49 protein-coding genes are annotated in these 55,911 nt (G+C 63.8%); 16 read left to right on the forward strand and 33 right to left on the reverse strand.

The genetic code is table 11. The features are described from left to right. Positions 1-156 precede the first annotated feature (156 nt). Both htpX and ACL9RJ_RS20570 read right to left on the reverse strand, forming a co-directional pair. The gene (gene htpX / locus ACL9RJ_RS20565) at positions 157-1,044 is read right to left on the reverse strand and encodes a protease HtpX (protein ID WP_017125875.1); all 888 of its coding nucleotides are present in this window, start codon (positions 1,042-1,044) and stop codon (positions 157-159) included. A 318-nt stretch (positions 1,045-1,362) separates the two neighbouring features. Further along, positions 1,363-2,574, reverse strand: a complete 1,212-nt coding sequence (locus tag ACL9RJ_RS20570) for a pyridoxal phosphate-dependent aminotransferase (RefSeq protein WP_017125876.1) — start codon at positions 2,572-2,574, stop codon at positions 1,363-1,365. A gap of 223 nt (positions 2,575-2,797) precedes the next feature. On the opposite strand from ACL9RJ_RS20570, the gene msrB reads away from it, so the two are divergent. From msrB to ACL9RJ_RS20585, 3 genes are all read left to right on the forward strand, one after another. Beyond that, positions 2,798-3,193, forward strand: coding sequence for a peptide-methionine (R)-S-oxide reductase MsrB (gene msrB / locus ACL9RJ_RS20575; protein WP_017125877.1), 396 nt, complete (start codon positions 2,798-2,800; stop codon positions 3,191-3,193). 134 nt (positions 3,194-3,327) lie between these two features. After that, complete coding sequence (locus ACL9RJ_RS20580; protein WP_017125878.1) at positions 3,328-3,813, forward strand: glutathione peroxidase; 486 nt, start codon at positions 3,328-3,330, stop codon at positions 3,811-3,813. Then, positions 3,810-4,268 (forward strand): MarR family winged helix-turn-helix transcriptional regulator, encoded by a 459-nt coding sequence (locus ACL9RJ_RS20585; RefSeq protein WP_017125879.1) that lies wholly within the window; start codon positions 3,810-3,812, stop codon positions 4,266-4,268. The genes ACL9RJ_RS20580 and ACL9RJ_RS20585 overlap by 4 nt, the downstream gene beginning before the upstream one ends. Here ACL9RJ_RS20585 and ACL9RJ_RS20590 read toward each other — a convergent pair. After that, positions 4,255-6,573, reverse strand: coding sequence for a hybrid sensor histidine kinase/response regulator (locus tag ACL9RJ_RS20590; RefSeq protein ID WP_017125880.1), 2,319 nt, complete (start codon positions 6,571-6,573; stop codon positions 4,255-4,257). The genes ACL9RJ_RS20585 and ACL9RJ_RS20590 overlap by 14 nt on opposite strands. A gap of 175 nt (positions 6,574-6,748) precedes the next feature. Between ACL9RJ_RS20590 and ACL9RJ_RS20595 the strand changes: the two genes are divergently transcribed. Then, the gene (locus ACL9RJ_RS20595) at positions 6,749-7,639 is read left to right on the forward strand and encodes an ATP-binding protein (RefSeq protein ID WP_042935253.1); all 891 of its coding nucleotides are present in this window, start codon (positions 6,749-6,751) and stop codon (positions 7,637-7,639) included. Then, positions 7,636-8,118 (forward strand): GAF domain-containing protein, encoded by a 483-nt coding sequence (locus ACL9RJ_RS20600; protein ID WP_017125882.1) that lies wholly within the window; start codon positions 7,636-7,638, stop codon positions 8,116-8,118. The genes ACL9RJ_RS20595 and ACL9RJ_RS20600 overlap by 4 nt, the downstream gene beginning before the upstream one ends. Positions 8,119-8,125: 7 nt before the next feature. Here ACL9RJ_RS20600 and ACL9RJ_RS20605 read toward each other — a convergent pair whose 3' ends face one another. From ACL9RJ_RS20605 to ACL9RJ_RS20645, 9 genes are all read right to left on the reverse strand, one after another. After that, entirely contained in the window at positions 8,126-11,074 is a 2,949-nt protein-coding gene (locus ACL9RJ_RS20605; protein ID WP_042935254.1) for an HD domain-containing phosphohydrolase, read from the reverse strand. A gap of 144 nt (positions 11,075-11,218) precedes the next feature. Then, the gene (locus ACL9RJ_RS20610) at positions 11,219-14,902 is read right to left on the reverse strand and encodes a transporter substrate-binding domain-containing protein (RefSeq protein WP_042935255.1); all 3,684 of its coding nucleotides are present in this window, start codon (positions 14,900-14,902) and stop codon (positions 11,219-11,221) included. A gap of 8 nt (positions 14,903-14,910) precedes the next feature. Further along, positions 14,911-15,540 carry a response regulator transcription factor gene (locus ACL9RJ_RS20615; RefSeq protein WP_042935256.1) on the reverse strand — a complete coding sequence of 210 codons (630 nt, stop codon included), beginning with the start codon at positions 15,538-15,540 and terminating at the stop codon, positions 14,911-14,913. 309 nt (positions 15,541-15,849) lie between these two features. After that, on the reverse strand, positions 15,850-16,266 hold the full coding sequence (locus ACL9RJ_RS20620) for a response regulator (protein WP_017125886.1): 417 nt from the start codon (positions 16,264-16,266) through the stop codon (positions 15,850-15,852). 265 nt (positions 16,267-16,531) lie between these two features. Next, positions 16,532-17,863, reverse strand: a complete 1,332-nt coding sequence (locus ACL9RJ_RS20625; RefSeq protein WP_017125887.1) for a deoxyguanosinetriphosphate triphosphohydrolase — start codon at positions 17,861-17,863, stop codon at positions 16,532-16,534. A 69-nt stretch (positions 17,864-17,932) separates the two neighbouring features. Then, positions 17,933-19,096 carry an EAL domain-containing protein gene (locus tag ACL9RJ_RS20630; RefSeq protein ID WP_017125888.1) on the reverse strand — a complete coding sequence of 388 codons (1,164 nt, stop codon included), beginning with the start codon at positions 19,094-19,096 and terminating at the stop codon, positions 17,933-17,935. A gap of 132 nt (positions 19,097-19,228) precedes the next feature. Further along, positions 19,229-19,570 carry a hypothetical protein gene (locus ACL9RJ_RS20635; RefSeq protein ID WP_017125889.1) on the reverse strand — a complete coding sequence of 114 codons (342 nt, stop codon included), beginning with the start codon at positions 19,568-19,570 and terminating at the stop codon, positions 19,229-19,231. Further along, positions 19,567-19,944 (reverse strand): phage holin family protein, encoded by a 378-nt coding sequence (locus ACL9RJ_RS20640; RefSeq protein ID WP_017125890.1) that lies wholly within the window; start codon positions 19,942-19,944, stop codon positions 19,567-19,569. Before ACL9RJ_RS20640 ends, ACL9RJ_RS20635 begins: the two co-directional genes overlap by 4 nt. Positions 19,945-19,946: 2 nt before the next feature. After that, positions 19,947-20,261, reverse strand: coding sequence for a DUF883 family protein (locus ACL9RJ_RS20645; RefSeq protein WP_017125891.1), 315 nt, complete (start codon positions 20,259-20,261; stop codon positions 19,947-19,949). A gap of 341 nt (positions 20,262-20,602) precedes the next feature. Between ACL9RJ_RS20645 and ACL9RJ_RS20650 the strand changes: the two genes are divergently transcribed. Then, on the forward strand, positions 20,603-21,811 hold the full coding sequence (locus ACL9RJ_RS20650) for an ammonium transporter (RefSeq protein WP_042935257.1): 1,209 nt from the start codon (positions 20,603-20,605) through the stop codon (positions 21,809-21,811). Position 21,812: 1 nt separating this feature from the next. Here the strand turns inward: ACL9RJ_RS20650 and ACL9RJ_RS20655 are convergent, their stop codons facing one another. Then, on the reverse strand, positions 21,813-23,768 hold the full coding sequence (locus tag ACL9RJ_RS20655) for a monovalent cation:proton antiporter family protein (RefSeq protein WP_017125893.1): 1,956 nt from the start codon (positions 23,766-23,768) through the stop codon (positions 21,813-21,815). 177 nt (positions 23,769-23,945) lie between these two features. Between ACL9RJ_RS20655 and ACL9RJ_RS20660 the strand changes: the two genes are divergently transcribed. From ACL9RJ_RS20660 to ACL9RJ_RS20685, 6 genes are all read left to right on the forward strand, one after another. Then, a complete protein-coding gene (locus ACL9RJ_RS20660) occupies positions 23,946-25,064 on the forward strand; it encodes an acyltransferase family protein (protein WP_017125894.1) in 1,119 nt (372 codons plus the stop codon). Then, positions 25,057-26,028 (forward strand): acyltransferase family protein, encoded by a 972-nt coding sequence (locus tag ACL9RJ_RS20665; RefSeq protein ID WP_422765612.1) that lies wholly within the window; start codon positions 25,057-25,059, stop codon positions 26,026-26,028. The genes ACL9RJ_RS20660 and ACL9RJ_RS20665 overlap by 8 nt, the downstream gene beginning before the upstream one ends. A 66-nt stretch (positions 26,029-26,094) precedes the next feature. After that, positions 26,095-26,331: a glutaredoxin family protein gene (locus ACL9RJ_RS20670; RefSeq protein WP_177084998.1), complete on the forward strand. Its 237-nt coding sequence runs from the start codon at positions 26,095-26,097 to the stop codon at positions 26,329-26,331. A 162-nt stretch (positions 26,332-26,493) separates the two neighbouring features. Next, on the forward strand, positions 26,494-26,679 hold the full coding sequence (locus ACL9RJ_RS20675) for a hypothetical protein (protein ID WP_244861828.1): 186 nt from the start codon (positions 26,494-26,496) through the stop codon (positions 26,677-26,679). A gap of 150 nt (positions 26,680-26,829) precedes the next feature. Beyond that, positions 26,830-27,162 (forward strand): hypothetical protein, encoded by a 333-nt coding sequence (locus ACL9RJ_RS20680; RefSeq protein ID WP_017125898.1) that lies wholly within the window; start codon positions 26,830-26,832, stop codon positions 27,160-27,162. A gap of 80 nt (positions 27,163-27,242) precedes the next feature. Further along, on the forward strand, positions 27,243-28,133 hold the full coding sequence (locus ACL9RJ_RS20685) for a pseudouridine synthase (RefSeq protein WP_422765613.1): 891 nt from the start codon (positions 27,243-27,245) through the stop codon (positions 28,131-28,133). 21 nt (positions 28,134-28,154) lie between these two features. Here ACL9RJ_RS20685 and ACL9RJ_RS20690 read toward each other — a convergent pair whose 3' ends face one another. The 3 genes from ACL9RJ_RS20690 to mobA all read right to left on the reverse strand — a co-directional run bounded on the left by ACL9RJ_RS20690 (position 28,155) and on the right by mobA (position 29,650). After that, on the reverse strand, positions 28,155-28,601 hold the full coding sequence (locus tag ACL9RJ_RS20690; RefSeq protein ID WP_042935258.1) for a type II 3-dehydroquinate dehydratase: 447 nt from the start codon (positions 28,599-28,601) through the stop codon (positions 28,155-28,157). A gap of 163 nt (positions 28,602-28,764) precedes the next feature. Further along, positions 28,765-28,986 (reverse strand): YgdI/YgdR family lipoprotein, encoded by a 222-nt coding sequence (locus ACL9RJ_RS20695; protein WP_017125901.1) that lies wholly within the window; start codon positions 28,984-28,986, stop codon positions 28,765-28,767. Between the two features lie 64 nt (positions 28,987-29,050). Next, the gene (gene mobA / locus ACL9RJ_RS20700) at positions 29,051-29,650 is read right to left on the reverse strand and encodes a molybdenum cofactor guanylyltransferase MobA (protein WP_177129808.1); all 600 of its coding nucleotides are present in this window, start codon (positions 29,648-29,650) and stop codon (positions 29,051-29,053) included. 118 nt (positions 29,651-29,768) lie between these two features. On the opposite strand from mobA, the gene moaB reads away from it, so the two are divergent. The 3 genes from moaB to ACL9RJ_RS20715 all read left to right on the forward strand — a co-directional run bounded on the left by moaB (position 29,769) and on the right by ACL9RJ_RS20715 (position 32,815). Beyond that, entirely contained in the window at positions 29,769-30,308 is a 540-nt protein-coding gene (gene moaB / locus ACL9RJ_RS20705; RefSeq protein ID WP_017125903.1) for a molybdenum cofactor biosynthesis protein B, read from the forward strand. Beyond that, positions 30,292-31,518 (forward strand): gephyrin-like molybdotransferase Glp, encoded by a 1,227-nt coding sequence (glp, locus tag ACL9RJ_RS20710; RefSeq protein ID WP_017125904.1) that lies wholly within the window; start codon positions 30,292-30,294, stop codon positions 31,516-31,518. The genes moaB and glp overlap by 17 nt, the downstream gene beginning before the upstream one ends. A 148-nt stretch (positions 31,519-31,666) precedes the next feature. Beyond that, complete coding sequence (locus tag ACL9RJ_RS20715; RefSeq protein ID WP_177084990.1) at positions 31,667-32,815, forward strand: acyl-CoA dehydrogenase family protein; 1,149 nt, start codon at positions 31,667-31,669, stop codon at positions 32,813-32,815. Positions 32,816-32,829: 14 nt separating this feature from the next. Here the strand turns inward: ACL9RJ_RS20715 and ACL9RJ_RS20720 are convergent, their stop codons facing one another. After that, complete coding sequence (locus ACL9RJ_RS20720) at positions 32,830-33,378, reverse strand: adenine phosphoribosyltransferase (RefSeq protein WP_017125906.1); 549 nt, start codon at positions 33,376-33,378, stop codon at positions 32,830-32,832. A 58-nt stretch (positions 33,379-33,436) separates the two neighbouring features. Next, entirely contained in the window at positions 33,437-34,171 is a 735-nt protein-coding gene (fnr, locus tag ACL9RJ_RS20725; RefSeq protein ID WP_017125907.1) for a fumarate/nitrate reduction transcriptional regulator Fnr, read from the reverse strand. Positions 34,172-34,325: 154 nt separating this feature from the next. Here fnr and ACL9RJ_RS20730 point away from each other — a divergent pair, with 154 nt between their 5' ends. Next, positions 34,326-34,865, forward strand: coding sequence for a hypothetical protein (locus ACL9RJ_RS20730; protein ID WP_422765614.1), 540 nt, complete (start codon positions 34,326-34,328; stop codon positions 34,863-34,865). A gap of 3 nt (positions 34,866-34,868) precedes the next feature. Here ACL9RJ_RS20730 and hemN read toward each other — a convergent pair whose 3' ends face one another. The 15 genes from hemN to ACL9RJ_RS20805 all read right to left on the reverse strand — a co-directional run bounded on the left by hemN (position 34,869) and on the right by ACL9RJ_RS20805 (position 55,859). Continuing rightward, positions 34,869-36,251, reverse strand: a complete 1,383-nt coding sequence (hemN, locus tag ACL9RJ_RS20735) for an oxygen-independent coproporphyrinogen III oxidase (protein ID WP_177116415.1) — start codon at positions 36,249-36,251, stop codon at positions 34,869-34,871. A gap of 81 nt (positions 36,252-36,332) precedes the next feature. After that, positions 36,333-37,016 carry a sulfite exporter TauE/SafE family protein gene (locus ACL9RJ_RS20740; protein ID WP_177129801.1) on the reverse strand — a complete coding sequence of 228 codons (684 nt, stop codon included), beginning with the start codon at positions 37,014-37,016 and terminating at the stop codon, positions 36,333-36,335. Then, positions 37,009-37,227, reverse strand: coding sequence for a cbb3-type cytochrome oxidase assembly protein CcoS (gene ccoS / locus ACL9RJ_RS20745; RefSeq protein WP_042935261.1), 219 nt, complete (start codon positions 37,225-37,227; stop codon positions 37,009-37,011). The genes ACL9RJ_RS20740 and ccoS overlap by 8 nt, the downstream gene beginning before the upstream one ends. A gap of 246 nt (positions 37,228-37,473) precedes the next feature. Continuing rightward, positions 37,474-39,879, reverse strand: a complete 2,406-nt coding sequence (locus ACL9RJ_RS20750) for a heavy metal translocating P-type ATPase (RefSeq protein ID WP_422765615.1) — start codon at positions 39,877-39,879, stop codon at positions 37,474-37,476. Between the two features lie 121 nt (positions 39,880-40,000). Then, positions 40,001-40,540, reverse strand: a complete 540-nt coding sequence (locus tag ACL9RJ_RS20755; protein ID WP_017125913.1) for a FixH family protein — start codon at positions 40,538-40,540, stop codon at positions 40,001-40,003. Between the two features lie 11 nt (positions 40,541-40,551). Further along, entirely contained in the window at positions 40,552-41,967 is a 1,416-nt protein-coding gene (ccoG, locus tag ACL9RJ_RS20760; RefSeq protein ID WP_017125914.1) for a cytochrome c oxidase accessory protein CcoG, read from the reverse strand. 304 nt (positions 41,968-42,271) lie between these two features. Further along, positions 42,272-43,246, reverse strand: a complete 975-nt coding sequence (ccoP, locus tag ACL9RJ_RS20765; RefSeq protein WP_103032486.1) for a cytochrome-c oxidase, cbb3-type subunit III — start codon at positions 43,244-43,246, stop codon at positions 42,272-42,274. Next, a complete protein-coding gene (locus tag ACL9RJ_RS20770) occupies positions 43,243-43,428 on the reverse strand; it encodes a CcoQ/FixQ family Cbb3-type cytochrome c oxidase assembly chaperone (protein WP_003175465.1) in 186 nt (61 codons plus the stop codon). The genes ccoP (ACL9RJ_RS20765) and ACL9RJ_RS20770 overlap by 4 nt, the downstream gene beginning before the upstream one ends. A gap of 5 nt (positions 43,429-43,433) precedes the next feature. Continuing rightward, a complete protein-coding gene (ccoO, locus tag ACL9RJ_RS20775; protein WP_103032485.1) occupies positions 43,434-44,042 on the reverse strand; it encodes a cytochrome-c oxidase, cbb3-type subunit II in 609 nt (202 codons plus the stop codon). Then, positions 44,042-45,484, reverse strand: a complete 1,443-nt coding sequence (gene ccoN, locus ACL9RJ_RS20780) for a cytochrome-c oxidase, cbb3-type subunit I (RefSeq protein ID WP_017125916.1) — start codon at positions 45,482-45,484, stop codon at positions 44,042-44,044. Before ccoN (ACL9RJ_RS20780) ends, ccoO (ACL9RJ_RS20775) begins: the two co-directional genes overlap by 1 nt. A gap of 334 nt (positions 45,485-45,818) precedes the next feature. Further along, positions 45,819-46,757, reverse strand: coding sequence for a cytochrome-c oxidase, cbb3-type subunit III (gene ccoP, locus ACL9RJ_RS20785; RefSeq protein WP_177064314.1), 939 nt, complete (start codon positions 46,755-46,757; stop codon positions 45,819-45,821). Next, the gene (locus tag ACL9RJ_RS20790; RefSeq protein WP_275936901.1) at positions 46,754-46,948 is read right to left on the reverse strand and encodes a cbb3-type cytochrome oxidase subunit 3; all 195 of its coding nucleotides are present in this window, start codon (positions 46,946-46,948) and stop codon (positions 46,754-46,756) included. The genes ccoP (ACL9RJ_RS20785) and ACL9RJ_RS20790 overlap by 4 nt, the downstream gene beginning before the upstream one ends. 3 nt (positions 46,949-46,951) lie before the next feature. Then, positions 46,952-47,560, reverse strand: a complete 609-nt coding sequence (gene ccoO / locus ACL9RJ_RS20795; protein ID WP_103032484.1) for a cytochrome-c oxidase, cbb3-type subunit II — start codon at positions 47,558-47,560, stop codon at positions 46,952-46,954. Between the two features lie 10 nt (positions 47,561-47,570). After that, on the reverse strand, positions 47,571-48,995 hold the full coding sequence (ccoN, locus tag ACL9RJ_RS20800) for a cytochrome-c oxidase, cbb3-type subunit I (RefSeq protein ID WP_103032483.1): 1,425 nt from the start codon (positions 48,993-48,995) through the stop codon (positions 47,571-47,573). Between the two features lie 168 nt (positions 48,996-49,163). Then, on the reverse strand, positions 49,164-55,859 hold the full coding sequence (locus ACL9RJ_RS20805) for a hypothetical protein (RefSeq protein ID WP_422765616.1): 6,696 nt from the start codon (positions 55,857-55,859) through the stop codon (positions 49,164-49,166). Between the last annotated feature and the right edge of the window lie 52 nt (positions 55,860-55,911).

Here is a 55,911-nt window from a genome sequence, read left to right on the forward strand (position 1 = left end):
GGGGGTTTTGGGGGTGGTGGGGCTGGTATGTTGTTTTTTTGTTGTTTTTGACTCTTCTCTCTCCCCCCCCCCCGCTCCCACAAGGGTCCGCTCCCAAAAGAGCTTGCTCCCGCACAACCCTGCCCCCATATAGCCTGCCTCGGGGGCTGGATCAGGTCAGCCGCGACGACGCAGGGCGTCGATGCGCTCTTCCAGCGGCGGGTGGCTCATGAACATCTTCGCCAGGCCCTGCTTCAGGCCGCCGTTGATGCCGAAGGCGTTCAGGGTGTCGGGCATGTGCACCGGCAGGCCCTGTTCGGAACGCAGGCGCTGCAGGGCGCTGATCATCGCGGCGGTACCGGCCAGGCTGGCACCGGCTTCGTCGGCGCGGAATTCGCGTTTGCGCGAGAACCACATGACGATGGCGCTGGCCAGGAAGCCCAGGACCAGTTCGGCGAAGATGGTCGCCACGTAGTAGGCGATACCCTGGCCTTCTTCGTTCTTGAAGATGACCTTGTCGACGAAGTTGCCGATGATCCGCGCGAAGAACATCACGAAGGTGTTCACCACGCCTTGCACCAGCGCGAGGGTGACCATGTCGCCATTGGCCACGTGGCCGATCTCGTGGGCCAGCACGGCCTTCACTTCATCGGGCGAAAAGCGCTCCAGCAGGCCCTGGCTGACGGCAACCAGGGCATCGTTCTTGTTCCAGCCGGTGGCGAAGGCGTTCGCCTCGTAGGCGGGGAAGATACCGACTTCCGGCATCTTGATCCCGGCTTCGCGAGACAGTTGCTCGACGGTCTGCAGCAGCCATTGTTCGTGGCGGGTGCGTGGCTGGGTGATGATTTGGGTACTGGTGCTCATCTTCGCCATCCACTTGGAGATGAACAGCGAGAACAGCGAGCCGGCGAAACCAAAGACCGCACAGAAGATCAGCAGCTGATTGAGGTTGAGATCAACCCCGTTGGCCGCCATGAACCCGTTGAAGCCGAAAAGGCTCAGGGTGATGCTGGCAATCAGCACGACCGCCAGGTTAGTGGCCAAGAACAGCAGGATGCGCATCATGGTTGAAAGTTTCTCCTCATCTAAAGATGTAGCGTCATGCGGGGTATATAAGGTGCCGCTACCGCCTATTCAACCGGGTGACTATTTCAAACTGTGTCCTACAGCTCGATTCTAGAATCCTGCCAGTCATTTCCGAAGCGCGGAAGCCGATTTTTTCTTGCAGCAGCGCCTCCAGTCACTTCAGAAACCGCGCCGCAGAGCCTTTGACAGCTCCCTGCGGAACAGTTCGATGAGTGACGCACGCGCATACAAAAAACAGCCGATGAGAGGGGGGCCACGCTGCAACTCTTTCCTGGAGTCGCAGCGGGTTGTAGGAGATTACTGGCGGTAGGATTTCAGGAAGTTGCCGATGCGACCGATGGCCTGTTCCAGGTCGTCGACCCGTGGCAGGGTGACGACGCGGAAGTGATCCGGCCACGGCCAGTTGAACGCGGTACCCTGGACGATCAGCAGCTTCTCCGAGAGCAGCAGGTCCAGCACGAATTTCTCGTCGTTGTGGATCGGGCAGACCTTCGGATCGATCCGCGGGAAGGCATACAGCGCGCCCATGGGCTTCACGCAACTGACACCGGGAATGTCGTTGAGCAGTTCCCAGGTGCGGTTGCGCTGTTCCAGCAGGCGGCCGGGCGGCAGCACCAGGTCGTTGATGCTCTGGTAGCCGCCGAGGGCGGTCTGGATCGCGTGCTGGCTCGGCACGTTGGCGCACAGGCGCATGTTCGCCAGCATGTCGATGCCCTCGATGTAGCTCTGGGCATTGTGCTTGGGACCGGAAATCGCCACCCAGCCGGAGCGGAAACCCGCGACCCGGTAGGACTTGGACAGGCCGTTGAAGGTCAGGCACAGCAGGTCCGGGGCCAGCGAGGCGGTGCAGATGTGCACGGCGTCGTCGTAGAGGATCTTGTCGTAGATCTCGTCGGAAAACACCACCAGGTTGTGCTGGCGGGCCAGTTCCAGCATGCCCAGCAGCACTTCCTTCGAATACACCGCGCCGGTCGGGTTGTTCGGGTTGATGATCACCAGGGCCTTGGTGTTCGGGGTGATCTTGGCCTTGATGTCGGCCAGGTCGGGCCACCAGTTGGCCTGTTCGTCGCACAGGTAGTGCACCGGGTTGCCGCCGGAAAGGGTGACGGCGGCGGTCCACAGCGGGTAGTCCGGTGCCGGGACCAGCACTTCGTCGCCGTTGTTGAGCAGCGCCTGCATCGACATCACGATCAGTTCGGAGACGCCGTTGCCCAGGTAGATGTCTTCGATACCGACACCTTCGACCTGCTTCTGCTGGTAATACTGCATGACCGCCTTGCGGGCGCTGAACAGGCCCTTGGAGTCGCTGTAGCCCTGTGCGGTCGGCAGGTTGCGGATCACGTCCTGGAGAATTTCGTCCGGCGCTTCGAAACCAAAGGGCGCCGGGTTGCCGATGTTCAGCTTGAGGATGCGATGGCCTTCCTCTTCCAGGCGTTTGGCGTGCTTGAGCACCGGGCCGCGAATGTCATAACAGACGTTGGCGAGCTTGTTCGATTTGCTGACCTGCATGGCGATTTGATCCCGAAAATGGACGATCCGGGCGACTCGCTGAGCGCCCTGGCAATACTGCGTTTTCAGCGCGTCCCGTGGTCCCTGGCCAGCGCTCGGAAAATCCGATTTGAATGCGCCTGGCGCGGGTGCCAGACTGGCGTTCAACGAGGCGCAATCATACGTGCCACCCGATCCGCGGAAAAGATACAGATCGGGGTTTTTCAGTCGCCGAGGTGTAACGATGGAAAAGCTTGAGAAAACCCTGGAAGAGTGGCGCGCCATGCTCGATCCGGAGCAGTACAACGTCTGTCGCCTGAAGGGCACGGAGCGGCCGTTTTCGGGCAAGTACAATGGCACCAAGACAGATGGTGTCTATCATTGCATCTGTTGCAACGCGCCGCTGTTCGACTCGAAGTCGAAATTCGATTCGGGTTGCGGCTGGCCGAGTTTCTACGAACCGATCGGCGAGAGCGCGATGGTCGAGATCCGTGACATCAGCCACGGCATGATTCGCACCGAGGTGGTCTGCGCCAGGTGCGATGCACACCTGGGCCATGTGTTCCCGGACGGTCCGCCGCCGACCGGCCTGCGTTACTGCATCAACTCCGTGTGCCTGGACCTGGTCCCCCGGGGCTGAGTCCTGCCACAGGCACCGCCCCCGCGGGGGCGGTGTTATCAAATGGCGATATGGCGTGGCATCAGTCCGGGAAATTGAGTTGTGTGCAATTCAATTGCTCGCTATTTTATCTGGCATTCAATGGAGGAACTGTCATGAGCGCAAACCTGCTGAACATCCCGTGCACCACCATCAAGGGTGAGCAAAAGACCCTCGGCGATTTCGCCGGCAAGGCCGTACTGGTGGTCAACACCGCCAGCAAGTGCGGTTTCACCCCGCAATACAAGGGCCTTGAACAGCTCTGGCAGAACTACAAGGATCAGGGCCTGGTGGTTCTCGGTTTTCCCTGCAACCAGTTCGGCAAGCAGGAGCCGGGCAACGAAGGCGCGATTTCCGAGTTCTGCGAGCTGAACTACGGCGTCAGCTTCCCGCTGTTCAAGAAGATCGAGGTCAATGGCGACGGCGCTCACCCGTTGTTCGTGCAACTGAAGAAAGACGCCCCGGGCCTGCTGGGTTCCGAGCGCATCAAATGGAACTTCACCAAGTTCCTGATCGGCAAGGACGGCAAGCTGGTGAAGCGTTTTGCCCCGCTGACCAAACCCGAGGACCTGACCCGCGAGATTGAAGCCCTGCTCAAATGAATGACCTGTCCCTCGATTCCCTGCGTCTCGATCGTCAGTTGTGCTTCAAGCTGTATGCGGCTTCGCGGGCGGTTATCCGGGGTTACAAGCCCATGCTCGAGCAGTTGGGCCTGACTTATCCACAGTACCTGGTGATGCTGGTGCTGTGGGAATGGCACGAAGCCGCGCCGGAGCAGCCCACGGTCAAGGCCCTGGGCGAGCGCCTGTTGCTCGACTCGGGGACGCTCACGCCGTTGCTCAAGCGCCTGGAGCAGGTGCGGTTCGTGCAGCGCCAGCGTTCGCCCCGCGATGAACGTGAAGTGCACCTGAGCCTGACGGCATCCGGCGTGGCCCTGCGCGAGCAGGTTGCACCGCTCAAGGCGCGCCTGCTCTGTGACAGCGGTGTCGACCTGGGTCGGCTCGATGAACTGCGCGACGGCCTCGATCAGTTGCTGGCGTATATCAGGGAGCCGTAGGCGGGACCCAGAGTTCCAGCAGCGCCATCAACTCCTCGCGCCGGAACGGTTTTGCCAGGTAGTCGTTCATGCCCGCCGCGCGGCAGCGTTCACGTTCTTCGGGCATGGCGTTGGCGGTCAGCGCGACGATCGGCAGATGCGGCCAGCGTCCGCTGCGGCGGATCTGCCGGCTGGCCTCGTAACCGTCCATGACCGGCATGTTGCAGTCCATCAGCACCATGTCGAAATCCTTGTGTTCCAACTGGCTGAGGGCCTCGCCGCCATGGGCGGCGACGGTCACTTCGCAGCCCAGCTTGCCGAGCATGCCCTTGGCCACCAGTTGATTGACCGGATTGTCCTCCACCAGCAGGATGCGCCCGCGGCGTTGTGGCTGGTTGACCTGGGCCTGCACCGCCTGGTCGGTCGGATCGTCCGCCTGCAGGGTGCGTTGCAGGATCTGATACAGCGCGTTGCGCGCCAGGGGGCGGGCCTGCTGTTGCAAGGGGGCCAGGGCGGCGGCCTGTTCGCTGGGCATGAAGTTGCCGTAGGCGGTCACCAGCAGGATCGGTGCGGTGATGGCCGGGCGCAGCCCGAACAGGCATTCCGGGCAATCGGTAATCAGCAGGTCGGCCTGCAGGCCGGCGAGGCTGTCGTCGAGTCCGTAGCGCTGGTAATCCAGGCCCCAGGCCGGCAACTGGTTGCCGAGCAACTCGCTCAGGCCGCTGGCCGGTGAGCTGACGGCGATGATCTTGCCCTTGAGCTGCTTGGGCGTGGCGGCCGGTGTATGGCTGGGCAGCGGCAGTTCGGCGCAGAACTGGCTGCCGAAGCCGACTTCGGAGTTGATGGTCAGGCGGCCCTTCATGGCTTCGCAGAGGTTATGGGTCAGGGTCAGCCCCAGCCCGGTGCCGCCGTACTGGCGGGTGATGCCGGCGCCGGCCTGGGTGAAGGGCTGGAAAATCTTCGCCTGGGCTTCCTGGGCGATCCCGATGCCGGTGTCGCAGACCTCGATCCGTACCCCGCCGTCACGGGCTGACAGGCGCACATCGACGCGGCCGAAACGGGTGAACTTCAGCGCGTTGGACAACAGGTTGCTGACGATCTGCCGCACCCGGGTCGGGTCGCCCAGTACCAGGGCCGGGAACTGCGGGTCGATCAGGCAGGCCAGTTCGACGCTCGGGGCGGCATTTTGCGAGAGCAGGTTGGCGGTGTCCTCGACCAGCGCGCCGAGGTCGAAGGGGATTTTCTCCAGTTCCAGTTGCCCGGCGTCGAACTTCGACAGATCGAGGATATCGTTGAGCAGCTCCACCAGGACTTTTCCGGAGTCATGGGCAATCGACAACTGCTGGCGTTGCTCGGCATTCAGCGAGCTGTCGAGGGACAGCGCGATCATGCCCAGCAGGCCGTTCAGGGGCGTGCGGATCTCGTGGCTCATGTTGGCGAGGAAGGCCGAACGTGCCTGCGCCATGTTGAGGGCGGTGCTGCGGGCGACTTCCAGCTCTTCGTTGGACTGGCTCAGGCGGGCATTGATCGCCTTGAGCTCGGTGGTACGGGCCGAGACGATGTTTTCCAGTTGCCCGAGGTAGTCGGTCAGGCGGTTCTCGGCATTGCGTCGTTGCTGGATCTCGGTGGCCATGGTGTCGAACTGCTGGTTGGCGACCTTGACCAGGACGCCGATCTCATCGTTCTCATGACCGGGGGGAAACTCCAGCCGCGATTGCCGGGCGGTTCCCGGTTGAGTGTTGCTCAGCGCGCGGATGACCCGCACCAGCGGCTTGGTCAGCATCACGTAGAACAGCCCGAGGAGGATGCCGGTCAGGATCAGACTGCGGGCGAAGCCGTTGAGCAGGGTGACTTCGGCCCGCTTGAGGAAACGGATGCCAAAGGTGTAGGTGTCGACATCCAGGTGCAGGATACCGAGGGATTCGTTCGGCAGGTGGCTGAGAAACAGCCGGTCCTCGAATTGCCGGTCGGCGCCGAACAGGTAATCGCTGATCATCCGGTAGTTGCCGCTCTGGCGGGGGCGCTCGACGCTGGCCAGCACCGATTTGTTGTTGTCGATCAACTGCGCCCGCAGCACGGCCGGCGAACGCAACAGGCCGAGAGTCAGTTCCTGGGCCAGTTCGGCATCGATGTTGTAGGCGATTCTGGAGGCCGGGTTGTGGCTGATTTCCAGCAGCGAAAGGATTTCACGATTGATGGAGGCGTTTTCGCTGGCATAATCGAGACCGATCTGTACCAGGCTGAGCAGTGTCCCCAGGATAAACCCGACCAGCACGGTCAACCGGGCCTGCTTGTAGGACAAGCGCTGGGTGAATTTTATATCCATGGGGTGGTGTACCACGTTCGTTTCCCTTCGCCGGGCAAGCATAGCTGATCCTTCGGGGTCACCGGCAGGTGGTGATGGCGCCCCGAAACATTGTCGACCGAGATTGCTGGTTGTTTTGACGCGCCCGAGGGCGCCGACGCGACATCATGAGTGTGAACTTGCCTGAGGAAAAGTCGTGGATGCTCGATTGAATGCCTTTCTGGAACGCGCCGATGCGTTTCTCTCCCGCCTGGAACCCCTGCTGCCCGCCACGCGCCAGGTGATCGACTGGGATCGTTGCCTGGCGGCCCGCTGGCAGCGTGAAGGCCGTACCGGCTACCTGTTGCCGCTGGAGGTCAGCCTGGACATGCGCCTGTCCGACCTGATCGGTGTCGACAAGCAACGCGAGCAACTGGCCCGCAACACCCGGCAGTTCATCGACGGCCTGCCGGCCAACCATGCGCTGCTCTGGGGATCGCGGGGCACTGGCAAGTCATCGCTGGTCCGCGCCTTGCTGGCAGAACATGCCGGTGCCGGCCTGCGCCTGATCGAGATCGAGCGCGATCACCTGGCGGACCTGCCGCGGGTGGTGGAACAACTGATGAAGTTGCCACAGCGTTTCGTGCTGTTCTGCGACGACCTCTCGTTCGAGTCCGGCGAAGGCGACTACCGGGTGCTCAAGAGCGTGCTCGACGGCTCGCTGGAGCAGGCCCCGGACAATGTGCTGCTGTACGCCACATCGAACCGCCGGCACCTGGTCCCGGAGAAGGAAAGCGACAACGAGAACTGGAAGCGGGTCGACGGCGAGCTGCACCCCAGCGAAGCGGTCGAGGACAAGATCGCGCTCTCCGACCGGTTCGGCCTGTGGCTGTCGTTCTACCCGTTCACCCAGGAGCATTTCCTCAGTGTGGTCGAGCACTGGATCGGCGAACTGGCGCTCAAGGCCGGGCTGAAGTGGCAGCGTGACGAAGAACTGGACATCCAGGCGGTGCGCTGGGCCACCGGGCGCGGCAACCGCAACGGTCGTTGCGCCTATCAGTTCGCGCGTTACTGGGTCGGATTGAAATTGCTGGAGCAGGCACCATGATCGATTTGCAAAAGGCCGGCGCGGGTCTGGACGGCTACGGGCTGCTCTGTGCGCAACTGGAGTCGTTGCTGGCGGACGAGCGCGATTTCATCGCCAACGCGGCGCAGTTCTCGGCGTTCCTGTTCAACCAGCTGGACGACCTGAACTGGGCCGGCTTCTACCTCAATCGCAACGAGGAACTGGTGCTCGGGCCGTTCCAGGGGCAGATCGCCTGCGTGCGGATTCCCTTCGGTCGTGGCGTCTGCGGCGCGGCGGCGGCCAGCCTGCAGACCCAGCGGGTCGAGGACGTGCACGCGTTCGCCGGGCATATCGCCTGTGACAGCGCGTCGAACAGCGAACTGGTGGTGCCGCTGGTCAAGGACGGCAAGCTGATCGGCGTGCTCGACCTCGACAGCCCGCGCCTGGCCCGCTTCACCCCGGAAGATCAGGCGGGCATCGAAGGACTGGCGGCGATTTTCCTGCGCCTGACCGACTGCTGAACCGCGCTCACGCCGTGAGCCCGGCCTTGGCCAGCAACCCCGGGACATCGATTTCATCGATCTGCTGGGGTTGCAGGTAGCGGTTGGCGTACTGCAGGTAGATTTCCTCGCGCATGAACAGCTCGAACAGTTCCGGATCGATATGGGCATCGCGGCACATGCCGGCCATGATGCCCAGTGCCTCGCTCAGCGGCTTGGCCTTCTTGTAGGGACGGTCCGCCGCGGTCAGTGCCTCGAAGATATCGGCAATCGCCATCATTCTTGCCGGCAGGCTCATCTGCTCGCGCCTCAAGCGTTTCGGATAACCGCTGCCGTCCATCTTCTCGTGATGGCCGCCGGCGATTTCCGCGACCGTGGACAGGTGGCGGGGAAAGGGCAGGTGGCTGAGCATCATGATGGTCTGCACCATGTGATGGTTGACGATATAGCGCTCCTCGCGGGTCAGGGTGCCGCGGGGGATGCTCAGGTTGTACAGCTCGCCGCGGTTGAACTTGTGGGCCGGTACATCCAGCTGGAAACCCCAGGGGTTGTCGGCGGGCATCTGTTCGGCGGCGCTGCGTTCGAACAGGTGCTCGGGCTTGTCGGCCAGCAGCTGCTCGATGGCGGGCAAGGGCGCGGCGGGACTGTTTTCCTGGCGCCGGTTTTCTTCCCAGGACACGCCCAGGCGATCGTCCAGGGTCCGTGTCCAGGTACGTCGGGCGATGCCGCGCAGGCGTTCCAGGTCGGCCTCGGCCATGGCCTCGCCACCCAGGTTGCAGCGGGCGACAAAGGCAAAGTCGGCATCCAGGCTGCTCAGGCTGGCATCGCGGGTGGTGGCGAGGGCCTGTTCGTCGCCGCCGTTTGCCCGGGCCTGCCAGTAGTCGATCCAGGCGTCGCGCTTGAGCACTTCGAAACGGGTGCGTATTTCGTGGATGCGGTCGTAGAGGGTTTCCAGCTTGGTGGCCTTGTCGACCACGTACTCCGGCGTGGTGACCTTGCCGCAATCGTGCAGCCAGGACGCCACATGCAGCGCCTCCCACTCGTCCGGCGAGGGCTGGTAGTCCTTGAACGGCGCCTGTTCGCTGGCCGCGGCGGCCTCGGCCAGCATCAGGGTCAGGACCGGCACACGCTGGCAATGACCGCCGGTGTAGGGACTCTTGGCGTCGATGGCCCCCGCGAGCAACTGGATGAACGCGTCGAGCAGCTGTTTCTGCCGCACCTGCAGATGCTGGCTCTCGATACAGGCCGCCGCCGCGCCCGAGACGGCGCTGATAAAGGCGATCCGGTCGGGCTTGAGGTTTTCCAGGTCGGCCTCGGTGCCGCTGTCGGGCAGCAGCAAGGCCAGGACTCCGACGGTTTCACCGTGGCGATTGTGCAGGCGAACGCCGATCAGGTGGACGCTCGGCGCTTCCAGGGCGAGCATCACCTTCTGCAGGTCGGCGGCCTGCTCGAAGCCCAGGGTCGCGACGGTGCTGTCGTGGTTGTCGAGTCGACTCAGCCAGGCTTCGCGTCGGGTATCTGCCACGGCATCGCTGCGAATGGCGAAGTGCCGCGGGTCGTGCTGCTCGCCATCGATGATCAGGCCCTGCGGCTCGAGTCGCTGGTTCTCCGCGTTGAGCAGGTACAACAGGCCCGCGCGGGCCTGGCCGATCTTCATGGTTTCGTTGAGCACACGCTGCAACAGCTGTTCGAAGCGGGTTTCCGCCGAGAGGCTGGCGGATATCTCGAAAAAACTGGCCAGGGTGCCTTTCATGCGGGTCATCGACACCGTCAGTTGGTCGACTTCCAGGACCGGCGAATTCGGAGTGGCGGGGTAGTTGAAATCGAAGCTGCGGATCGCATCGGCCTCCCGCACCAGTGCCCGCAGGGGCTTGACCAGGAGTCTGGAGGTCAACCAGCCCAGTGGCAGGCACAGCAGGAGCGTGGCCAGGGTCAGCAGTGCCCCTTGCCAGCGGATCCGGTAGGCGTCTTCGAGCAGTTGGTCCTCCGGGACCAGCAGGGCCAGGTGCAGGCCGCTGGGACCACCCTCCGAGAGATTGCTGCGAGCCACGATCCAGCGTCGGTCAAGGGTGCTGAAGTGATTGCCGGGCCGGGTCGCCGGGTCCATGAAGCGCTGCAACACCGGGCTCAGGTCCGCGACTTTCGCCAGTTGGCTGCCGCCCTGGTGGGTCAGGCGGTTGTAGTCGGGATAGGCCACCGCGTTGTCCTGGTCATCGAACAGGACGATTTCGGTGTCGGGGGTGACCTTGTGCTTGCCCAGGGTCGCGGACAACTCCGCCAGGGTCAGGTCCGCGGCCACCACCACGGTCGAGGCGCTGCGTCGGGCAAGGGTGGTACCAACGTTGTGCGTCGAGAAAAACACATAGGGCTCGGTGGTGATCTGGCCTTCGCCCTCCAGGGCGCTGTCGAACCAGGAGCGGGTACGGGGATCGTAGATTTCCTCGGGATTTTCCTGGCGGCTGATCAGGGCGAGGTTGGCGTCGTAGAACAGCGACTGCGATTGCAGGCTGCCGTCCGCGGTATTGCGTTCGATGCTCCAGACCTGGAAGGCCGCCGTGTCCGGGGCCTTGACGTAGGCGCGCAGGAGCGGATCGCGCAATGGCCGGACCATGAAAAAGTCGCCGCTGGTGTAACCCAGGTACAGCGAGGCGAGGTCGGGATTGTCATTGAGGGCCTGGGTGAACGGCTTGAGCAAGGCCAGGCGCTGTTGCAGGTCGGAGGCCTGGTTGCGGCTGTCGATGGCCAGCAGGCTCAGCAGGTGGCGAATCGGCTGGTAGGTGTTTTGCAGGTCCAGCTGGACGTCGTCCTGGATCCTGCCGAAGAGTTTGTCGCTGCTGGAAAGGATGATGCGGGTGGTTTGCTGGTAGTTGAACACCCCCAGCAGCGCGCCGGTGAGCAAGAGCAGGCAGGTGAACAGGATGCTGATGTGGATGTGCAGGGGGAACCGGCGCCTGGGGGCGGGCATTGAACTGGGCATCGCAACTGTCTCCTTGGTGATGCGGTGCACTTGCTCAGCGTCCAGGCGGGCAACGGTTCGCCGAAGATCGGGCGGTCTCGTTTGTCGTGGGTCCTGCCGAGAGGGGGGGACTGTGCACGGACAATGCTCCGCCCTGGGTGTTTTTTACTCCATTTCAGAGGGTTTTGTCTGGTGGGGGGAACTCTCCTGGCCGGGATTTTTTTCCGCCAGTCGGGCCAGGTGCTGTTGCAAGGCAGTCTCCAGGGCTGACATGGCTTCGAGGATCGCTGCCCTGGCGTTGTCGATCACATTCGCGGAAACGTTCTGCTCGCAGGCTTTCTCCAGGTGTTCACAACGCTCGACCAGGGTCCGGGCCTGGATGATCCGGGCCGCGCCCCTGATCTTGTGGGCCATGTCCATGAACGCGCCGGGGCCCGACTGCAGCGGCAGCGCGATCAATTCGTCGCGATCGTTGCGGCAACTGTTGAGCAATTCGTCCATCAGCCGTCGCACCAGCAGCGGTTCGCCGCCGGTCAGGGCGTTCAGGCCTTCGATGCTGAAGGGGGGATCGAAGGGTAGCGGGCGCAGGTCGGCCAGCTTCTTGTTCAGTGCGGTCAGGCTGATCGGCTTGAACAGGCAATCATCCATCCCGGCCTGCAGGCAGCGGGTGCGCTCTTCCGGCTGGGCGTTGGCGGTGAAGCCGAGCACCGTGCAACGTGGCCGGGCCTGTGCGGCCTCGTGTTCACGCAGGCGACGAGTCAGCTCATAACCGTTCATCACGGGCATGTTGCAGTCGACGATGACCAGGTCGAAGTGTCCGTCCTTCCAGGCCTGCAAGCCGGTCGCACCGTTCTGCTCGGTGCTGAATCGATGCCCGAGAAAGCCCAGTTGCTGGCACATCAACAAGCGATTGGCGGGATGATCGTCGACTACCAGCACATTCAATTCATGCAGGGCCGGGGGGATCTCCGGCTCACGCTCGATCACGCCCTGGATCGGCTCCAGGCAGCCGAGCTTGAGTGACACCGTGACCTGGGTGCCCTGGCCGGGGACGCTGGAGAGGGTCAGGGTGCCGCCCATCATTTCACAGAGACTGCGACAGATCACCAGGCCCAGCCCGGCACCGCTGCGGGCCAGGTGCCCGGAGTTGTCGGCCTGGGCAAACGGCTGGAACAGACGCACCTGGTCGGCGTGGCTGATGCCGATGCCGGTGTCTTCGACCCGCAGTTGCACGTCGACCTGTTGCGGATCCGCGGCAGGCTGGATGTTCAGGCCGATGCTGATCTGTCCCTGCTCGGTGAACTTGATCGCGTTGCTGATCAGGTTGGACAGGATCTGCTTGAAGCGCAGCGGATCGACCAGCACGTCGCACGGGCGGTTCTGTGTCGGCGCCAGCATCACCAGGCTCAGGCTTTTCTGTCGGGCCAGGCCATCGAACACACGGGCGACCGAGTCCACCAGTTCGGTCAGGTTGACGCGTTCCGGGGACAGGCTGAGGCGGCCGGATTCGATGCGGGCGATATCGAGGATGTCGCCGATCAGTTCCAGCAGGTCCTTGGCCGAGTTGTAGGCGACCTCGATGGCGGGGCGGTCGAGATGGCCCTGGTCTGCGCGCCTGAGGGTCAGTTCGAGCATGCCGATCACCGCATTCATCGGCGTGCGTATCTCATGGCTCATGGTTGCCAGGAAGGTGCTCTTGGCCCGGTTGGCGTCGTCCGCCTGTTCCTTGGCCGAGCGCAGTTCCTCGAACAACTGGCGTCGTTCGCTGATATCGATCCAGCCGCCGATGATCCCCTGCACGTCGCCCAGGGAGTTGCGGTAGGGCAGGATCCAGTGGTAGATGGCCAATTCCCGCCCGCCAATGTGCAGGGTGCGATCACAGATCAGCGGCGTGCCTTCGTCGATGACCCGCAGGTAGTCGGCCTGGTACTCGTCGGCCTCCTGCTCGTTGCCAAGGGCCCGTGCGCCGTCCTGCACGCTTTTGCCGACGACATCTTCGAGCTTCGCCGAGAATGCCTCCAGGTAGCTGTCGTTGCAGGTCTGCAGCAGGCCCTGGCGGTCGCGCACGTAGATCGGGTGCGGGGTGCCATTGACCAGGGCCCGCATGAATTCGAACTGGTCGCTCAGGGCCCGCTCCGCCAGTTGGCGCTGACGGATCTGGCGGCGCATGTAGGCGTTCCAGGTCAGCGACAGCAGCAACAGCACGCTGGCGCCGATGACGACCTGGATGATCAGGCGATGATAGTTGCGCCAGTAGCTGTCGGAAGCCGGCGTGTAGCCGCGCCAGCGGCTGTTGACGATGCCCAGTTCGTCAGGCGCGATGCTCAGCAGTGCCTTGTCCAGGATCGAGCCCAGTTCGGTGGCGCCGCGTGCGGTGGCCAGGGCGAAGACCGCCTGCTGGGTGCCGATGGTGGCGCTGATCTGCAGCTTGTCTTCGAACACCTGCGAGGCAATCAGGTAATTGGCGATCACCAGCGAGCCCACTGCGCCTTCCACCTGACCCTGGGCGAGCAGTTCGACCGCCTTGAGGCTGTCATCGGTTTCCACCAGGCGGATCTGCGGGAAGTCGTTGCGCAGGTAGTCGGTCAGCGGGTTGCCGCGGGTGATGGCCAGGCGCTTGCCTTGCATCTGGTCGAGGTTGCCGGGGCTGTCCTTGCCTTTCGCCGTGAGCAGGACGAAGGAGTTCTCCATGTAGGGGCGGCTGAAGTGCAGGAGGTTTTCCCGCGTATTGGTCGGGCTGATGGCGGCAATGACGTCGGCCTTGCCGCTGCCGATGCGGCCGATCATGTCGTCCAGGCTGCGGGACTTCTGTATTTCGAAGCGCAAGCCGGTGCGCAGGCGGATCAGTTCCAGCAGGTCGGCCGTCACCCCGCGAAAGTTGCCATCGGCATCGAAGAAGGTAACGGGCGCGAGGGCCTCGTTGACCACCACCCGCACCAGCGGATTGGCCTTGAGCCACTGTTCCTCGCGGTTGGTCAGTTGCAGCTTGTGGTCGGTCAGCAGGATATCGCTGCCAGCGCTCCAGCGTTGGGCGATGCTCTCGCGTTCGCCGGTGGGGATGGCCTGCAGGATGCTGTTGAGGATGCCCAGCAGCAGCGGGTTGTCGCCCCGTACGGCAAAACTGAAGCCGTAGGCTTCGTGCTTGCCGAAATTGGCCATTTTCACATTGCGCAGGTAGCCCTTGTTGATCAGGTAGTGGGTGGAAATGGTATCGCCCAGGAAGACATCGGCCTGATCGAAGGCAACCGCATTGATGGCATTCAGGTAGGAGGGGTAGAACTGGATGATCGCGTCGGGATACAGCGTCTTGATCTCATCCAGCGGCAGGTAGTGGTAGACCATGCTCAGGCGCATGCCGGCCAGGCCGTCGGTCAGTGAGCGGGTCTCGCCCTCGCGGGTGACCAGTACCGGCTGGTCGACGGCATAGGGGATGGACAGTGCGATGTTCTTGTTGACGGCTTCGAAGCCATTGGCACTCCCGAGCAGGTCGATCTTGCCGTCCTCGAGGGCCTGGATTGCCGCTTCGCGGGTTGCAAAGCTCTGTACCTTGACGGGCAGGCCCATGGCCCTGGCGAGAATACCCGCGTAGTCCGCCGTGATGCCCTCGTAGTCACGCCCGCTGACCGTCATGTCGAACGGCGGATAGTCCGGGGCCGAGGTGCCCAGCACCAGCGTGCGGTGGTCCTCGATCCAGCGGCGTTGTTCCTTGTCGAACCGTACCTCGAGATGGCCGCTGCTCGAACGGCTGAGCAGGGCGAAGTGGGTGACATCGCCGGTTTCTGCAAGCGCTGACAGGCACAGGAACATTCCCGTGATGATTGCCAGATAATCCTTTAAGCGCGTGGGCATCCGTTTTCTCACACTACCGCGTTGCGTTTGGCCATTTCGATCAGCTCTACCAGGGATTTGGCTTTCAGTTTTTGCATCAGGCGTTTCTTGTAGGTACTGACGGTCTTGTTACTGAGGAACATGCCCTTGGCGATTTCCTTGTTCGTCCGCCCTTGGGCGAACAGTTGCAATACCATCAGTTCCCGGTCGTTCACCAGTTTGAAAAGTTCCATTTCCGGATTTGTCGCTTCATCTTTTCGTCCACCGATCAACGCCTGGCTAGGGAAGTAATTGTAGCCGGATAATACCGCTTTCACCGCGCTCATCAATTCGCTCAAGTCTTCCGTCTTGCAGACATACCCGGCGGCTCCCGATTGCATGCAGCGAATGGCAAAGAGCGAGGGCGACTGTCCGGTCAATACCAGCGTTTTCAGCGAGAGGTTCATTCCGTCCAGGCGGGCCAGGACTTCCAGCCCATCCAGCTTGGGAATGCTGACATCGAGAATGACCAGGTCCGGCATGCATTCGCGCACCATCTGCATCGCATCGACGCCATTGTCCGTCTCGCCAACTATTTCATAACAATCTTCCTGTTCCAACAATATCCTGATGGCAAGGCGGACAACGGGGTGGTCGTCGACGATAAAAACCGAGTTCATAATAAAATCCCATACGAGCTTCGTAGAAAGCGCGCACATTAGCTCAGTTGCACCCCGAGGCGCATGAATAGAGGCGCCTACAGAAGCTGTATAGGAATATTCCTACTTTAATTAGGCTGTTGACTTACGCTCTTGGCAAGCCAAAGGTGGAAGTGCGCGACCTTTTAGATTTTTTGGTTATGAATGTTGGTTTAGTGTTTGTGGTTTTTTATAGATTCTTAGGAAGTATCCTACAGATAGGTGGATCGGTATTTGTAATATTTATGTACTTGGATTGTGTACCTTGGCGGCATGACTGAAGTGTTTTCCTCACGCTGAATGATTTTTCGTCATCCGCTGCCTTTCAAACGCCAATATGTTTTTCAGCGCGAGGCCATTGAGGGGTTTGGTCAGGCAGCCCAGCAAGGGGATATTGCGCGACACGGCCGCTTCGCTGAGCACCTGGAGCTCTTCGAGGCTGAGACTGCTGAGCAGGATCGCCTGTTTGATCTTGCCGCGCTGATTGGCGGTCTGGATCAATTCGAGTCCCAGCAGGTCGGGCAGGCACTGGTCGCAGAGCATGAGGTCGAAGGGCGCCGGCGAGGCCTCCATGGCCGTCAGGGCTTCGGCTGCGTTTGAGGTCGGGGTGAGGAGATGGTAGCCGTAGCTGTTGAGCAGGCTCTGTGTCGCGGCCAGTTGAAAGGGATGATCCTCCACCAGCAATACACGCAGGTTTTGTTTGGACATGCGATTTTCCAGGCGAACTACCTACTTCGAACAAGGCTTCAGGAGCAGGCGTGGAACAGGGGGGTGGGCCTGAAGTCGGGCGCTTGTTGAGCGAGGGGTCGGATTGAGTCCGGGTGGCAGACTAAGAGGGAATGGATTATTTCAGCGGGTCCAACATAGTCTCCATCAGGTGATTCCGGGGCAAATGTAGGCTTTCTCCGTGTGGGACGCGGGCATCGCTGTTCGCTCGCGGGCCCGCCGGCTTGGCGCCAGCGGGCCCGCGGGATCACTGGGGACTGGAGCGGCCGGTCATTTCCCGGGCCATTTCGCTGGCGTAGCTGTCGGTCATCCCGGCGATGAAGTCGATCATGCGCAGGAACGAGGTGTGCAGCGGCCAGTCCGGGTGAGGTGCATTGTTGCCGAGCAGGTCGAGGATCCGCCGGTGCTTGAACGACGGCGTACGGCCGCCATGCTGCTCCAACGCGGCGCCGCAGAACGCGTTCAGGAGGATTTCCAGGGTGGTGTAGGCACCGATCTCGTGGAGCGTCTTGCGCTTGTCCTGGAAGATCTTCTTGCGCGCGATGTCCTTCGCGTTGAGCACGCAGCGCTTGGCCGGCCCGTGCATGTGTTCCACCAGGTCGCCCGACAGGGTCCCGGCGAGCAAGGCGTCCTGCTGTTCGACAAAGGCCCTGGCAGCGGCGTTGGTCAGGTGCTCGATGGCCTTGCCGCGCAGGATCGCCAGCTTGCGCCGCCGCGAGTCCTGCGGACCCAGTTGCCGGTAGGTTTCCGGCAGGTCGTCGCCCACCAGCCCGAGCAGCAGCGACTCGACTTCCGCGTAGTTCAGCAGATCCATCTCCAGGCCGTCCTCGAGGTCGATCAGGGCGTAGCAGATGTCATCGGCGGCCTCCATCAGGTAGACCAGCGGATGCCGCGCCCAGCGCTGTTCTTCCAGCTGCGGCAGGCCGAGCTTCTGGGTGATCTGTTCGAGGATCGGCAATTCGCTCTGGTAGCAGCCGAACTTGTGCTTCTTGTAACCCAGGGAATCGGCGTGCCGGGCGGTCCAGGGGTACTTGAGGTAGGTGCCGAGGGTTGCGTAGGTCAGGCGGGTACCGCCGTCGAACTGGTGGTATTCCAGCTGGGTCAGCACCCGGAAACCCTGGGCGTTGCCTTCGAAATTGAGGAAGTCGGCACGCTCGGCGACGCTCATGTCGTCCAGCCAGCCACGCCCGGCCGCCTGCTGGAACCAGTGGCGGATCGCATCCTCGCCGGAATGGCCGAAGGGCGGGTTGCCGATGTCGTGGGCCAGGCAGGCCGATTGCACGACCATGCCCAGGTCGCTCGGCTCGCACCAGTCGGGCAGGGCGCCGCGCAGGGTTTCGCCGACGCGCATGCCGAGGGAGCGACCGACGCAACTGACTTCCAGCGAGTGGGTCAGGCGGGTGTGGATATGGTCGTTGCTCGACACCGGGTGCACCTGGGTCTTGCGCCCCAGGCGCCGGAAGGCTCCGGAGAAGATGATACGGTCATGGTCTTTGTGGAAAGGGCTGCGTCCCAGCTCTTGCGGGCTGTGCAGGGGCTTTCCCAGGCGTTCGCGGTTGAGCAGGGTTTGCCAATCCAAGGCGCGTTCTCTCCGTCGGGTGATTGAACCACCAGCTTCCCGGTTAGGCGGCGCGCCTGCAAGCAAAAACTACAAGCCGGCGGCGTCGATATCGATCAGCAGCAGACGCTGGCCGTTGTCGAAGAACTGTCCGGCGGTCAGGCAATACTGGTTGCTGGTGGCATCGCGGTAGGTGCTGGACAGGGTCAGGCGGCGTTCATCCCAGCCTTCGGCCAGCAGGTGATAGAAGTACGGGCGCCATGACCAGTTGTGGCCCAGGTAGCTGCTGTCGGCGTGCCAGGCATGGTTGCGCCACTCCAGGTTCGGCGTCAGTTGCGTGCCGTGCCGGTCGCATTGGTAAAAGCGCAGCAGCCAGGGATAACTGTCGAGTTGCGGCAACTGGCTGATCGGCGCCTGGGCCTGGGCCCAGGCCTGGAGGATGCCCATCAGCTCGCCCAGTTGCAGGCGCAGGCTCATCAGTCGGGCCCGCTCGGCGAGTTTTTTCTGTACATAGCGTTCACGCAATTCGGCGAACCGCGCGACGAAGGCATCGCTGGGGAAAAAGTCCAGTTCGGCCCTGGCAAACAGATAGCCCTGCACGTAGCGTGAACCGCACTCCAGGGCGAAATTCAGCTCGGCTTCGGTTTCCACCCCTTCGGCGATGATCCAGCAGCCGGTCTTTTCCGCCATCTGCGCCAGGGCCTTGACCACTTCGCTGCTCGGTCCGCCACGGGCGGCCGCCTGGAACAGGCGCATATCGAGCTTGAGAATATCCGGCTGCAGGGCCAGGACCCGATCCAGTTGCGAATACCCGGCACCGAAATCATCGATGGCGATCCGCGCGCCGGCTTCGCGATAGCGGCTGACCGCTTCCGAGAGGCGCGAGCTGTCACCGCTCAATTCGGTGATTTCAAAGACGATACGCCGTGGGTCGACACCGTGCTGCTGCAGTTGTTTCAGGCTCGGCAGGGCCTGGCCACTGCTCAGGCGGCTGATCCAGCGGGGGGACATGTTGAGACTCAGGAACCACTCCGCGGGGGCTTCGTGCAGGCGGCTCAGGGCGTTGTCGCGGATCTGTCGGTCGAGGCGACGCAAGGCCGCGGACGGCGTGCGCGGGTCGGCGAACAGCGGTCCCACGGAGGTCAGTTGCCCATCGGCCTGGCGCAGTCGGCCAAGCGCCTCGACGCCGGCGATGCGTCCGGTGGCGGTATCGATAAAGGGCTGAAAGCAGGCGAGCGGTTGCCCGTCGATCACGGAGCCTCCTTGGTCGGTGTTATGGGGCTGGCTGGCACACGGGCAGGGTGGAATGGCGCGAACCACGGAAAACCGCCGTCGGTTCGCGTTCGATCCATTGCTACTGCAAGAATGCAGCCAGATTCGCCGGGATCAGCGTTTGCCGGATGAGCCTTGCAGTGCCAGCCTGATCAGCGGAAGCAGGCTGGTGCCCAGGCGGATCAGGCGGGACAGGCCATTGAGGCCGCTGCCCTTGGCGCCCTTGCCGCCGAGAAAGCCCAGCAGGGTGACCACGCCGATCCCCCATAGCGGGGCGTGCTTGATGCCGAGATTGTCCTGCCAGTTCTGGCCCAGGCCGCGCATGCGTTGCAGTGGTTGCAGCAACTGCCCGGACTCATGGCGGATTTCCTGGCGGTGCATTTCCATGCGCAGGCGAATCAGCGCCTTGCGCATTTCCCGGCGCGAGCTGTTCTGTTTCAGTTCGGGGGCACTCATGGCAGCAGTCGCTCGCGGTCGTTGGCCAGCTCTTCGAGCGTGGCGTGGAAGGGAGAGGACTCATCGAAGATCGCCGCCTTCAGGCGCAGGCCACAAAACAGTGCCGCCAGCGTATAGAAGGCGCACAGGCCGATGATGCCGGTCAGGCGATAGGTGTCCCAGACCAGGATCAGCACCAGTGCCGAAAGGCCGATCAACAGCAGCAGGGCGAACACCAGCGCCAGTCCGGCGAACAGCAGCAGGCTGACGGTGCGGGCCTTCTGTTCCTGCAGTTCGATGCCGAACAGCTCGACATGGCTGTGCAGCAGGCCGAGGAAGGCGGCGCCCAGGCGGCGCGTGGAGGAGCGGGTGCTGCCCGCTTCATCGCTCGCCATGATCAGCGCCGCGTGGCCAGCAGGCCGATCAGGAAGCCGATCCCGGCGGCGATGCCGACGGACTGCCAGGGATTGGCCTGGACATAGTCCTCGGTCGCCACCACGGCGGCCTGGCCGCGCTCGCGCAGGGACGCCTCGGTCAGTTGCAGGGTCTCCCGGGCCTTCAACAGGCTGTCGTGAATCTGCGCGCGCAGCTCGTCAGCCTGGTCGCCGGCCAGGGTCGCGGTATGTTCGAGCAGACGTTCCGTGTCGCTGACCAGGGTCTGAAAATCCGCCATCAGTATTTCCTGAGCAGTCTTTGCCGTTTTGCTGACCATGGTGTTCTTCTCCTTGAGAGGCGTTGTGAAAGGCGTGTGACAGGTTCGAGTACAGGCCGTGGGCGAAGGTTCACTGCGATCGGCTGGTACAGGTTTTGCTATGTGCTGGTGCGTTGTTGCCGATGCGTGCGCCTTATCTGGGCGTCGATCGGCGGGAACCCGCGAAAACCTTACCCTAAATAATCAAAATACGCGGAAAAAACCGAAGTGGTCCCTGACCCTGTTCTTCGCCCTGCGCCAAAGCGGTTCGCCGCCGGTCGCCGATTGCGCCAATAGAGTGCGAAAAATGGGCGCATTGAACAGCTTTGGTGCTTTTCCCTGACTTCAGGTCTGCCGTCTCCATGGAAAATTTGCAAAGCGCTGTGGACACTCTGGTCCATGGCTCCAATACCCTGTTCATCCTGATCGGCGCGGTCATGGTCCTGGCCATGCACGCCGGTTTTGCCTTTCTCGAAGTCGGCACTGTACGCCAGAAAAACCAGGTGAATGCGCTGTCGAAGATCCTCAGTGACTTCGCCATCTCGACCCTGGCCTATTTCTTCATCGGTTACTGGATCTCCTACGGCGTGAGCTTTCTGCACCCGGCGGCGCAGATCAGTGGCGATCATGGCTATGGGCTGGTGAAATTCTTCTTTCTGCTGACGTTCGCCGCGGCCATTCCCGCGATCATTTCCGGCGGGATCGCCGAGCGTGCACGGTTTGCCCCGCAATTGTGCGCCACGGCGCTGATCGTGGCATTCGTCTATCCCTTCTTCGAGGGCGTGGTCTGGAATGGCAATTTCGGCCTGCAGGCCTGGTTGCTGGAGCGCTTCGGGGCGAGCTTCCATGACTTCGCCGGCTCGGTGGTGGTGCACGCCATGGGCGGCTGGCTGGCGCTGGCGGCGGTCCTGCTGCTCGGGCCGCGCCAGGGGCGTTACCGCGATGGACGACTGGTGGCGTTCGCGCCATCGAGCATCCCGTTCCTGGCCCTGGGGTCATGGATCCTGATCGTCGGCTGGTTCGGCTTCAACGTGATGAGTGCGCAGACCCTGCAAGGCGTCAGCGGCCTGGTGGCGGTCAACTCGCTGATGGCGATGGTCGGCGGCACGGTGGCGGCGCTGATCATCGGTCGCAACGACCCGGGCTTCCTGCACAACGGGCCATTGGCCGGGCTGGTGGCGATCTGTGCCGGTTCCGACCTGATGCATCCGGTGGGTGCGCTGGTGACGGGGGCGGTGGCCGGCGGGTTGTTTGTCTGGTGCTTTATCGCCACCCAGAGCAAGTGGAAGATCGACGATGTCCTGGGTGTCTGGCCGCTGCACGGCCTGTGCGGCGTGTGGGGCGGGGTGGCCTGCGGGATCTTCGGCCAGCAGGCGTTGGGCGGGTTGGGCGGTGTCAGCCTGATCAGCCAGTTGATCGGCACGCTGTCGGGCGTGGCGGTCGCGCTGATCGGCGGTTTTGCCGTGTACGGCGCGATCAAGGCGGTGCATGGCCTGCGCCTGAGCCAGGAAGAAGAGTACTACGGCGCCGATCTGTCGATACACAAGATCGGCGCGGTCAGCCAGGACTGATTCAGCCCCCGAGCAGGCGTGCCTCGCACGCTTCGATGGCGGCCAGTGTCCCGGACATCAGCACGGTATCTCCGGCGTGCAGGGCGGTATCGCCGTCCACCTCGAGTTCCTTGCCGGCGCGCTGCAGGCCCTGGACTTCGACGCCCAGCTGTTCGAGTTCAAGGGTATTGATCGACTGGCCGCAGGCATGGGCGTCGACGGCCAGGTTCACCGCGTGCATCAGCACCTTGGGCTGGCCCTGGGTGCCGAGCAGGTTGGTCTGCGCGCCGTGATAGAAACCGCGCAGCAGCTTGTAGCGGGTGTGCCGGACCTCATTGACCCGGGCCTGCACCTGCGGCTCGGCAACCCCGAGCATGATCAGCGCGTGGGAGGCGAGCATCAGGCTCGACTCCAGCAGTTCCGGGACCACTTCGTTGGCACCGGCGGCCTTCAGCTCGGCGAGCTGACTGTCGTCACGGGTCCTGACCAGGATCGGCACCGTCGTATTCAGGTGGCGGGCGGCCTTGAGGACGAGCATGGCGATATCGGTCTTGTCCACGGCGATCACCAGCAGCCGCGCCCGTTCGAGGCCGACGGCGGCCAGCAGGTCGCCACGACGTGAGTCGCCGTAGTGCACGCAGCTTTCACCGGCCGCTGCCTCGCGCACCCGTACCGGGTCGTCGTCGAGGGCGACGAAGCGTTGCTGTTCCCGGCGCAGGAAACGCCCGATGGACTGGCCGACGCGCCCGTAGCCGCAGATCACCACGTGCCCGTGCAGTTCCGCGTTCAGCGCGCTGATCTCCTCGAGCCGGGCCTCCTGGTTCGGCTTGCGGTGCAGCCGGGCGGCGATCCGCGGGGCGGCCCGCAGCAGCAGTGGGGTGAGGACCATGGAGCAGAAGGTCGCGGCCAGCAGCAGGCCGCTGATATCAGCCGGCATCAGCTTGTTCTGCTGCATCTGGGCCATCAGCGCAAAGCAGAATTCACCGCCCTGGGCCAGGGCCAGGCCGCTGCGCCAGGCGGTTTCCGCATCGCTGCCGCGCAACCTGACCAGCAGCGCCACTATCGCGCCCTTGATCAGCAGCAAGGCCAGGGTCAGGCCGAGAATCAGCAGGCCGTGGTCGGCGAACAGTTGCAGGTCGATCAGCATGCCGATGCTGACGAAGAACACCCCCAGCAGGATGTCGCGGAACGGCCGGATATCGGCTTCGATCTGGTGGCGGTAGTGGCTTTCCCCCAGCAGCATGCCGGCAAGGAACGCCCCCAGGGCTGGCGAAAGCCCCAGCAGGTGGGTCAGCCAGGCAGTCAGCAGGACGATCACCAGCGCCAGCAGGACAAACAGTTCCGCCGAGTGCGATGCGGCGACCTCATGGAACAGCCGTGGCAGCAGCCAGCGGCTGGCCAGCAGCAGGCCGACGAACAGCACCAGGGTTTTCCCCAGGGTGATCGGCAGCGCCCAGTACCAGGCCTGGTCGCTGCTGCCGGCGAACACCGGGACCAGGGTCAGCAGCAGGACCGCGATCACATCCTGGAACAGCAGCACGCCGATCGCGTTCTGACCGTGGCTGCTGAAGATCTCGCCGAGACTGGTCAGCTCCTTGCTGACGATTGCCGTCGAGGACAGGGCGAGGCCGGCGCCGAGCATCAGCGCCGCCACCAGCGGCATGCCGAAGAACACCAGCAGGCTGCCCAGCGCCGCACCGGTACAGGCCACCTGCAGGCTGCCGAGGCCGAATACCACGCGGCGCAGGGCGAGCATTTTCGACAGGGAGAACTCCAGCCCCAGGGAAAACAGCAGGAACACCACGCCCAGCTCGGCCAGGTCCGGCAGGTTCTCGTTGTCGTTGACCCAGCCGAAGGCGGTTGGGCCGACCAGCAGGCCGACGCACAGGTAGCCCAGCACCGGTGGCAGTTGCAGGCGCCGGAACAGCGCAATCACCACCAGTGACGAGGCGAGGATGATCAACAGATTGGCAAACACAAGCGTCTCCGGTCAGGACCGACAAAAAAGCCGCCAGCATCATGCAGGCGGGCAGGGCATCGATTGATGGCGGTCATCGTTTCAAAGCAATGTCTCATATTTGGCACGGTTCGCTATGCTCAACTTCGGAATGCCAGGGGGAGGCGTCCTTTCAGCGAGTAGACGACGGAGAGGAGTATGGAGCGTCTGTATTCTCTGCAGGGCCTGAGGGGCGCGGCAGTATTGGGGGTGGTGCTGTTTCACATGGCGGCGGTGGAGCTCAAGTACTCCGGTGGCGATGCGTTGCTGCCGGCGCTGGTGGACTTCTTCCAGTTGGGCGTCGATCTGTTTTTTGTCATCAGCGGTTTCGTCATGGTGATCGTCACCCGTGGACGCTTCCAGGACAAGGTCCAGGTCCAGCGTTTCCTGTTCAACCGGGTGTCGCGGATCTACCCCAACTACTGGCTGTATTTCTTTATCACCCTGGTGGTCTATCTGTTGTCGCCGACGCTGGTCAACAGCTCCCATGGCGGCTCGAACCTGCTGATGTCGTTCCTGCTGCTGCCCAACGAGCGCGTGCTGCTGGTGATGGTGGCCTGGTCGCTGGTGTTCGAATTGTGGTTCTACCTGGTGTTCAGCCTGCTGCTGGCCTTGCGCGAGCGCTGGCTGCCCGTCCTGCTGGCGATATGGGCGCTGGCGCTGGTGCTGTTCAACCTGCTGGACTCCTGGCAGGACTATTCGCCGGCGCTGAAGATCGTGCTGCATCCCTATGCGCTGGAATTCATCGTCGGCAGTGCGTTGGCCCTGTTCTTCTATGGCCGGCACAGCGCGCGGGTGCCGACGGCGGTGGTCTGGCTGATGTTCGCCGCGAGCCTGCTGGTGGGTTTTCCGCTGATCTACCACTACCAGTTGTTCTTCAGCGAAGGGCTGGTTCGGATGCTCGCGGTCGGCCTGGTATTCGGTGCCCTGACCCTGTCACTGGTGCTGCTGGAACGACGCCAGCTGATTCGTTTTCCACAGCCCCTGGTGTTTACCGGCGACATGTCCTACACGATCTATCTGTCGCACTTGCTGGTACTCGGGGTGATTGGCCGCGCCTGGCTGGTGATCGGCAACTGGCCGGGGAGCCTGCTGGACAACCTGCTGTTCCTGATACTGATGATGGTCGCAGTGCTGTGCTACGGCTGGGTCGGCTACTCGTTCTTTGAAAAGCCGGTACTCGACCGCGCGACGAGCTACTGCAAGCGCCGGTTCCGCGGCGCGACATCGCGCCAGCAGACCGATGCCGCGGGACGACAGGTGAAGAACGATGGCTAAAGCCCTCAACGGCAACCTGGATGCGCTGAAAGTCCTGCTGGCGGTATTCGTCGTGGTGCTGCACTGCCATTTCATGGGCGGCAACTACACGGCGCCGGGCTATGTGCTGTGCAATGGCCTGTTCCGGGTGGCGGTGCCGACCTTTTTTGTCATCAACGGCTATTACCTGTGGCAGACCCTTGCCCGCGGCCACTCCTTCGCGCTCTGGTTCAAGCGCGGCCTGCTGCTGTACCTGTTCTGGATGCTGGTCTACAGCCCGACCTACACGAGTTTCGCCGCCCTGGGCAGTGTCGGCGGGGTGCTGGCGATCCTCAAGCAGTTCGTGATCGGTTATTTCCACCTCTGGTACCTGGTGGGCATGCTCGGCGGCGGGCTGATCCTCTACCTGTTGCGCCAACGGCCAACGGGCCTGCTGATGGTGCTGGCGCTGGGGGCATTCACGGTGGGCCTGGTGCTGCAATATGCGCGGGTCTATTTCGAATTGCCCAATGCCTTTCTCCAGCACTTCAACCAGAACGACTATACCGCCCGCAACTTCCTGTTCATGGGCTTTCCGTTCATGGCCCTGGGGTTTCTGCTGGCCCGCCACGGGGTGCCGGAAAAGGTCACGCGGGGGCAGGTCTGCGGGGCATTCGTCGTGGGCCTAGTGCTGGTGCTGGGCGAGGCCTGGCTGAATTACTCGCATCAGGCCGATGCCCGGCAGAACTTCGATTTCCTGGTGTCGTTGCCCCTGATCACACCGGCATTGTTCCTGCTGCCGTTCGTGTTTTTCCGGGCGTCCACCAGCACTCTCAACGCCAAGCTGTCCTCGGCGCTCTACTACGTGCACCCGCTGTTTCTCTACGGGGCACTGTCGATGGGGTTGGCGTACGGCAACACCCTGACCGTCGTGGTCCTGGCCCTGGCCTTCCTCGCGGCGCCGCTGCTGATCCTCGCCAGCCGGCGCGCGCGGTTCATTCTCTGAGGCCGGCTCGACTGCCCCGGGCGACGGGCCTAGAATGAACCTTCATCCTGTCCCGGACCCTTTGCCATGCTTCCTGAATGCCAATTGTTCGGCACCCTGGGTTGCCATCTCTGTGAAGTCGCCGAAGCGGTGCTGATGCCGCTGGTCGAACACGGCCTGATGGTCGAACTGGTGGACATCGCCGACAGCGAAGAGCTGTTCGAGACCTACAGCCTGCGGATTCCGGTGTTGCGCCGGGCGGATAACGGCGCGGAGCTCGGTTGGCCTTTCGATGCCGAGCAGGTCGTGGCCTTTGTGCGCTGAATCCTTCCCCTGAATCCCCGCGATCAACGCTGTCCCGACCCTTCTGTTTCATCAAATTGCCTGAGCTTGCACCCGCAAAACGCCTGTGCTTACGTCGCGTCATGACGTTTTGATGCAGCACGTTCGGTGGTGCAGGGAGGAAGTGAGATGAAAGGGAGGCAAGTGTTGCTGGTCAACCAATTGGGCGGACGCAAATTTCTCGCGACATTGGTGGTAGGTGTAAGCACCGCGACCTTGACATGGTATGGAAAGATTGATGGTGCAACCTATGCCATGGTGATCCTGGGCACGGTGGGTTCGTTCATCGGCGGCAACGTCTATGGAAAGGTCCATCCCAGGGAATCATGACCGCAGTGTGCGGCCGGTAATCCGTTGGCGGATTACGAAAAATTCAGTTACTGTATATTCATACAGTTTTCGTCTCGGTGTTGGGACAGGATGTCCACCATGACATGCGCACCCAGGGACGAAACCAGGAAAGATCAAGAGGGTAAAAGCATGGTCAACGTCGAACAATTGAAAGCCAGCGTGAACCGCATGTCCGCGGATGTCGTCCGCGAAGCGGTGCTGGAGTTGCGCCTCGATGGGCTGGTGACGGAAGGCAAGACGCCGTTCAACAAGCTGCATTTCAACACCTGCTTCGCGGAAATCGAGGCGTTGTTCCAGCGGGCGGGCTATCACCGCCAACTGGATGTGGTGGGGTACCAGGGATTGCTCTATGCGCTGTACGATCCGGGGCGCTGGGAAGCGGTGGATGTGTTGCGCTGGCTGAAGGACTACACCGAGGCGGCCGGCGCGACCCTGGTGAAGAGCCAGCTGGCGGCCGGCTGAGGTCTGGTGGCACGATTGATTGACGGGGCGCCCGGGTCTTGCCGGATAATGCCGGCCTAGCCAACCGTTCGAGCCCCGTCATGTCCGCTTTGCCTTTCAACGCCGCCGAAAACCAGGCCAGCACCCTGTACCTGCCACCGGGTGCCTGGTCCACCGTGCTGGAGTGCCTGTGCGAGCACTTCCAGGCCATCGGTCGCGAGCAGTGGCTCGACCGCATTGCCCGGGGCCGGGTGCTCGATGCCGAGGGCCGGCCGATCACGGCACAGCTGGCCTATTGCGAAGGCCTGAAGATTCATTACTTTCGCGAAGTGCCGAACGAGACGCCGATTCCGGTCACGGAGACGATCCTCTACGCGGACGAGCACCTGGTGGTGGCCGACAAGCCGCATTTCCTGCCGGTGACCCCGGCCGGCGAGTATGTCGAGCAAACCTTGCTGCGCCGGCTGATCCGCCGGCTGGACAACCCCAACCTGGTGCCGCTGCACCGGATCGACCGGCATACCGCCGGGCTGGTGCTGTTTTCGGCCAATCCCGAGAGTCGTTCGGCTTATCAGTCGCTGTTTCCGACCCGCCGGATCGAGAAGCGCTACGAGGCGATTGCCCGTGCCTTGCCCGAACTGTCCTTTCCACGGGTCCACAAGAGTCGCCTGGTGGAGGGCGAGCCGTTCTTCCGCATGCGCGAAGGCGAGGGCGCCAGCAACACCGAGACAGCCATCGAAGTGGTCGAGCGGAACGACGGTCTGTGGCGTTATGCCCTGTACCCGGTGACCGGCAAGAAACACCAGTTGCGGGTGCACATGGCTGCCCTGGGCGCGGGAATCTGCAACGACCCGTTTTATCCACAGGTGCTCAAGGACGTCGAGGACGACTACGCCAATCCGCTCAAGCTGCTGGCCCAGGCCTTGCGTTTCGTCGATCCGGTCAGTGGGCAGGAGCGTCACTTCGAGAGCGAAATCATTCTGCACTGGTGAATCGACCATGGTGAACCGGGTTCAGTCCGGCATGGCGTGGGCCGCGCCGACCACCGCGCGCAGGCCCAGCAGGTAGCTGTCGACGCCGAACCCGCAGATCTGCCCCACGCTCACTTCGGCCAGCACCGAGGGATGGTGCAGCGTCTCGCGACCGTGGATATTCGCCATGTGCAGCTCCACCACCGGGACCCTCAGGCGCGCCAGGGCATCGCGGATATCGTAGCTGCTGTGGGCCCAGGCTCCGGCATTGATCAGCACGGCGTCGACATGCTCGCTGGCGCCCCGCTCGATGCGGGCGCACATCGCCCCTTCGTTGTTGGTCTGGTAGCTGGCGACGTCGACCTGCAGTTCCCTGGCCAGGTTCAGCAAACGGGCGTCGATCTGCTCCAGCGTGATCCCGCCATAGCGGATCGGTTCGCGCTTGCCGAACAGATTGTGGTTGATGCCGTGGAGCATGAGGACTTTCATGGTTCGCCTCTCGTAGGGGCCCCTTTGCGCAAGGACACAAGGCCTGGACAGGGTTCTCCATAGAATAGGCGTCGGCGCCGGGTTGCGCCTGCCGACGGCCTTCTGGTCGTCGGAAACGACAAAGCCCGCACAGGGCGGGCTTTGCAGGGGGCTTGCGAAGGGCTTACAGCTCCTTGACGGTGCGCACCTGATCCTTGTTGATGCGGGTGTTCTTGCCGTCCAGCTGCTTGAACTCGTAGAAGCCCGATTCGGAATCATATTTAGGAGTGTCCACGGCCTGGATCTCACGCCCGTCGTTCAGGGTGATCACGGTCGGCGATGAACAGCCGGCGAGGGTCGCCAGGCCCATGGTCAGCATGAGTGCGGCGAGGGTCCGTTGAGTCATGGTGTTTCTCCAGAAAGAATTCGGATTGATTACTACTGAGACGACAGCATTTTCAGCAAGTTCCTCAGCCGTGTCCATCCGGCAGGCTGTCGCAATGCTGAAGCAGACGCGGAGTGTTGAGATTGGCCAGCCGCGGATCGTCCGGCGGGCACTGCAGGGCCTGGGCCTGCAAGGGCAGCATGACCTTGCGCGGGCTGCGTTCGCCGGTTGCCCAGGCACTGGCGAACGCTGCGGCCAGGGCCACGGGAATCACGCACAGCAGCGGCTCCCAGTGTTCGCCCTGGCGCACCATCAGCGGTCGGTCCGGGTGCTGGCCGGCCGTGTCGAGCATGCCCTGGAGCAGGTCGCGATCGACCTGCGGCACGTCACAGGGCAATACCAGCAGGTGCGAGTGGCGAGCCACCGCCAACCCGGCACGAATCCCGGCCAGGGGCCCGGGGAAATCGTCGCTGTCGTCGGATACCAGGCGGTCGGCGTAGGCCGCGTAGCGTTGCCGATTGCGGTTGCAGGAAATGATCAGGTCATCGGTCAGCGGTCGCGTCGTCGCGTGCAGATGGGCGATCAGCGGCTGGCCGCGCCATTCCAGCAGGCCCTTGTCCTGGCCGCCCATGCGTTGGCCACGGCCGCCGGCCAGGAGCAGAATGGAGATATTGATCAGCGACATTGCAAGCCTCGACAGGGACGGTGGCGGAGCCGGCCAGAGCCGGTATGACGGCCTCTATGAACCGTGGCGCTGTGATATAACACCGGCCTGTTTCTCCTACAACAACTGGACCAAGCCTATGAAAGCCAAGGCTGATACACCCTTCGTACCGCTGAACATCGCGGTCTTGACTGTCAGTGACACCCGCACCTTTGAAACCGATACTTCCGGGCAGGTCTTCGTCGATCGCCTGACCGCCGCCGGTCATCGCCTCGCCGAGCGGGTATTGCTCAAGGATGATCTGTACCGGATCCGCGCGCAAGTCGCCACCTGGATCGCCGAGGACGTGGTCCAGGTCGTGCTGATCACCGGTGGGACCGGCTTCACCGGTCGTGACAGCACCCCGGAAGCCGTCGCGTGCCTGCTGGACAAGCAGGTCGACGGCTTCGGCGAACTGTTCCGGCAGATTTCCGTGGCCGATATCGGCACGTCCACCGTGCAGTCCCGGGCCCTGGCCGGGCTCGCCAACGGGACCCTGGTCTGCTGCCTGCCGGGCTCGACCAACGCGGTTCGGACCGGCTGGGACGGAATCCTCGCCGAGCAACTGGACTCGCGCCATCGGCCGTGCAATTTCGTTCCTCACCTGAAACAGGCGGCACCTTGTGAATCCCGCGGGTAAGCCGGGCAAGACCGGTGCCTTGATTCCGGTCGAGGTCGCCCTGGCCCGACTGCTGGAACTGGCCGAGGCGGCCCCGATCCGCGAGGCCGAATACCTGCCGCTGGCAGAGACCGAGGGCCGGGTGCTGGCCGAAGACCTGGTTTCCAGCCTCGACCTGCCGCCGTGGCCCAACAGCGCCATGGACGGTTACGCCTTGCGCCTGGCCGACTGGCAGGGCGAGCCGTTGCCGGTCAGCCAGCGGATTTTCGCCGGACAGGCGCCGGCGCCGCTGTTGCCCGGGACCTGTGCGCGGATCTTTACCGGGGCCCCGGTCCCGGCCGGCGCCGATTGCGTGGAAATGCAGGAAAACGCCGAGGTCCAGGCCGATCAGCGGATACGTTTTACCGAGCCGCTGGTGCTGCAACAGAACATCCGTCCCCAGGGGCAGGAAACCACGGTCGGCGAACAGGTACTGGCGGCGGGCACCCGCCTGGGGCCGATCGAGCAGGGCCTGGCCGCGTCCCTGGGGTGTGCCGGGCTGGCGGTGATTCGCCGGGTCCGCGTTGCGGTGCTATCGACCGGCGATGAGCTGATCGAGCCGGGCCGGGCACTGGGGCCGGGGCAGATCTACAACAGCAACCGTGTCCTGCTGTGCAGCTGGCTCAAGCGCCTGGGCTGCGAAGTGGTGGACGCCGGCATCCTCCCGGATGACCTGCCGACCACCCGCCAGCGCCTGGCGGAGCTGGGGGATGTGGACCTGATCCTGTCCACCGGCGGAGTATCGGTCGGTGAGGCGGACTTCCTCGGCATCGCCCTGCGCGAAGAAGGCGAGCTGGACCTCTGGAAGCTGGCGATCAAGCCTGGAAAGCCGCTGACCTTCGGGCATTTTCGTGGCGTGCCGGTGATCGGCCTGCCGGGTAATCCGGCGTCGACACTGGTGACCTTTGCACTGCTGGCCCGGCCTTACCTGCTGCGTCGCCTGGGCGTGCAGCAGGTCCAGCCGCTGCAGTTCAGGGTTCCGGCCGGCTTTGTCTGGCCGAAACCGGGTAATCGCCGGGAATACCTGCGCGGGCGCCTGGAAAACGGCCGGGCGATCATCTACCGCAACCAGAGCTCCGGCGTGCTGCGCAGTGCGGCCTGGGCCGAGGGCCTGGTGGAGGTGCTGGAAGACAGCACGCTGGTGGAAGGGGATTGGGTCAACTTCATTCCCCTGAGTGAAGTGTTGGGTTAGGTGCACTGGCAAAACCCTCAGGCGCCGGGCTTTTGTGGGAGCGGGCTTGCCCGCGAAGAAGGGTCGTTTCGCGGCAAGCCCTCAGATATAGGTTGAAAACCAAGCAAGCGCTAGGTAAGTTTCCTGAGTCTTCTCAGGGAGCTTGCCGATGTCTGCCTTTCAGGAATACTTCGATCCCAGCCACCAACTGGTGCGTGACAGCGTCAGGCGTTTTGTCGAACGCGAGATCCTTCCGGACATCGAGCAGTGGGAAGAGGCCGAAGGCTTTCCCCGCGAGCTTTACCTCAAGGCCGGCGCGGCGGGCATCCTCGGTATCGGTTATCCCGAAGCGCTGGGCGGCAGTCACGAAGGTGACCTGTTCGCCAAGGTGGCGGCCAGCGAAGAACTGATGCGCTGCGGTTCCGGCGGACTGGTGGCGGGGCTCGGTTCCCTGGATATCGGCCTGCCGCCCATCGTCAAATGGGCGCGTCCCGAGGTTCGCGAGCGGGTGGTGCCGGCCGTGCTCGCCGGGGAAAAGATCAGCGCCCTGGCGGTGACCGAACCGGGCGGCGGCTCGGACGTCGCCAACCTGCAGACCCGCGCCGTGCGCGACGGCGACTGCTACCGGGTCAGCGGCAGCAAGACCTTCATTACCAGTGGCATCCGCGCCGACTACTACACCGTGGCGGTGCGCACCGGCGCGCCGGGCTTTGGCGGGATCAGCCTGCTGCTGATCGAGAAGGGCACGCCGGGTTTCACGGTGGGCCGACAGCTGAAGAAAATGGGCTGGTGGGCATCGGATACCGCCGAGCTGTTCTTCGACGATTGCCGGGTCCCGGCAGGCAACCTGATCGGGGCCGAGAACATGGGCTTTGCCTGCATCATGGGCAATTTCCAGAGTGAGCGCCTGGCCCTGGCGATCATGGCCAACATGACCGCCCAACTGGCCCTGGAAGAAAGCCTGAAATGGGCCCGGCAGCGCGAGGCCTTCGGCAAACCCATCGGCAAATTCCAGGTGATCAGGCATCGCCTGGCGGAGATGGCCACCGCGCTGGAGGTTTCCCGGGAGTTCACCTACCGCCAGGCGGCGAGGATGGCCGCGGGCCAGAGCGTGATCAAGGAGGTGTCGATGGCGAAGAATTTCGCCACCGACACCGCCGACCGCATCACCCACGATGCGGTGCAGATCCTTGGCGGCCTCGGTTATATGCGCGAGAGCCTGGTGGAGCGCTTGTACCGCGACAACCGCATCCTTTCCATCGGTGGCGGCACCCGCGAAGTGATGAACGAAATCATCGGCAAGCAGATGGGCCTCTGAGCCGTGGTGAAGGATTACTTCTCCGACAGGGAGAACCGGGTCAGGCAGTAGGTCGGGATGCCCATGTCGTTCAGGCGCTGGGAGCCGCCGAGTTCCGGCAGGTCGATGATGGCGCCGGCCTCGAAGACCTTGGCGCCCATGCGCCGCACCAGGTTGGCGGCGGCGATCAGCGTGCCGCCGGTGGCGATCAGGTCATCGAAGATCAGCACCGAGTCGCCTTCGCACAGGCTATCGGCATGGACTTCGAGGAAGGCTTCGCCGTATTCGGTCTGATAGCTCTCGGACAGCACGTCGGCCGGCAACTTGCCCTGCTTGCGGAACAGGATCAGCGGCTTGTTCAACTGGTAGGCGATGATCGAGCCGATCAGGAAACCGCGGGCATCCATGGCGCCGATATGGCTGAAGTCGGTTTCGACATAGCGGTGGATAAAGGTATCGGCCACCAGCCGGATCGCCCGTGGCGACTGAAACAGCGGCGTGATGTCGCGGAAGATCACTCCCGGTTTCGGAAAGTCGATAACCGGGCGGATCAGGGATTTGATATCGAAGCTGTCGAAGGCCATCGTCGCGGTGTCCTGGGGGGCTGTAAGCACCGCAGTATACCCGCGACGGGTGTCTGGATCAGCCTTCCAGCGAGCCCCCGGCGAGCGCGCAGAGCTGGATCGGGTCGAGGATGTGCACTTCCTTGCCTTCGGCGACGATCAATTCGCTGGCCTGGAAGCGGGTGAATACCCGGGAAACGGTTTCCACCGCCAGCCCCAGGTAGTTGCCGATCTCGTTGCGCGACATGCTCAGGCGGAACTGGTTGGCGGAGAAGCCACGGGCACGGAAACGCGCCGAGAGGTTGACCAGGAAGGTGGCGATGCGCTCGTCGGCGGTCTTTTTCGACAGCAACAGCATCATCTGCTGGTCGTCACGGATTTCCCGGCTCATCACCCGCATCAACTGCCGGCGCAATTGCGGCAGTTGCAGGGCCAGTTCGTCCAGGCGCTCGAAGGGAATCTCGCAGACCGAGGTGGTCTCCAGCGCCTGGGCCGACACCGGGTAGGTCTCGGTGTCCATGCCGGACAGCCCGACCAGTTCGCTCGGCAAGTGGAAGCCGGTGATCTGTTCTTCGCCGGCGTCGCTCAGGCTGAAGGTCTTCAAGGCCCCGGAACGTACCGCATAGACGGAGCCGAAGGTGTCGCCCTGGCGAAACAGGAATTCGCCTTTTTTCAGCGGACGCCCGCGTTTGACGATTTCGTCCAGCGCATCCATGTCTTCCAGATTCAGTGAAAGTGGCAGGCAGAGAGGAGCCAGGCTGCAATCCTTGCAATGGGCCTGGCTGTGGGCGCGCAATTTCACGGGCTCAGACATTTCTTAAATCCTTGTGGGAAAACACACATAAGACGTAAGGGTAACCCAGTGAGGGTTGCCGAGGCCAGCCTGCGCCAAAATGGCGCACCTTTCTAAAGTTGTTCGTACCAATGTCGATACAAAGCTTGACCCTCTATCGCATGGAGCACCCCACATGACCGCCATCGGCAATTCCGTCCCGCTGTTCGCCATCACCGAAGTCCCCCGTAACGCCGACACCATGGACGCCGCGTCCGCCGCCGCGATCAAGGCCAGCCGCGAGCAGATCCTGCGCAATACCGGCAGGGCCGATGAAATCGACCAGGAGCAGCCGACGGCACCCGAAGGGGTCAAGGTCAGCCTGTCCGAGGCAGGCAAGCAGCAGGCGGTCAAGGGCTCCGGCTCGGGCGAATACGCCGATATCGAAGACAGTGACCTGCCGTCCAGGACCCAGTCCGCGTTGAAGAACATTCGCGACCTGCAACGGAAACTGGCGCAGTTGCGTGCCGAGCTGGAGAAAATTCGCAACGACAAGGAGCTTGACCCGAAAATCGCCGAGATCAAGATCTTCAACCTGACCTCGGCCATGAGTGGCCTCAATGCCGCGCTGACCAAGGCCAATACCGTCCTGGGCAAGGCCATGGAGGCGGATGGCCTGAACAGCGACCAGATGACCCAGGCGCAACAACTGGCGAGTCTGCCGAAAGCCAGCTGAGGCCTAGATCACCCGGGAAAAGCGTTGGCGATTCTGCTGTCCCAGGTAGGCATCGAACACCATGCATACCGACCGGACCAGCAGGCGCCCCGCCGGCAGGACGGTGAGTCGCTCGCTGTCCAGCTCGATCAGGCCATCCTCGGCCATGGCCGTCAGTTGCGGCCAGAGCGCTGCGAAATAACCCCTGAAGTCGAGGGTGAACTGCTGTTCGATACGGGCGAACTCCAGGCTGAAATTGCAGATGATCTGTTGGATCACTTCCCGGCGCAGGCGGTCGTCGGCGTTGCACAACAGGCCACGGCTGGTGGCCAGCTGGGCGCTGGCGAGGGTGTTCTGGTACTGGTTCAGGTCGCTGCTGTTCTGGCAGTACAGATCGCCGATCTGGCTGATGGCCGAGACACCCAGGCCGATCAGGTCGCAATGACCATGGGTGGTGTAGCCCTGGAAATTGCGCTGCAGGGTTGATTCTTCCTGGGCGATCGCCAACTCGTCATCGGGCAGGGCGAAATGGTCCATGCCGATATAACGATAACCGGCGGCGGTCAGTTGCTCTATGGTGCGATGGAGCATTTCCAGCTTGTCGGCCGGGGCCGGCAGCTCATGGCCGTTGATCCGCCGCTGGGGCAGGAAACGCTCGGGCAGGTGGGCGTAGTTGAAGACCGAGAGTCGATCCGGTTGCAGGTTGATCACTTCGTCGACCGTGCGCGCAAAGTGTTCCGGTGTCTGCTTGGGCAGGCCGTAGATCAGGTCGATGTTGATCGAGCGGAACTGCAGGGTCCGCGCCGCCTCGATCACCGCGCGGGTTTCCTCCAGGCTTTGCAGGCGATTGACCGCCCGCTGCACATTCGGGTCGAGGTCCTGCAGGCCGATACTGACCCGGTTGAAACCCAGTTCGCGGAGCAGGCCCATGGTCGACCAGTCGGCCTCCCGCGGGTCGATCTCGATGCCGTAGTCGCCGGAATCGTCGTCCAGCAGGTTGAAGTGCCGGCGCAGGCTGCCCATCAATTGGCGCAGTTCGTCATGGCTGAGGAAGGTCGGCGTCCCGCCGCCGAAGTGCAACTGCTCGACTTTCTGGTTCGGGTCCAGGTGGCAGGCCACCAGCTGGATTTCCTGCTCCAGGCGTTGCAGGTAGGGCTGGGCCCGGCCACGGTCCTTGGTGATGACCTTGTTGCAGGCGCAGTAGTAGCAGATGTTCGCGCAGAACGGCACATGCACATACAGCGACAGCGGTCGCAGGGCCTTGCGGCTGTCGCGCAGGGCATGCAGCAGGTCGAAGGTGCCGACCTGGCTGTTGAACTGCACGGCGGTGGGGTAGGAGGTGTAGCGCGGTCCCGCGAGGTCGTAGCGGTGGATCAGATCAGAGTCCCAACGAATGGCGTCGAGCATGCGGGCGTTCCCCCGGATTGGCTGCAATGCCCGGAGTTTAGGGGATGGGCCTGGAACGCATCTTGACCTGTATCAAGCGCCTCAATGGCCCATCAGCCAATGCTGGTGCGGGCCGGGCAGGGTCCACAGGCCGAACAGCATGACCAGCAGCCCACCGCCCAGGCGCACGCTGCGCTTGCGCAGCACGGCCGTGACCCGCTCCGCCGCCAGCCCGGTGGCCAGCAGCACCGGCCAGGTGCCGAGGCCGAAGGCCAGCATCAACAGCGCGCTGTCGACGGCATTGCCCTGGCTCGCCGCCCACAGCAGCGTGCTGTAGACCAGGCCGCAGGGCAGCCAGCCCCACAGCGCGCCGAGCAGCAAGGCGCGGGGCAGGCTCGACACCGGCAGCAGGCGGCTGGCGACGGGCTGGATATGCCGCCACAGGCCGCGCCCGAGGCTTTCCACGCGGGTCAGGCCGCTCCACCAGCCGGCCAGGTACAGGCCCATGGCGATCAGCAGCAGGCCGGCCAGCACCCGTAGCAGCATCGCCGCCGGGCTGCTGGCCACGGCCCAGCCGGCGAGGCCGATCAACAGGCCGGCGGTGGCGTAGCTGAGAATCCGCCCGAGGTTGTAGGCCAGCAGCAGGTGCAGGCGCCGGGCCCGTTGTTCCTTGGGGATCGCCAGGGTCAGGGCGCCCATCAGGCCGCCGCACATGCCCAGGCAATGGCCGCCGCCGAGCAGGCCGAGAATCACCGCCGAGACCAGCAGGGGTGCCAGTTCAAGCATGGGGCGGGGCCTGCTGGTCGTGGTCGCGCGGCGTCCCGTCGGCCTCGTCGATGGCGGCCTTGTGGTTCGGGTCCTGGTCGTCGAACAGGATGCTGTGGGCCGGACCGTCGAGATCGTCGTACTGGCCGCTGTCCACCGCCCAGAAGAAGATGTAGACGGCGATGGCGACGATCAGCAGTGCCGCCGGGATCATCACGTAGAGAGCTGGCATCTTTGCTCCAGGCCCGCGCGGCTCAGGCCGGCAGCGGGTTTTGATTTTTCATGACTTTTCAGGTCCAGGTCGCGTGAAAACGTAGCGAGCGAAGGAAAGACAAGGCAAAAACAGGCGAGGAAGCGGAGTTTACTGGCTGTAAATGAGCATTACTCACTTCGTTCGCCCTCCGGGCCGTCCTTCGGACGTTCTCACTTCGTTCGTCCGAGCCTGTTTTTAACGCAGTATTTTCGAGCGCAGTAGTTTTCACGTGATCTGGCGGGTCAGACGCAAGGCGTTTAGTACCACGGTCAACGAACTGATGGACATACCGACCGCCGCCCACACCGGCGTGATCCAGCCGAGGGCGGCGAACGGCAACATGAGGCCATTGTACAGCGCCGCCCAGACCAGGTTCTCGATGATTACCCGACGGGTGCGGCGGGCCAGGTCGAAGGCCTGCACCAGGGCGTCCAGGCGATTGGACAGCAGTACCGCGTCGGCGCTGGTTTTCGCCAGGTCCGTGGCCGAGCCCATGGCGACGCTGATATCGGCGGCGGCCAGTACTGGCACGTCGTTGACGCCGTCGCCGAGCATCAGCACCTTGCGTCCCTGTTGCTGCAGTTGCTTCAGGACCTGCAACTTGTCATCCGGATGCAGCCCGCCACGGGCCTCGTCGATGCCCAGTTCGGCGGCGACGCTGGCGACCATCGGCGAGCTGTCGCCGGACAGCAGCAGGGTCCGCCAGCCCCGCGCGCGACAGGCGGCGAGCAAGGCCGGGGCATCGCCGCGCAGGCGGTCATCGAGGACAAACCAGGCCAGCGCGCCGTGGCTGTCGCCCAGCAGCAGCCATTGTCCGGCGGTGTCCGGTGGTGCGGGTATCGCGCAGCCGCTGAGTTCGCAGACGAACGCCGCCTGGCCGATACGCAGTTGCTGTTCGCCGACCCGCCCCTGCAGGCCGCGCCCGGGAGTGGCCTGGACCTCTTCGGCGGCTTGCGGGGCACGACCGAAAGCCCTGGCGATCGGGTGTTCGGAGCGGTTTTCCAGGGCGGCGGCCAGGGCCAGGCAGCGCTCGCTGTCCAGTTCCCCCAGGGGGCGGATGGCGCGCAAGGCCAGGCGGCCTTCGGTAAGGGTGCCGGTCTTGTCGAAGATCACCGTGTCGATCTGGTTCAGGCCTTCGAGGACATGGCCACGGGTCAGCAGCAGGCCGAGCTTGTGCAGGGTGCCGGTGGCGGCGGTCAGCGCCGTCGGAGTGGCCAGCGACAGCGCGCATGGGCAGGTCGCCACCAGCATCGCCAGGACGATCCAGAACGCCCGGTCCGGGTCGAGCTGCCACCAGAGCAGGCCGATGGCCGCCGCGGCGATCAGCGACAGCAGGAGAAACCATTGCGAGGCGCGGTCGGCGATTTCCGCCAGGCGCGGTTTTTCGCTCTGGGCGCGTTCCAGCAGGCGGACGATGGCGGACAGCCGGGTGTCCTGGCCGAGGGCCAGGACCTCGACCGTCAGTGCGCCTTCGACGTTCAGCGTACCGGCGGTGACCGCGTCTCCCGACGTGCGCGGTTGCGGCAGGTATTCCCCGGTCAGCAGCGATTCGTCGATGCTCGACTGGCCTTCGACAATCCGGCCGTCCGCCGGCAGGACGGCGCCGGGATGCACCAGGACACGATCGCCCAGGCGCAGTTCGCCGAGCAGGATCCGTTCGCTCTGGCCGTCCGCCAGCAGGCGCAGGCAGGAGGCCGGCAGAAGGTTGACCAGTTGCGCGGTGGCCGCCGCCGTGCGTTCGCGGGCGCGACGCTCCAGGTAGCGACCGGCGAGCAGGAACAGCGCGAACATGCCCACGGCATCGAAGTACAGCTCGCCGACCCCGGTGATCGAGGTCCAGATCCCGGCGCAATAGGCACTGCCGATCGCCAGCGAGACCGAGACGTCCATGGTCAGGTGCCGGGTCCGCAGGTCGCGCAGGGCGCCGCGAAAGAACGGCGCGCAGCTGTAGAACACGATCGGCGTGGTGAGGAACAGCGCGACCCAGCGCAGGATGGTGTGCAACTCGGGGCTCAGGTCGATATTGAATTCCGGCCAGGTGGCCATGGTCGCCATCATCGCCTGGAACCACAGCAGGCCGGCCAGGCCCAGCTGGCGCAGGGACTTGCGGTTTTCGCTGGCCAGTTGTTCGCTGGCACGGTCGGGCTGGTAGGGGTGGGCGGCGTAGCCGATCTGGCGCAACTCGGCGAGCAGGGTGCTCAGGGCCAGCTGGCTGTCGATCCAGCGCACCTGCAGGCGATGGTTGGACAGGTTCAGCCGTGCCTCGGCCACGGCCGGCAGGTTGCGCAGGTGTTTTTCGATCAGCCAGCCACAGGCCGCGCAACTGATGCCTTCCATCAACAGGGTGGCTTCGACGAGTTCGCCATCGTGATGGACGAAGGGTTGCTGCACATCGGCGCGGTCGTACAACGCCAGTTCGTCCGGCAGTTGCACGGGCAGCACGTCCGGGTTGGCGGAGGCTTCGCTGCGGTGGCTGTAGTAATGCTCCAGGCCACCGGCGACGATGGCTTCGGCCACGGCCTGGCAGCCGGGGCAGCAGAATTCACGGGTTTCGCCGAGCACGGCCGCGGTGAAGCGGCTGCCGGCGGGGACGGGCAGGGCGCAGTGGTAGCAGGGGATAGGGGTTGTCATAGGCGCCATGGGTCACTGTAGGAGCCGGCTTGCTGGCGATGGCGATTTCACAGTCGACCTCTCTATCGCCAGGTAGACCGCTATCGCCAGCAAGCCGGCTCCTACGGAAGCGGAATCGTGGTTACTTGTCCAGGTCTTCGGCGCCTTGCAGCGGCTCATCGCCCAGCAGCAGGTCCTTGTCGTGGCTGACCTGCTCTTCCTCGAACATACGCCAGGTCTTGTCGCCCTGCATCCCCAGCAACTCGACGAAGCGCCGGCCTTCGATCTTGTCGCTCAACTGGCCGATATAGCGGCCCTGTTCCGTCTCGCTGCGGTTCAGGGTGATCCGCCGATCCTTCTCCGGCTGGGTCGGCGAGATCAGGTTCAGTTCCAGGGTCGCAGGCTGGCTCGCGCCGCTCAGGCGCAGATCGACTTCGCCGGTGACTTCATCGAGGTGCACGTTGGCGCGCATCTTCAGGGTCTGGGCCAGCAACTCGCGGTCCAGCGAGCGATTGATGCCCTTGCCGGCCTCGTAGTAGTTGTCGTTGACCAGGTTGTCCGGGTTCTTCACCGCGATGGTCACCATCGACAGGGTCAGGGTCACCGAGCAGGCCAGGATGCCGATGATGATCCAGGGCCAGAGGTGCTTGTACCAGGGGCTGGTGGCGGTTGCGACGGACATTGTGGGTTCCCTTAGCGAATTTGCGGGCCGATGAATCGGCTCTTGGCTTCAATGTGGACGCTGTCGTCATCGGCGTCGCGGAGGATGAACTTCACCTCGTTGGTGCTCGACGGCAGTTGTTCGGGGGCGCTGGACAGCTCGAACGGCATGCTGAAGATCTCCCCGGCCGGCACCTTGATCTCGCGCCGGCCCTGCAGTTTCAGGTCGGGCAGGCCGCTGGCGTCGAGGACGTAGGTGTGGTCGCGCTGGTCCTTGTTCATGATCTTCAGGCTGTAGACGTTTTCGATCCGGCCCTCGGCATTCTCGCGATAGAGCACGCGGTCCTTGCTGACGTCGAAGCCCACCAGCGAGCGCATGAAGAAGGCCGTCACCAGCAGGCTGATCATCGCCAGCAGCACCACTGCGTAACCGATCAGGCGCGGGCGCAGCTTGTGGGTTTTCTGCCCGGAGAGGTTGTGTTCGGTGGTGTAGCTGATCAGGCCGCGCGGGTATTCCATCTTGTCCATGATGCTGTCGCAGGCGTCGATGCAGGCCGCGCAGCCGATGCATTCGATCTGCAGGCCATCGCGGATGTCGATGCCGGTGGGGCAGACCTGCACGCACATCGTGCAGTCGATGCAGTCGCCCAGGCCCTGGGCCTTGTAGTCGGTGCCTTTCTTGCGGGGGCCACGGGCTTCGCCACGACGCGGGTCGTAGGAGACGATCAGCGTGTCCTTGTCGAACATCACGCTCTGGAAACGCGCGTACGGGCACATGTAGATGCACACCTGCTCGCGCAGCCAGCCGGCGTTGCCATAGGTGGCGAGGGTGAAGAAACCGACCCAGAAGTACGACCAGCCATCGGCCTGGCCGGTGAAGAAGTCGACGACCAGTTCGCGGATCGGCGAGAAGTAGCCGACAAAGGTCATGCCGGTGACGAAGCCGATCAGCAGCCAGAGGCTGTGCTTGCCGAACTTGCGCAGGAACTTGTTGGCGCTCATGGGCGCCTTGTCCAGCTTGATGCGCTGGTTGCGGTCGCCTTCGGTGACCTTTTCGCACCACATGAAGATCCAGGTCCAGACGCTTTGCGGGCAGGTGTAGCCGCACCACACGCGCCCGGCGTAGACGGTGATGAAGAACAGGCCGAAGGCGGCGATGATCAGCATGCCCGAGAGCAGGATGAAGTCCTGGGGCCAGAAGGTCGCGCCGAAGATGAAGAACTTGCGCTCGGGCAGGTTCCACCAGACCGCCTGGTGGCCGCCCCAGTCCAGCCACACGGTGCCGAAATACAGCAGGAACAGTGCGGCGCCGCCGGTCATCCGCAGGTTGCGGAACAGGCCGGTGAAGGCCCGGGTGTAGATTTTTTCGCGTGAGGCGTAGAGATCGACGGTGTCGTTCGAGTGCTTGGCAGGCGGAGTAACGTCGTGTACCGGAATCTGGTTGCTCATCATTGCATCCCACGGCTGGGGGAAAATGCCTCGGTCAGTACATGCCGACCGCGATCAGAAAGGGTAGTGCAGTGGCGCAATGATACGCCTGTCACCCCGGCTCAAGTGTGCGACCTTTGGTCGCGTTGGGGGAATGGCCTGGATGGTGTAGCAAATGTAACAAAGCATGATGCAGGTCAATTGACTATAGATGAAACCGCGTGGCGCGACGGGCCGATTGCTGCCGTGGCAGAGCGCCCGCGGATGAAAAAGGCCCCGCCAGTCTGCACGGGGGGGGCCTCGGGTGTCGCGGCAAGCCGGGTATTTATTCCGCGGGCTTGTTGTCGCCGTGGGACAGGCTGTAGACGTAGGCGGCCAGCAGGTGGACCTTGTCGTTGCCCTGGGTCTGTTCCTGGGCAGGCATCTGGCCCTGGCGGCCGTAACGGATGGTCTGCTGCAGTTGCGCGAAGCTCGAACCGTAGATGAACGCAGCCGGGTGCGTCAGGTTCGGGGCGCCCATGGCCGGGGTGCCCTTGCCTTCCGGACCGTGGCAGGCCACGCAGTTGGCGGCGAAGAGCTTCTGCCCGTTGGCCGGGTCGGCCTTGGCGCCTTCCGGCAGCTTGCGGCCGTCGAGATTGGTCAGCACGAACGCGGCGACATCGGCCACGCCCTGTTCGCCGATCACATCGGCCCAGGCCGGCATCACCGCGTGGCGACCGCCCATGATGGTGGTCTTGATGGTTTGCGGGTCACCGCCCCAGCGCCAGTCTTCGTCGGTCAGGTTCGGGAAGCCATAGGCACCCTTGGCGTCGGAACCATGGCAGACCGAGCAGTTGGACGCGAACAGCCGGCCGCCCATTTTCAGGGCTTGCGGGTCCTTGGCCACTTCCTCGATCGGCATGGCCGCGTACTTGGCGAAGATCGGTCCGAACTTGGCGTCCGAGCGGGCCATTTCCTTCTCCCACTCATGCACGCCGGTCCAGCCGGTCTGGCCGTTGGCGAAGGGCGTCTGCTTCTCGTTGTCCAGGTAGCCATAACCCGGCAGCAGGCCTTTCCAGTTGCCCAGGCCCGGGTACAGCGCCAGGTAGCCAAGGGCGAAGATGATGGTGCCGACGAACAGCATGAACCACCATTTCGGCAACGGGTTGTCGTACTCCTCGATCCCGTCGAAGGAGTGGCCGACCGTCTCGTCGGTCTGCTCGGCGCGCTGGCCCTTGCGGGTCGACAGCAGCAGCCAGGTCAGGGCGAAGATGGTACCCAGGCTGAGGACTGTGACGTACAGACTCCAGAATGTAGTCATTCTTTGTTACTCCTAGAAGCTTGCTCGACGTGCTTGATGGCTTCGGGATCATCCGCGAAAGGCAGCAAGGTCGCGTCTTCAAACTCCGACTTGCGCTTGGGGCTGAATACCCACAACGCCAGGCCGATAAAGGCCACCATCACCACGACGGTGCCCAGGCCACGAATCATCCCGATATCCATCCAGATCACCGTTTGCTTTTGATGATGGTGCCCAGGCCCTGCAAGTAGGCCACCAGCGCGTCCATTTCGGTCTTGCCCTTCACCGCGTCCCTGGCACCGGCGATGTCTTCGTCGGTGTAAGGCACGCCGAGGGAGCGCAGGACTTCCATTTTCTTCGCGGTGTCCTTGCCGTCGAGCTTGTTTTCCACGAGGAACGGGTACGCCGGCATTTTCGACTCGGGTACCACGTTGCGCGGGTTGTACAGGTGCGCGCGGTGCCAGTCATCGGAGTAACGACCGCCGACACGGGCCAGGTCCGGACCGGTGCGCTTGGAACCCCACAGGAACGGGTGGTCCCAGACGCTTTCACCGGCAACCGAATAGTGCCCGTAGCGTTCGGTTTCAGCGCGGAACGGCCGGATCATCTGCGAGTGGCAGCCGACACAACCGTTGGCGATGTAGATGTCACGGCCTTCCAGTTCCAGTGCCGAGCGCGGCTTCATGCCTTCGACCGGCTTGTTGGTGACGTCCTGGAAGAACAGCGGAACGATCTGGGTCAGGCCGCCGATACTGACGGCGATGACCATGAAGAAGGCCAGCAGGCCGATATTCTTCTCGACTACTTCGTGCTTCATCAGTGAGCTCCAACGACAGCGATCTGAGCGGCGGCTTCAGCTTCAGCCGGGTTCGAGGCACGAACGGTGCGGTACACGTTGTAGGCCATGAACAGCATGCCACTGGCGAAGAACGCACCGCCCAGGGCGCGAACGATGTAGCCGGGATGGCTGGCCTGCAGCGCTTCGACGAACGAGTAGGTCAGGGTGCCGTCGTCGTTGATTGCCCGCCACATCAGGCCCTGGGTGATGCCGTTGACCCACATCGAGGCGATGTAGAGCACGGTACCGATGGTCGCGAGCCAGAAATGGGTGTTGATCAGGCCGACGCTGTGCATCTGTGCACGCCCGAACAGCTTGGGAATCATGTGGTAGATCGCGCCGATGGAAATCATCGCCACCCAGCCCAGGGCACCGGCGTGAACGTGGCCGATGGTCCAGTCGGTGTAGTGGGACAGCGAGTTGACGGTCTTGATCGCCATCATCGGCCCTTCGAAGGTCGACATGCCGTAGAACGCGAGGGATACCACCAGGAAGCGCAGGATCGGGTCGGTGCGCAGCTTATGCCAGGCGCCCGAGAGGGTCATCATGCCGTTGATCATGCCGCCCCAGCTCGGTGCCAGCAGGATGATCGACATGGCCATGCCCAGCGACTGCGCCCAGTCCGGCAGGGCGGTGTAGTGCAGGTGGTGCGGGCCGGCCCAGATGTACAGGGTGATCAGTGCCCAGAAGTGCACGATGGACAGGCGATAGGAATAGATCGGGCGCTCGGCCTGTTTCGGCACGAAGTAGTACATCATCCCGAGGAAGCCGGTGGTCAGGAAGAAACCCACCGCGTTGTGCCCGTACCACCACTGGATCATCGCATCCGTCGCCCCGGCGTAGGCCGAGTAGGACTTGAAGAAACTCACCGGCAGGGAGGCGTGGTTGACGATGTGCAGCATGGCGGTGACGACGATGAACGCACCGTAGAACCAGTTGCCGACGTAGATGTGCTTGGTCTTGCGCTTGACGATGGTGCCGAAGAACACCAGTGCGTAGACCACCCAGACGATCGCCAGGAGGATAGCCAGCGGCCACTCCAGCTCGGCGTATTCCTTGGTGGTGGTGTAACCCAGCGGCAGGGTCACCAGGGCGCCGATGATCACCGCCTGCCAACCCCAGAAGTGGAAGGCCGCGAGGCTGTCGGAGATCAGTCGCACCTGACAGGTACGCTGCACCACGTAGTAGGAGGTGGCAAACAATGCACAACCACCGAAGGCGAAGATCACCAGGTTGGTGTGCAACGGGCGCAGGCGTCCAAAACTCGTCCACGGCAGACCGAAATTCAGCTCCGGCCAGACCAATTGAGAGGCGATGAATACTCCGAGCCCCATGCCAAGGATCCCCCAGACCACCGTCATGATGGCGAACTGGCGGACTACCTTATAGTTATAAGCAGTCGGACTGATTGCTGTGCTCATTCTAAGGTTCCACGGTTTGGGTATAGTTATTAGGGGTGAAAATCGGCCGCAAGTATGGATAAAGTGTAGGGTCATTGCAACGCGCCATGACCTGGGTCAATACGTTACGACGCTGATTCTGCGGCCTTTCCATGCTCGGTGTAAGGTCAAAACGCGCACTCGCGGATACCCGGACTGACCGGCAGGCGAGGGGTTGCGGATTGATCGAGGTTTGCAAAGCTTAGTACCGATTCCCGGGAGTGGGTAGGCGGACTAAAAGAGAGGTGCGACACTTGGTCGCGTACAGGCAGGGAACTGCCGCATCCTGATCGATGCGGCAGGAAATATCCGGTATTTATTGAGCCTTATCTTCTCCTTGACTGCCGTGAGAGAGACTGAATACGTACGCCGCCAACAGTTGCACCTTGTCGTTGCCGAGCAGTTCGTTCTGGGCCGGCATATGGCCCTGGCGCCCGTGGCGGATGGTCTGCTGCAACTGCACCAGGCTGCTGCCGTAGATAAAGCCGGCGGGCTGGGTCAGGTCCGGAGCCCCCATGATCGGGCTGCCCTGGCCGGTGGCACCATGGCAGGCGATGCAGGTGGTGCTGAACGATTGCCGGCCCGCCGCCAGGTCCGCCGTGGAGTCCTGTGGCAGCGGCAGCTTGGCCAGGTCATGACGGACGTAGGCGGCGACGTTCTTCACCCCGTCTTCACCGAGGATTTCGCCCCAGGCCGGCATGGCCGCGACGCGCCCGCCCATGATGGTGGTCTTGATCGTCTCGGCGCTGCCGCCCCAGCGCCAGATGTTGTCGGCGAGGTTGGGGAAGCCGTAGGCGCCCTTGGCGTCCGAGCCATGGCAGACCGCGCAGTTGGAGGCGAACAGGCGACCGCCCATTTTCAGCGCCTGCGGGTCCTTGGCCACTTCCTCCACCGGCATGGCGGCGAATCTGGCGAAGATCGGCCCGAACTTGGCGTCGGCCTTGTCCATCTCCTTTTCCCACTCGTGCACGCCGGTCCAGCCGTTCTCATAGCCGGGCAGGATGCCTTTCCAGTTGCCCAGGCCGGGGTAGAGGATCAGGTAGCCGACGGCAAACACCAGGGTCCCGGCGAACAGCATGAACCACCACTGCGGCAACGGGTTGTCGTACTCCTCGATGCCGTCGAAGCTGTGGCCCATGGTCTGGTCGACGCTGCCCTTGGTTTCGCCCTTGCGGGTGCCGAGCAACAGCCAGGTCAGGCCGATCAAGCTGCCGATGGTCAGTACGCAGATGTACGTACTCCAGAAGGTGGTCATGGCCGGTTGCTCCTTGTAGCAGGGTCTTGTTCGGGTGTTTCGGGCAAGGGCTCGTCGGCGAACGGCAGCATGCGCGCCTGGGCGAACTCCGGATTGCGCTTGGCGTTGAACACCCAGATGGCGAGGCCGACGAAGGCAATCATCACCACCAGGGTGCCGAGGCCGCGGATCATTCCGCTACTCATCTCCATGGCTCACCTCTTGCTCTTGATCGCAGTGCCGAGCACTTGCAGGTAGGCGACCAGCGCGTCCATCTCGGTCTTGCCCTTGAGGCTGGCGACCGCGCCGCTGATGTCGTCGTCGGTGTAGGGCACGCCGAGGGTACGCATGGCCCGCAGCTTGGTTTCGGTGTGGCTGCTGTCCAGGGCGTTGGCCACCAGCCAGGGGTAGGCCGGCATCTTCGACTCCGGGACCACGTTGCGCGGGTTGTACAGGTGCGCGCGGTGCCAGTCTTCCGAGTAGCGGCCGCCGACCCGTGCCAGGTCCGGCCCGGTGCGCTTGGAACCCCACAGGAACGGATGGTCCCAGACGCTTTCGCCGGCCACCGAGTAGTGTCCGTAGCGTTCGGTCTCGGCGCGGAACGGCCGGATCATCTGCGAGTGGCAACCGACGCAGCCTTCGCGGATGTAGATATCGCGACCTTCCAGTTGCAGCGCGGTGTAGGGCTTCATGCCTTCCACCGGCTTGTTGGTGACGTCCTGGAAGAACAGCGGGACGATCTGGGTCAGGCCGCCGATGCTGACGGCGAAGACCATCAGCAGCATCAACAGGCCGACGTTCTTTTCAATCACTTCGTGTTTCATGGCGAACTCCTCAGGCCGTCTGCGCGGCGGCGGTGACGGTGGCTGGCTCTGCGCCGCGCACGGTGCGCCAGGTGTTGTAGGCCATCAGCAGCATGCCGCTGAGGAAGATCGCCCCGCCGATCAGCCGCACGACGAAGCCGGGATGGCTGGCCACCAGGGTTTCGACGAAGGAGTAGGTCAGCGTGCCGTCCTCGTTGACCGCGCGCCACATCAGGCCCTGGGCGATGCCGTTGACCCACATCGAGGCGATGTAGAGCACGGTGCCGATGGTCGCGAGCCAGAAGTGCGCGTTGATCAGGCCGAGGCTGTGCATCTGCGTGCGGCCGAAGACTTTCGGGATCATGTGGTACAGCGCGCCGATGGAGATCATCGCCACCCAACCGAGGGCGCCGGCATGCACGTGGCCGATGGTCCAGTCGGTGTAGTGGGAGAGGGCGTTGACGGTCTTGATCGCCATCATCGGCCCTTCGAAGGTCGACATGCCGTAGAACGCCAGGGACACCACCAGGAAGCGCAGGATCGGGTCGCTGCGCAACTTATGCCAGGCGCCCGAGAGGGTCATCATGCCGTTGATCATGCCGCCCCAGCTCGGGGCCAGGAGGATCAGCGACATCACCATGCCCAGCGACTGCGCCCAGTCCGGCAGCGCGGTGTAGTGCAGGTGGTGCGGGCCGGCCCAGATGTACAGGGTGATCAGCGCCCAGAAGTGGACGATGGACAGGCGATAGGAATACACCGGGCGTTCGGCCTGCTTGGGTACGAAGTAGTACATCATCCCGAGGAAACCGGCGGTCAGGAAGAAGCCCACCGCGTTGTGCCCGTACCACCATTGGACCATGGCGTCGGTGGCCCCGGCGTAGACCGAGTAGGACTTGGTCAGGCTGACCGGGATTTCCAGGTTGTTGACGATATGCAGGATCGCCACGGTGATGATGAACGCCCCGAAGAACCAGTTGCCCACATAGATGTGCTTGGTGGTGCGCTTCATCACGGTGCCGAAGAACACGTAGGCGTAGGCCACCCAGACGATGGTGATCAGGATGTCGATCGGCCATTCCAGCTCGGCGTATTCCTTGGAGCTGGTGTAGCCCAGTGGCAGGCTGATTGCCGCGAGCAGGATGACCAGCTGCCAGCCCCAGAAGGTGAACGCGGCCACCTTCGGCGAAAACAGCTGGGTCTGGCAGGTGCGTTGCACCGAGTAGTAGGAACTGGCGAACAGCGCGCAACCGCCGAAGGCGAAGATCACCGCGTTGGTATGCAGCGGGCGCAGACGGCCGAAGCTGGTCCACGGCAGGTTGAAGTTGAGTTCGGGCCAGACCAATTGGGCGGCGAGGAAGACCCCGAGCCCCATCCCGACGATGCCCCACACCACCGTCATAATGGCGAATTGGCGGACCACCCTGTAGTTGTAGGCGGTACTGATTGAAGTGTTCATGGTTCCCCATCCACGGTTCAGACCCGGCCGGCGCTGTTGCATTCGCGGGATCTGGAGTTATAGGCAGACTAAAAGCCAGCCAAGCATGGGCAAATAGCCAGCGGGTGGTATTGACGGGGGTCAATGGGGCGGGAGTTGCCGGTGGCCCCGGGGCCACCGGCGCAGGGGTCAGGCGCGTGGCGTGCAGGCGGCGAGCAGCACGGGGCCGATCCCCAGGCCGTTGGCCTCGTAGATCAGGCTCAGGCCCGGGCTGATCTTGATATAGGGGCGCTCGGGCTCGATGACCTCCAGGGTCATGTCCAGTACCGCATACACCAGCCCCAACGGGGTTTTCGTGGTCGAGGACCAGGTTTTCGGTATCAGCGGCGATTGCAGCGGCCAACGCTTGCCGTAGGCCGAGCGGATGCTGATCAGCTCTTCCAGCGACGGCACGCTCAGCCCTTGTGCCTGGGCCTTGCGCAGGGTGTCGGCGCTGCTGCCCTTGCCGAGGTTGTAGCACTGCACCACGCCGCTGACGGTGACCTCGTAGCTTTTGCGCTGCCCGGCGCTGTCGCTGACACGGATAAAGGTCTTGCCGTTGCCGCGCACGGTGACCCGGCCATTGCTGTCGACCACGGCGATGTTGCGGTTATCGCTGCTGTAGTGATAACTGGGCACGCCACCGCCCGCCGCGCGCTGGAGGGTCGTGCCCGGGCCGAACTCCGGCAGCACCTGCGGATGGCAGGGGATCAGGTAGATTTTCCCGGACAGGTTGACCGGCCGGGTATCGAAGACCAGTTCCGGCACCCGCTTGCGGGCCCTGACCGTCAACGACAGCCGCGGGAACGTCAGGGCGCCGGCTTCATCGCTGCTGCCGTCGAAGGTTACCTTGAAGGTGAAGGTCAGGCCGCTCAGGTCACGCAACTGATCGAGGTGGGTGCGCGAGAGCAGGCCTTCGATGACATCCGAGATCGTGCTGACTTCCTCTCCGTTCCACAGCGCCAGGGTGAACGGCCTGCCGCTGACCAGGGTGCCCTCGATCCTCAGCCAGATCCGCTGGCCGACCTGGATATGCGGCCATTTCCTGACTTCGATATGGGCGTCGCCGGCAAAGGTGTTGAGGTCCAGCAGGAGATTGTCCGGCGCCTCGCGGACGAAGGGCGGATGCAGGTCTTCGTGGGCGATGGGCAGTATGTCCAGCGGCAGGATTTTCGACGGTGCCGCGATGCCCCGGCGGGTGACGTTGTAGCCGACTTCCACGCGCTTGCCGATATTGGCGCTGACGGCCCCGGCGGGGACGCTGAAGTCGACGCTGCCGGAACTGCTGCCGGGTTTGGCGTCGATCACCGGTGTGCCGCTGCCGGGCGTGCCGCGCCAGTAGGCCTGGATGCTGTCGCCGGTTTCCATGGCATAAGTGACGCGGATCGTCGCGCCATCCAGCGCCTGCAGCGGGAACAGCACGGTGTCATGGGCTTCCACCACGGCGGGGCGTGGCAGATCCAGCGGCAGGGCGCTGACCGGCAGCAGCAAGGGTTGCGAAACCAGGGGATCGGGGGCTTCGGTCTTGACGTCATAACGCACCACCACCGAGCCGCCGGCCAGCACGCCGACCTTGTCGTCCGGGATGCTGAAGTCGATGTCCCTGCCGGTGTCGACCACCGGCAGGGTCTGTTCATGGCGCACTTCCATGCCGCTGGCGGTCGTGCCGATCCAGACCAGCGTCACGGCCTGGCCCACGGCGATCAGCGAGTAGGGCTCCACCCGCGCGATCACCCCGGTGGCCGCCGGGTCGAGCACATTGCCGTTGGCTTCGGCCACGGGCACCCGTGGCGGCTTGAGTATCAGCGCCTGGCCGATGATCTTCAGCGGCAGGCTCTTGGAGCGGCGCACGGGCTGCTCGGGCGCCTCGACATAATAGTAGAAGCGAGCCTGGCCCTGGATGATCAGCGGGAACTGCTCGTTGGGTACATCGAAGGACACGAAGGGATCGCTGTCATGGCCGGGCAGGGTGGCGGTGTACGCCGGCAGCGATACGCCGAGGGCGGTTTCCCGTTCCACCAGCAGGCGCAGGTTCTGCGCGCTGTTCATCCCGTCGTAGCGCAGCACCAGGGTCTGCACGTCGGCGCCATTGAGCAGGTCGAGGTCCAGCTGCATGCCCTGGGCCCGTGGCACCACCGGGGCGGGCAGGGACGGATCGCCGATACCGACTTCGACCAGGGCCGGGCGTGACCAGCGCGACCAGTTGTTGACCACATCGCGGATCTCGTAGCGCACGAGGATCGCGTCGGAGTTGCCGGCCTCGCGGATGATCCGCGGATCGATCGGCACCACCACTTCATCGCTCGGCGCGCTCAGCGGCGGGTGTTGCACCAGGCGACCATGCCACGACACCACGATCACATCACCGGCGGCCATGTTCGCATAGCGCTTGATGACCACGCTGACGCCTTCCGGATCCTCGATCACCCCGGGAGGTATCACCACGGGCAGTTCCAGCTTGTCGTTGAGGGTCGGTGTCGCCGACTGGGTGTCGGGGTCGCCGGGCACGTCCAGCTTGACCCGCAGGCTGGTCTCGGCGGTTTCCGGCGCACCGCCGGGGAACGGCGTGAGGACATAGCGCACCGTCACCTCGCCGCTCATGATCCAGCGCGTATCGACCCGCAGGGTGAGGTGAGTGGCGCCGGGTTCGCTATCCTGGGTATGGCTGGCGACGGGGTCGGGATGGCTGCCCCAGTACAGGTCGACGCGGTCCCTGGGCTTCAGGTCCAACGGCGCGATCACCACGGGCAGGGGCCGCAGCGGGTCGATCACGTCGGTGGCACCGACGCCGCCGAGATTGAAACTGTTGATCAGCGGCGGGATCAGCGCCCGCGTGGCCCGTGGGCGGCGCTCGCTGAGCGTCCATGCCGGTGTCCAGGTGGGATCGATCGGGCCCGGGGTGGGCCACAGCTGGCTGGTGTGCAGCACACTCAGCTTGCCGGCGGCGGCGACCGCGTTCACCAGGCGGAACTGTGGCGGGGTGAGGCTGCGGATGCTGTCGGCATCTACCGGTGCGCACAGTTCGCCCTGTGCGTGCGAGGCCCTGGGCTCGTACTTGAACAGGGCGCCGTCCTGGCTGGAATAGTAGATGCCATTGAGAAAGAGGTTGTCGGCCAGCAGGGTCTGGGTGACGAAGCAGATGTCCTCGACGGAGAAGAAGTCGACGTGAGGGCTGTCGCCGGTCTGGTAGCGGGTAGGGGCCAGCGGCTTGGCATAGTGGATGCTGTCGAGCGGTGTCCTGCCCAGGGTCAGTTCCAGGCGTTCCTTCTCCAGCACCTGGGTCTTCAGGTCGGCCAGGGTACGGGTGACCTTGATCGCCTGGCCATCGACGAAAGGTTCCAGGGTGACGTAGCCCTCGGGGGCGGAGGTGCGGTAGATCGCGTCGACCAGCAGCGCGCCGCGGTCACGGCCGAGCTTGTCGTGGGTATGCAGCGCCGCATCGTCCGCATGGGCGAACAGCGGGCTGAGGGCATAGGGCTGCGCGGTGGTGGTGGCGATATCGACCGGTTCCCAGGTGGCCGTGACCGGGCCGCCCTGGCGCCACAGCGTGCCGGGTTGCAGGACGCTCAACTTGCCGCTCGCCGCCACGCGGCGGACATAGTCCCGGCCTGTCAGCGAGCCGTTCTCCAACTGGCCCTGGGTATCGATGCCGTCGTTGTGGAAGACGCTGCCGCGGATCACTTCGTCGGCATCCGGAACCAGCGGCACCGTATAGCTCAACAGGGCGCCGTCGGCGGTCGACAGATACAGGTGGGTGGTGGCCTGGTGGCCGGGCACGATGGCGGTTTCCCGAGCGGTCTTGATGGCATGGGCGAAGTCCCGCGCGGAGATGAAGTGCGGGTAGACCGGGTCCGCCGGCAGCGCCTCCTGATGGCCGGTCGCGACATACAGGCCGTCGATGACATAGCCGGGAATCAGGGCGAGGACGGCGATCTGCGGCGGCAGGACGAGCGCCCTGTCGAAGTTCGCGCTGGTATCGATGATGGCTTCGGTGGCGACATATTCCCTGTCGGTTTTGCGGAAAATGAAACCGAAGCGGCGCCCGCCTCTCTGGCCGATCTGCGCAAGCCCATGGCGCACGGCATCCAGCGGTGTCATGAACACCGGGCTGAACGCGGGCGCGGAGGTGGCGATGGCACCCTGGTCGGTGTCGACCAGCAGTCCGTCGGCGCTGTCGCGCAGGGCCAGGACCTTGCCAGCCGTCGTCCAGACTTCGCGGCCGCTGACCAGCACCCGCAGTTCCCCGGCCTTGACCAGGTCGCGGGCGAAGGCCAGTACCGCTCCCCTGTCCTCGTCCCTGCCACTCTTGAAACACTGCTCCGTCGGGTTTTCCATCAGGTTCAGCGGACTTGCCGATGAAGGCGCCAGGGCATTGAACACATCGACTTCATCTGGCGAATGCTTGCTGTTGTAGCGGATCAGCGAGCCGTCCTGGCAGGAGAAATAATGCAACGGGATCGAGCGGTCCTTGATGGCCCGGTAGATGTCCCAGGTCGGGAACAGGTTCAGGTAGAGCCGGGCTTCGCTCTCCGGCAGGGGGAAGTCCAGCGTGCCCAGGCGTGAATTGTAGGTGCCGACAATGGTGTGGCCTTCAAGGGGAAAACCATTGAGGGTCGGGAACACCAGGGTGTGATCGAAGATTTCGGTGGGCGAGACCCGCGGCGTGGAGGCCACGAACTGGCCGTCCGGACGTTTCAGGATCACCCCGCCATAGACCTTGTCGTAGCGGCGGGCGATCTGCCCATGGGCGTGGCGGGCGGCGTCGTCGGCGCTGGCGAAGATCGGCCCCAGCGTTCGTCGCCGTTGCCCTTGATAGGCTCGCCATGCGCCGGTCAGGCGAGCGGGCGGGCCCCACAGTTCGCTGGGGTGCAGCACGCTCAGTTCACCGATCTCGGCCAGCGCATGGATGAAGTCCAGCGGATCGAGAACGCCCTGGACCAGCCGTTCACCGTAACTGGCGAGGTTGCTCGAACCGGCGAGCAAGGCCTTGTCGAAGCTGATATCACGCGAGAGGTATTTCAACTGTGCGCCATCGCGGGTGCTCAGGTACAGCGGGATGTGGGGCGTGGCGGGTGTCGGGCGATAACCTTCGATCAGGCTGAGCGCCGCCAGCAACTCATCGGGCAGGAAGAAGTTCCGGTACATCCAGACGTCCTTGCAGGGCAGGCGCTCCGGATACAGTTCGGCGCTGTAGTAAAGACCGGCCAGGCGATAACCGGGCAGTGCGGCCAGGGAGCCGTCAGGCCCGGCACGCAGCAACGGGTTGGCGGCGAACAGCGGTTCTGTGGCGCCGGCCGGCTCGCTCGCCACGTAGCGGTCGTGGCTGTCGGTGACGATAAAGCCGATGCGCCGTTCCCGGTACTGGCCGCTGATACGCTGATTGGCATGCAGGGCGGCGGCATCCGCCGTGTCGAACACCGGCCCGAAGGCCGGCAGGGTCGGGGCCGATATTGTGGCTGGCGGGTAGGGGGCCCAGTCGTCGGGCACCTTGCCCGGCGGGCCCCAGTAGCTATCGCCGCGCACGATATGGAGCCCGCCGGCCTTTGCCAGGGCCTTGATGAAATCGGCCGGTGCCAGCCGATCGAGATCGCCGAGGTCCTTTCCGGGCAGCAGGCGCGGGATCAGGGCATCTTCCTCGGCCGAGCCGCTGGGCATGTACTTGATGATGTTCAAGTCGGTCATCAGCACATAAAACGCTCTTATCCCCTGGCGACGGGGAAGGAGGGTGGCGAGCACTTCCTCGGGGGTGATGCTTTTCAGCCTGAGGCGGCGCTCCTGTTCGGTGCCGGTCGCCCGGTTGTCCACGGCGCCGCTGGTCTGTTCCCGGATGGCCGACAAACTGATATTGGCGCGATACAGCGCATGCAGCCTGTGCCCTGGCGGGAAGTCGGCGATACCGGTTTCCGTGACGGGATACAGGCTCTCGCTGTCGAACCGGCTGCCACTGCCGCTGGTGGGCAGCGTGGCGACAAAGCTGCCGTCCTCGCGCTGGAAGATCAGCCCGCCGAGTTCCTTGTCGGTGCCGCCCTGGATGATCTGCTGGGCATGGCGGGCGGCGTCGTCCGCGCTGAGGAAGATCGGGCCCAGTTCCGGGAGCACGGCATCGGCGAACGGTGTCCAGGTGATCGGGTTCACCTCGCCGGCAGGGTTCCACAGGCGGCTGGTCTCGATCACCCGCAGTTTCCCGGCGGCGGCGAGGGTCCGCACGAACTGGCTGGGGGGCAGTACGCCGCTCGCCAGTTGTTCCTGATAGTGCCTGGCCCGGGACGACCAGTCCGCGCCTTCGGGCAACAGGGCCAACGCCAGGTCGCTATCGTCGGCGTGATAGGCCAGCAGGGCGCCGTCAGGCGTGCCGTAGAACAGCGGCAGCGGTTGCGCTCCTGGTATCGATGGCCGCGAGCGGCGGGCCTGATGGAGTCCGGCGAACAGGTCGTGGGGGCTGAAGAAGTTTTCGTAGACGCCGCTTTCCCGGGGTGGCAGTTGCTCGTGAGTGGCCTCGGCCTGGCCATACAGGCCGACCAGGACAAAACCTTCGGGCAGTTGCAGTACGCCCCCGGCGTCGTGTCCGAAGACGGCTTGCGGGTCGAGATAGGCCTGCGTGCCGGGCTGTGGTGGTGTCGCCGTGAATTCGTCCTTCTGTGGATGCTTCAGGAGCAGCGACGACTGTCGCTCCGGGCCTTTGAGCGCGGCCTGGGCGTGGGCATGCCGGGCGGCTTCCTCGAGGCTGGCGAAGGCGCGGCCGAGGGGGGGGGAGGTGGCTTTCCCGGGCCCGTGAGCGATGGCACGATCGCCTTGCAGGGGGCTGGGGGCGGGTGGTTCGGCGTGGGTAAGGGCGTCTTGGGGCATGGCAATACTCGTCTGGAAATGACCGCGGGAAGCATCCCGTGTCGGCAGCGCC

Source organism: Pseudomonas sp. Mn2068, assembly GCF_049319725.1.
Taxonomy (GTDB): Bacteria; Pseudomonadota; Gammaproteobacteria; order Pseudomonadales; family Pseudomonadaceae; genus Aquipseudomonas; species Aquipseudomonas gingeri.

What these genes read in the sequence shown, in the direction of transcription:
- htpX (WP_017125875.1), bottom strand. Translation starts at nt 1,044, where the DNA reads ATGATGCGCATCCTGCTGTTCTTGGCCACTAACCTGGCGGTCGTGCTG.
- ACL9RJ_RS20570 (WP_017125876.1), bottom strand. Translation starts at nt 2,574, where the DNA reads ATGCAGGTCAGCAAATCGAACAAGCTCGCCAACGTCTGTTATGACATT.
- msrB (WP_017125877.1), top strand. Translation starts at nt 2,798, where the DNA reads ATGGAAAAGCTTGAGAAAACCCTGGAAGAGTGGCGCGCCATGCTCGAT.
- ACL9RJ_RS20580 (WP_017125878.1), top strand. Translation starts at nt 3,328, where the DNA reads ATGAGCGCAAACCTGCTGAACATCCCGTGCACCACCATCAAGGGTGAG.
- ACL9RJ_RS20585 (WP_017125879.1), top strand. Translation starts at nt 3,810, where the DNA reads ATGAATGACCTGTCCCTCGATTCCCTGCGTCTCGATCGTCAGTTGTGC.
- ACL9RJ_RS20590 (WP_017125880.1), bottom strand. Translation starts at nt 6,573, where the DNA reads ATGGATATAAAATTCACCCAGCGCTTGTCCTACAAGCAGGCCCGGTTG.
- ACL9RJ_RS20600 (WP_017125882.1), top strand. Translation starts at nt 7,636, where the DNA reads ATGATCGATTTGCAAAAGGCCGGCGCGGGTCTGGACGGCTACGGGCTG.
- ACL9RJ_RS20605 (WP_042935254.1), bottom strand. Translation starts at nt 11,074, where the DNA reads ATGCCCAGTTCAATGCCCGCCCCCAGGCGCCGGTTCCCCCTGCACATC.
- ACL9RJ_RS20610 (WP_042935255.1), bottom strand. Translation starts at nt 14,902, where the DNA reads ATGCCCACGCGCTTAAAGGATTATCTGGCAATCATCACGGGAATGTTC.
- ACL9RJ_RS20615 (WP_042935256.1), bottom strand. Translation starts at nt 15,540, where the DNA reads ATGAACTCGGTTTTTATCGTCGACGACCACCCCGTTGTCCGCCTTGCC.
- ACL9RJ_RS20620 (WP_017125886.1), bottom strand. Translation starts at nt 16,266, where the DNA reads ATGTCCAAACAAAACCTGCGTGTATTGCTGGTGGAGGATCATCCCTTT.
- ACL9RJ_RS20635 (WP_017125889.1), bottom strand. Translation starts at nt 19,570, where the DNA reads ATGAGTGCCCCCGAACTGAAACAGAACAGCTCGCGCCGGGAAATGCGC.
- ACL9RJ_RS20640 (WP_017125890.1), bottom strand. Translation starts at nt 19,944, where the DNA reads ATGGCGAGCGATGAAGCGGGCAGCACCCGCTCCTCCACGCGCCGCCTG.
- ACL9RJ_RS20645 (WP_017125891.1), bottom strand. Translation starts at nt 20,261, where the DNA reads ATGGTCAGCAAAACGGCAAAGACTGCTCAGGAAATACTGATGGCGGAT.
- ACL9RJ_RS20650 (WP_042935257.1), top strand. Translation starts at nt 20,603, where the DNA reads ATGGAAAATTTGCAAAGCGCTGTGGACACTCTGGTCCATGGCTCCAAT.
- ACL9RJ_RS20660 (WP_017125894.1), top strand. Translation starts at nt 23,946, where the DNA reads ATGGAGCGTCTGTATTCTCTGCAGGGCCTGAGGGGCGCGGCAGTATTG.
- ACL9RJ_RS20665 (WP_422765612.1), top strand. Translation starts at nt 25,057, where the DNA reads ATGGCTAAAGCCCTCAACGGCAACCTGGATGCGCTGAAAGTCCTGCTG.
- ACL9RJ_RS20670 (WP_177084998.1), top strand. Translation starts at nt 26,095, where the DNA reads ATGCTTCCTGAATGCCAATTGTTCGGCACCCTGGGTTGCCATCTCTGT.
- ACL9RJ_RS20680 (WP_017125898.1), top strand. Translation starts at nt 26,830, where the DNA reads ATGGTCAACGTCGAACAATTGAAAGCCAGCGTGAACCGCATGTCCGCG.
- ACL9RJ_RS20685 (WP_422765613.1), top strand. Translation starts at nt 27,243, where the DNA reads ATGTCCGCTTTGCCTTTCAACGCCGCCGAAAACCAGGCCAGCACCCTG.
- ACL9RJ_RS20690 (WP_042935258.1), bottom strand. Translation starts at nt 28,601, where the DNA reads ATGAAAGTCCTCATGCTCCACGGCATCAACCACAATCTGTTCGGCAAG.
- ACL9RJ_RS20695 (WP_017125901.1), bottom strand. Translation starts at nt 28,986, where the DNA reads ATGACTCAACGGACCCTCGCCGCACTCATGCTGACCATGGGCCTGGCG.
- mobA (WP_177129808.1), bottom strand. Translation starts at nt 29,650, where the DNA reads ATGTCGCTGATCAATATCTCCATTCTGCTCCTGGCCGGCGGCCGTGGC.
- moaB (WP_017125903.1), top strand. Translation starts at nt 29,769, where the DNA reads ATGAAAGCCAAGGCTGATACACCCTTCGTACCGCTGAACATCGCGGTC.
- ACL9RJ_RS20715 (WP_177084990.1), top strand. Translation starts at nt 31,667, where the DNA reads ATGTCTGCCTTTCAGGAATACTTCGATCCCAGCCACCAACTGGTGCGT.
- ACL9RJ_RS20720 (WP_017125906.1), bottom strand. Translation starts at nt 33,378, where the DNA reads ATGGCCTTCGACAGCTTCGATATCAAATCCCTGATCCGCCCGGTTATC.
- fnr (WP_017125907.1), bottom strand. Translation starts at nt 34,171, where the DNA reads ATGTCTGAGCCCGTGAAATTGCGCGCCCACAGCCAGGCCCATTGCAAG.
- ACL9RJ_RS20730 (WP_422765614.1), top strand. Translation starts at nt 34,326, where the DNA reads ATGACCGCCATCGGCAATTCCGTCCCGCTGTTCGCCATCACCGAAGTC.
- hemN (WP_177116415.1), bottom strand. Translation starts at nt 36,251, where the DNA reads ATGCTCGACGCCATTCGTTGGGACTCTGATCTGATCCACCGCTACGAC.
- ACL9RJ_RS20740 (WP_177129801.1), bottom strand. Translation starts at nt 37,016, where the DNA reads ATGCTTGAACTGGCACCCCTGCTGGTCTCGGCGGTGATTCTCGGCCTG.
- ccoS (WP_042935261.1), bottom strand. Translation starts at nt 37,227, where the DNA reads ATGCCAGCTCTCTACGTGATGATCCCGGCGGCACTGCTGATCGTCGCC.
- ACL9RJ_RS20750 (WP_422765615.1), bottom strand. Translation starts at nt 39,879, where the DNA reads ATGACAACCCCTATCCCCTGCTACCACTGCGCCCTGCCCGTCCCCGCC.
- ACL9RJ_RS20755 (WP_017125913.1), bottom strand. Translation starts at nt 40,540, where the DNA reads ATGTCCGTCGCAACCGCCACCAGCCCCTGGTACAAGCACCTCTGGCCC.
- ccoG (WP_017125914.1), bottom strand. Translation starts at nt 41,967, where the DNA reads ATGAGCAACCAGATTCCGGTACACGACGTTACTCCGCCTGCCAAGCAC.
- ccoP (WP_103032486.1), bottom strand. Translation starts at nt 43,246, where the DNA reads ATGACTACATTCTGGAGTCTGTACGTCACAGTCCTCAGCCTGGGTACC.
- ACL9RJ_RS20770 (WP_003175465.1), bottom strand. Translation starts at nt 43,428, where the DNA reads ATGGATATCGGGATGATTCGTGGCCTGGGCACCGTCGTGGTGATGGTG.
- ccoO (WP_103032485.1), bottom strand. Translation starts at nt 44,042, where the DNA reads ATGAAGCACGAAGTAGTCGAGAAGAATATCGGCCTGCTGGCCTTCTTC.
- ccoN (WP_017125916.1), bottom strand. Translation starts at nt 45,484, where the DNA reads ATGAGCACAGCAATCAGTCCGACTGCTTATAACTATAAGGTAGTCCGC.
- ccoP (WP_177064314.1), bottom strand. Translation starts at nt 46,757, where the DNA reads ATGACCACCTTCTGGAGTACGTACATCTGCGTACTGACCATCGGCAGC.
- ACL9RJ_RS20790 (WP_275936901.1), bottom strand. Translation starts at nt 46,948, where the DNA reads ATGGAGATGAGTAGCGGAATGATCCGCGGCCTCGGCACCCTGGTGGTG.
- ccoO (WP_103032484.1), bottom strand. Translation starts at nt 47,560, where the DNA reads ATGAAACACGAAGTGATTGAAAAGAACGTCGGCCTGTTGATGCTGCTG.
- ccoN (WP_103032483.1), bottom strand. Translation starts at nt 48,995, where the DNA reads ATGAACACTTCAATCAGTACCGCCTACAACTACAGGGTGGTCCGCCAA.
- ACL9RJ_RS20805 (WP_422765616.1), bottom strand. Translation starts at nt 55,859, where the DNA reads ATGCCCCAAGACGCCCTTACCCACGCCGAACCACCCGCCCCCAGCCCC.